Origin of the sequence: Mycolicibacterium septicum DSM 44393, assembly GCF_000455325.1 — a bacterium.
Taxonomy (GTDB): domain Bacteria; phylum Actinomycetota; class Actinomycetes; order Mycobacteriales; family Mycobacteriaceae; genus Mycobacterium; species Mycobacterium septicum.
In genome coordinates this window covers 2,107,551-2,151,476 of record NZ_HG322951.1, presented here as the reverse complement: position 1 = coordinate 2,151,476, position 43,926 = coordinate 2,107,551, and the positions used below count along the sequence as shown (strand labels likewise).

Below are 43,926 nucleotides of genomic sequence, written 5' to 3'. Positions count from 1 at the left end.
GATCGTGTTTTCGAGGGGAATCACGATCTGAGCGCAGAGTCGGCGCCCGTTTTGCACTGTCACACATTCCGGGGCTGTCTCGTCTAACGGGTATGACCGAGACCAAGACCCGAATCCCCGCTGTCACCCCCAAACAAGCCGGCCTGCTGACCCGCGCCATGTACTGGTACGCCAAGCGCGAGTTCGGTGAGGTGCCCGAGCCGTTCGCGGTTGCCGCAAACCATCCGCGGCTGCTCGTGGCCAACGGCGTGCACGAGATGCTGCTGCAGGGTGGCTCCAAGAAGCTGCCCGCCACGGTCCGCGAGCTCGCGGTGTTCTGGACCGCCCGCACCGTCGGCTGCTCGTGGTGCGTGGACTTCGGCTCCATGCTCATGCGGCTGGAGAACCTCGACGTCGAGCGGCTCAAGTCGATCGACGACTACGCCACCTCGCCGCTGTTCACCGACGACGAGCGCGCCGCCATCGCCTACGCCGACGCCATGACGACCGACCCGCATACCGTCACCGACGAGCAGGTGGACGACCTGCGCCGGCGCTTCGGCGACGACGGCGTGATCGAGCTGACCTACCAGATCGGTGTGGAGAACATGCGGTCCCGGATGTACTCGGCCCTGGGCATCACCGAGCAGGGCTTCAACTCCGGAGATGCGTGCCGCGTTCCGTGGGCCCAGTGACCGTGTCGCTGGCCTGAGGCCGAGACCGGGTGGTAGAACACGTTACAGAAATAGCGGTTGGCAGCCGCTGCAACCACCCGCTCACCTAGGAATCAGCCATGCACTGGTACACCGGCAACACGTTCTATGACACGGTGCTGACCGCGGCCTTCGCGTTCGCGGCGTTCGTGATCATCGGCGGGTTCTTCGCCCAGAGTTCCTACGGGCGCTTCTCGACGACGAAACTCGGCCTGAACCTCAACCCGAAGCTCGGCTGGTGGCTGATGGAGATCCCCGCGACCGTGGTGTTCTTGATCAGCTACCTGGCCGGGCCGAACCGGTTCGAGCCGACGTCCCTGGTGCTCGCCGGAATCTGGCTGCTGCACTACGCCAACCGCGGCTGGTTCTTCCCGCTCGCGATCCGCCAGGTGCCCGGCAAGCGCGGCACGTTCAACATCTCGGTGATCGTCATGGGCATGCTCGTCACCTCCATGCACGGCTACCTCAACGGAACCCTGTTCAGCCAGGACTTCTTCGGGCAGTACACCACCGCATGGCTGACCGACCCGCGATTCCTGGTGGGGTTGGTGATCTACTTGTGCGGGTTCGTGCTGCTGGTCAACTCCGAATCGATCGTGCGGAACCTGCGCGACAAGAACAATCCCGACGGTGCGGAATACCGGATTCCGTTCGGTGGCGGCTTCCGATTCGTCACCAGCCCGGCCTATCTGGGCGAGCTCATCGCCTGGTCCGGCTTCGCGCTACTGACCTGGGCCCTGCCCGGCGTTGTCATCCTGCTGATCACCGCAGGCAATCTGATTCCCCGGGCGCTGGGCACGCACACCTGGTACCAGGAGAAGTTCCCCGAGTACCCCACCGACCGCAAGGCGTTGATCCCGTACGTCTTGTGACGCCGGAATGCGTCACGCCTGCGCGGGCGTGATCTCGATGTAAGCCGTTGGTATCCCGGCCAGTTCGCTGCCGTAGTCGAGACTGCGCTCGAACAGCTTCATCGGCGCGCTCCAGTTGGCGGCGATCACCGCCTCCGCATGCGCATGCTCCGCCTCGGGCAGGATGCGCGCCACGCCGGCCACCACGGGTCCGCTGGGCTTGCCGCGCAGATTGCTCGCCACCACAAGGACTTTCGGATTGTTGCGGATGCGTTTGACCTTCCCGGTCGACGGATCCGTGCGCACATAGAGCTTTCCGTCTGCGATGCCATGGTTGATCGGGCTGGGCATCGCCTCCCCCGATTTCTTGAACGTCACCAGCACGATCTGCCGGTAGTTCTCGAACCCGGCGAAGGTGGTTCCCGTGGCCGGCCCGACGTCGAAGGCGTCGCGGTGGCGCATCTTGTCCATGCCGCGGAACATCATTCGGCTGAACGTGTGGGCCAGGGTTCCGGGCTCGTTCGGCATCACTGTGCACCTCCACGGTCAGCATCTCCACGAAGCGGAGATCCGGTGAACTTGTCGGGGTTCGCGATATCCCAAACCGCACAGACCTTCCCGTCCCGGACGGTGAAGATCGTGACCCGGGGCATCAGCTCCGGGTAGCCGTCACCGGCGGGCGCGCCTGCCGTGTAGACGCCCAGCTGGCCGTTGACGAGCGCGAATTGACTGCCCGCCAGCCAATTCGGGCCGTACTTCTTGGCCAGCCCGAGAATGAACCGGGCCACCTTGTCCGGACCGTGAATGACCCGGGCCGCGGTCGGGGCGCGGCGGTTCGAATCGCCGGTGAACGTGACGTCGGGATGGAGCAGTTTCACGACCGCGTCGAGCTCCCCCGTTGCCAGGGCGGCCATCAGCTCACCGGCGACCTGGTTGTGCAAATCGTCGGGCGATGACGGCGGCGGATCGTCGGCGACCGCGCGGCGGGCCCGCGAGGCCAACTGGCGGGCCGATGCGTCGCTGACCCCGAGGACACTGGCGATCTCGCTGAACGGCACCCCGAACCCGTCGTGCAATACGAAGGCAACCCGCTGATCGGGGGTCAGCCGCTCCAGCACCACCATCGCCGCGAACCGGGCGTCTTCCCCCGCCACCACCGCATTGAGTGGGTCATTCGTGTCGAGCCCGGTCACGACGGGCTCCGGCAGCCATTCCCCGTAGTAGGCCTCGCGCCGGTGCGCCGCGGACCGCAACCGGTCGAGGCCGAGCCGGCTCACCACCGTGGTCAGCCAGGCCCGCAGGTCAGCAATCTGCGTGCGGTTGGCTTCCCAGCGGATCCACGCATCCTGGACGATGTCCTCGGCGTCGGCGAAGGTTCCGGTGAGCCGGTAGGCCACAGCCAGCAGATGGGGCCGCAGCTCCTCGAACTCGCCGACCCGAGCGCTCGCGGTCATAGACCCCAGTTTAGGGCGGAACGAACAAGCGACGCCTCAGGCACCCACCATGACGTAGGTCTTGCGGATCGCCTCCTTGACGAACCACGTTCCCCGCCAGCCCCGGGGCAGCACGAGCAGCGTGCCGGGCCCGATGTCCGCGCTCGTTCCGTCCTCACCGACAACCGTGCCGGAGCCCGAGATGATGTGGCACACCTCGGTCGCACCGGACCGGTCCGCCGTGAACTCACCCGGGTCGCATTCCCACACCCCGGTGTCGGTCACCGCGTCGCCCCAGACTTCCAGCGAGGATTCCAGCTGACCACTGACGCTCGTCGGTTTCGGTTGCGGCTCAGGCATTTCGACCGTGGACGCGGCAACAGAAAACAGGCTGACACTCGTCGTCTCCATCGGGTCAGCGCCCCGTGATCTTGTTGGCCACGCGTGCCAGCCCGCTGGTGCCGGCGAGGCCGCGGGTGGACTCGCGCCGGTCAGCGGTGCGGTACAGCGCATACATGGCCTGCACCCCGAGCCAGCGCAAAGGCTCCGGTTCCCACTTGCGGACCCGTCGCCCGACCCAGGGCAGCCGGGTGAGCGCGGTGTCGCGTCCGAGCACGAGATCGGCAAGGGTGTGCCCGGCCAGGTTGGTGGTGGTCAGGCCGCTGCCGACATAGCCGCCGGCGGTGCCGAGCCCACTCGCCCGGTCGAAGTCCACGGTGGCCGTCCAGTCGCGCGGCACCCCCAGCACACCACACCACGCGTGCTCGATCGGAACATCGCGAGCGGCAGGGAACATGTCGTGCACCAGAGCCCGCAGGGCATCGATGGTCCACTGCTGGGTGGCTCCCCGATGATCGAGTGCCGACCCGTACCGATAGGGGATTCCCCGGCCGCCCAGGGCAATTCGATTGTCGGCCGTACGCTGCGCGTACATGTAGCCGTGCGCGTAGTCGCCGAGGAGCTCGGCGCCCTTCCAGCCGACCTGCTGCAGCACGGATTCGGGCAGAGGTTCGGTGACCACCATCGATGAGTTCATCGGCAGCCACGCCCGGCGCTGGCCCGGCATCGTCGCGGTGAAACCCTCCAGACAGCGCAGGATCACGGGGGCGCGGACATCGCCACGGCCGGTGATGGCACGACCCGCCTTGATGTCGGTCACCTCGGTCTGCTCATAGATGGCGACGCCCATGCCCTCCACCACGCGAGCCAGGCCACCGACCAGCTTGGCCGGCTGCACCCGGGCGCAATGCGGGGTGAACAGAGCGCCCATGGCGCGCTCGACCCGGATGCGGGCGTTGGATTCGTCGCCGGTCAGGACGACGAAGTCGTCTTCTGTGGCACCCCAGCTCCGCTCGTAGTCGAGCGATTCGCGAAGCCGACCCATCTGCGCCTGGTTGCGCGCCACATGCAGCACACCGTCCTTGACGACATCGGCGTCGATGCCCTCGGACTTCGTGACCCCGATGACCTCGTCGACCGCGCCGCGCATGGCGCGCATGAGCTCGACGACACCGTCGTGCCCGTGGGTGGACGCATAGGCGTCGCGGGAACCGGCGAGTTCGGCCGAGAGCCACCCACCGTTGCGGCCGGAGGCTCCGAACCCGGCGAACTCCTTCTCCAGCATGACAATCCGGAGGTCGGGCTGCTCCCGTTTGAGGTAGTAGGCCGCCCACAGGCCGGTCAGGCCGGCCCCGACGATGCAGACGTCGGCTTCGAGCGAACCCGGAAGGGCGGGTCTTGATTCGGGCCAGCCCGCTGCCCGGTACCAGAACGACACACTGCCGTTCACGAAGTCATTGGCGAGACCGCTGGTCGTGCGACCGTCGGGGGACATCTTGGTTCTCCTGTACTCGTGGCGGTTTGATTAGTTGTCGGCGGGCAGGATGGTGGCGACCTCGGGGTCGAACGTCAACCAAACCTGTTGTCCCGCTTCGATCGGCGTGATGCTGTCCGCGCTTTCGCGGACGAGTGCGACGGTGCCGTCGGGCAGGCTGACCTCGACCTTGCGCGAACTGCCGAGGTAGATCTCCTGGATCACGGTGCCGGGCACCGCATTGACGACCGCGGGCTCGGTGTCACCCGTGACGATGCGGATGCGTTCCGGCCGCACCACGACGGCCACCGAATCACCGCGCGTCGATTCACCCTGGGCGGCCACGATCCGCCGGCCGTAGGCGTTCACGATGCACTCGTCCTCGAGCTTTCCGTGGAACAGCGACGACTCGCCGAGGAAGCGGGCCACGAAGATGCTCTGCGGATGCTCGTAAAGGTCGGTCGGCGAGCCGATCTGCTCGATACGCGCCTTGTTGAACACCGCGATGCGGTCCGACAGGACCAGCGCTTCGTCCTGGTCATGCGTGACGTAGACGAACGTGGTGCCGAGTTCGCCGTGAATGCGCTTGATCTCGAGTTGCAGCGAATCGCGGAGCTTCTTGTCCAGCGCGCCCAGCGGCTCGTCCATCAGCAGGACGCGCGGTTCGTAGACCATCGCCCGCGCGAAGGCGACACGCTGCTGCTGACCACCGGACAGTTCCTTGGGCATCCGCTTGCCGTAGCCGTCGAGGCCGACCGTGCGCAACGCCGCGGCCACCTTCTCGCGGCGCAGCGCCTTGGGCATCTTGCGCTGGCGCAACGGGTATTCGACGTTGTCGATCACCGTCATGTGCGGGAAGAGCGCATAGTGCTGGAAAACCATGCCGATGTTGCGCCGGTACGGCGGGAGATCAGCGACGGGCCTGCCGTCGATCAGCAGCTCGCCCGCGGTGACGTCGACGAAGCCGGCGATCATGTTCAGGGTGGTGGTCTTACCCGAGCCGCTGGGGCCGAGCAGCGTGAGAAATTCACCGGGCCGCGCATCGAGGTCGATGGCGTCGACGGCCTTTTCCGACCCGTAGGTCTTGGTCAGGCCGCGCAAGGTGATCGACGCACCGTGCGGGGTGTTGTCAGCGGACACGATTCCTCCTGCGCGAGTAGATGGCCGCGACGACGGTCAGACATGTCGTCAGGGCGAGGATGAGAGTGGCGGCCGCAGCGATCGTGGGATCGGTGTCGCGCGTGACCGAGGCGTACATCTTGACCGGCAGCGTCTGCAGGTACGGGTTCTGGATGAACAGCGACAGAACGACCTCGTCGAAGCTCGTCGCGAACGCGAACAGCGCGCCCGAGAGCACCCCCGGGGCCACCAGTGGCAGGGTGACGGTCCGGAACGTGGTCCATCGGCCGGCACCGCAGATCGCGGCCGCGTCCTCCAGGCGCCGGTCGAATCCCTGCAGGCTGGCCATCACCGGCACGATGACGAACGGCAGCGCCAACATGGTGTGCGCGACGACGAAACCGAACAGGGTTCCGAGCAGGTTCAGCCTCAGGAACAACGCGTAGAGGCCGACTGCTACCACGATCACCGGAACAACCATGGGCGCCAACAGGAATGCGCGGATGCCCTGCCGCCCGGCCAGTCGGGTACGGCTGAGCGCCACCGCCGCGGCCGTGCCGAAGACGGTGGCGAAGACGGCCACCAGGATCCCGACCTCCAGGCTTGCTTTCAGTGCGGCGATCCACGCCGGATCCTCAAAGAACGTGTGATACCAGCGCGTCGACCATCCGGTCGGCGGGAAGGCGAACGACGGCCGGTCGGTGAAGCTCAGCGGCACCACGATCAACGACGGTGCGACCAACCACAAGCCGACCCCCGCACAGAACAACCCGAGCAGGACGTTCCAGAACGTCTTCGCATACCGTGTCATGCCGTGCGCTCCTTGCGGTTTCGGCGCAGCAGGTACAGCAGGGCGGCAAGCACCAGGAAGGTGACGAGCAGCAGCACCACACCCATCGCCCCTCCCCTGCCCCAGGCCAGCAAGCTGGTGACCTGTACGTAGATCTGCTGGCTGATCAGAGCGTCATCGGGAGCGCCGAGCAGCGCGGGCGTGACATAGAAGCCGAGGCTGCTGATGAAAACCATCAGGCAGCCGGCCCCGACGCCGGGCAGCGACAGCGGCACCCAGATTCTGGCGAACGAGATGACCGGTCGCGCACCGAGACTCGACGATGCGAGCACGAGCCGCCGGTCGATGCCCGACATCACGGCATACAACGGCAGGACCATGAACGGCAACAGGATCTGGCTCATGCCGATGACCACGCCCAGGTTGGTACGCAGCAGCGGCACACTGCCCAGCCCGACGAACGACAGCAGGGTTTGGAGCGGCCCGCCGTCCTCCAGCAGGATCACCCAGGCGAAGGTGCGCACCATCAGGCTGGTCCAGAACGGAACCAGCACGATGAGGGTCAGCGCGATGCGGACCGCGGGCCCGAAAGCGACCATCGCGTATGCGTAGGGATAGCCGAGCACCAGGCAGATCACCGTGACTTCGAGGCCCGTCGTGAAGGTGCGCAACAGGACGCTGCGCTGCACGGAATCGCCCAGATACCAGGCGAAATTGCCGAAGCCGAGTTCTGGGTCGCTGAACGCCTGCCAGAACATGATGGCCAGCGGCAGTCCGAACACCCCGAGGACGAGCAGAACCGACGGCGCCAACAAACCGATGTCGCCGAGCCTCCGACCGGAGGTGCTGGGAGTGGTCTGGGTCTTGGGTGGCGCTCCGCCCGCCAGAACATCGACCATCGTCATGGAACGAGACCTCCTAGCCCGCGAGCCAGGACGTGTACTTGTTGGCGATTTCTTCCTGGTGTTCGGCCCAGTACCCGAGATCGAGTGGGAACCGGTCCTTTTCGCGCTCCGGCGTGGTGGTCAGGTACGACCGCGCCAGGTCGTCGAGTTGCGGCTTGGCATCGACGTTGATCGGGCTGTAGGACGTCAGTTCGGCAAGCTTGGCCTGCTGCTGGGCGCCGAGGTAGAAGTTGATGAGCGCCATGGACGCCTTGGGGTTCTTGGCGCCGACGGGAACGGCGATCGTGTCGGCCTCAGGCATCCACTGGTCCCAGATCGGAGCGAACGGCGCCCCGTTCTTGACCGCCGAGTATGCGCGCCCGCTCCACACCAGCGCCATGTCGACCTGGCCGGACTCGATGAGCTGCTGGGACTGTGCGCCGGTGGTCCAGAAGACCGTGTCGTTGCGGATGCTGTTCATCTTGGCCAGCGCCCGGTCCATGTCGATCGGGTAGATCGCCTCCGGGGCGACACCGTCGGCGAGCAGCGCACCCTCGAGGACGCCGGGGTCGAGTTCACCGGGCACGCCTTCGATGGCGCGCTTACCGGGGAACTTCGCGGTGTCGTAGAAATCGGTCCAGGTCTTCGGCGGATTCGCCCCGTACTTCTTGGTGTTGTAGACCACGATCAGCCCGTAACCCATTGCGGGGACCGAACAGTCGTCGGTCTTGGTGCCCGCGGGCAGCTTGCTGATGTCGACGATGCTGGTGTCCAGCGGCATGAACAGCGTGCCGCAGTTCTTGGCGGTGAACACGTTGGTGCTGTCGACCACGTCCCAGGTCACGTTCTTGGAGTCGACCTGAGCCTTGATCTTCGAGTTCTCGGTAGGCCCGTCCTGCAACACCTTTGCGCCGGACTGCGCGGCGAACGGTTCGATCGCCGCCTTCGTCTGCCCGTCCTGGAAGATGCCGCCGTACGACACGAACGTCAGGGTCATGCCCTTGAGAGCGCCTTCTTTGACGGTGCCGGCCTGCGGTGGTCCGCTGCCCAGATCGACGTCGGCCGCTTGGCCGGGACCCGCAGGCGTACACGCGGTGGCCAGGAGGACCCCGGCAGCGATCAAGGCGGACACACTGCGAGCGGCAGGCGACATGTTCATTGGGGATCTCCTTCGGATCTGGGCGGAAAGGTGTTCGCGGACATGGGCACATCCGCAACGGGACGAGCGGCCCGTCAGGTCGGCCAGTCGGTCGGGGGGCTGACAATCCAGATGAGCTCGACCGGCGCGTCACTCAAGTTGTGCACGGTGTGCGGCATGGACGTGCGGTACTCCGCGCTGTCACCCGGCTCGAGCACGTAGCGCTCGCCGTCGAGCTCCAGGGTCGGAGTGCCCGCGATGACGATCAGGATCTCCTGCGCGTCACCGTGCACGTAGGCCTCGCCTGCGCTCGACCCGGGCGCCAGTTCACCCGCGTAGACCTCGAGGTTTCGCAGCGGCTTTTGCGACAGAAGGTATTTCGAGCTCAACTCTGACACCTCGATGGTCGGCCGCGCCGCCTTCCGGAGAATGCGGACGTCGGTGACCTCGTCGTCGGTGAACAAGTCGGGAAGCACGATGCCCAGCGACTGAGCCAGGCGGCGCAGGGTTCCGACACTCGCGTTGACCTGCCCGCGCTCCACCTGGCTGAGAAAGCCCGGGGAGATACCGGCACGATCGGCCAGCTGCCGAAGAGACATCTTCCGCGCGGCCCGGAACTGACGAATCCGGCCTCCGACCACGGTGTCTGCCGTTTCAGCGGGATCCGGCTCGACGGTCGCACTCATATCGAAACATCCGTTCGTCTCAAAAGAGCAAGAGGATTGTTTTCAGCGAACACTTTGTTCGCTCAAGCCGAACCCTATGTCCGTTTGACGGCGATTCGCAAGGCTTCGATCACATCAACCAAGGATTGTGATGTAGACCACACACGCGCTGTTATCGTCGATTACCCAGTGGCAGACCCACGATTCCCGCAGCGACAATCGCTTTTCACGACCGATTTCGCGGTGCGACTGAGGGTGCCTAATGCCTGCCGAGCACGTGTGGGCCGGTGCGCTCAGGCACACCCGCCGCGAAGCGGCTCAGCGACCACTGGGCGACATCCGGGTCCGGCGTGCGCCCTTCCGCGAGATCGGCGAGCACCTCGCCCATCAGCGCGGAGTACTTGAAACCCTCCCCCGAGTCGCCGCATGCAACGACGATTCCACCCTCGAGCCGGTCGACGATGAAGGTGCCATCGGGAGAGTCGGTCCAACTGCAGACCTGAGCATCGAGCACCGTCGGAACAACAGCGGGTATGTCGGCCTGGATCCGATCGCGGAGCACCGCCGTCCGCCCACCGTCAGGGGTCCGGTCGACATCGTCGGCCCGGTAGTCCCGCAGCGGTGCGTCCAAACCGACCTTGTAGCCCGCACCGGGCGACGGCATGGCGTAGATCCCCGGACGGTCGGCCGACGGCCCATCGAACAGGCATGGAAAGTCTTCGGTGGCAGCCGGATTCGCGGGATCGCCGAAGTACACCACCTGTTCCAGGTATGGGTGTAGCGACAGGTCCAGCCCGAGTGGCGACAGTAGGTGTCCGGCCCCCGGGCCGGCTGCGATCACCGCGACATCCGCGTCGATCACGTCTCCCTCGGCCAGCACCACCCGGACGCCATTGGCGGATCTCTCCACGCCGGCCACGTCACGTTCGAGAAGCGTTGCACCGGAGGCACTCTGGAACAACATCAGCTGAGCTTGCAGCGATGCGGCGGCCAGCACGACGCCGGCCACCGGCTGCCAGAGAGCGTCCCTCCCGTCGCCGCGCAGACCCGGGAAGAACCGATCCACGTCACCGGGAGCCACGCTCGTGTACGCGACCCCGAAGGCGTCCAGTGTCGACGTCACGGCCGGCAGCGACTCGTCGTCGCGCCACAGCAGACCACGGGTGAGGAACACCGGGGTTCCCGCCCGCTCGGCGAGGCGGTGCATGGCGTCGACACCACGCTGCGCCGTCCGCACCCGCAGCGGATCAGGATCGGCGAGCCGCCACAACCGGGTCGACCCCGCCGAGGAAGACAATCCGTTCAGCGGGCCGTAGCGGTCGATCAGCGTCACCCGGTGCCCGCGGCGGGCCAGTTCCGCCGCGGCGGGCAGACCCCAGGCACCCGCACCGATCACCACGCACGTCATGGTCACTGCGGGCAACCTCCCGACCGGATGCTCAGCGCTTGCTGAAAATCGTTCGGTGCCATTCTTTTTCGGCCACACCCGTGATGTCGCTCATCACGTGCTTGATGGTGAGGTACTCCTCAAACGAGTAGTCGCTCATGTCCTTGCCGAATCCCGACGCACCGACGCCGCCGTGCGGCATCTCGCTGATGATCGGGATGTGGTCGTTGACCCACACGCACCCGGCGTTGATCTCACGTGAGGCGCGCTGTGCCCGGTACACGTCCCGCGTCCAGGCCGAGGCCGCCAGGCCGTAGACGGTGTCGTTGGCCTGCCGGATCGCGTCATCGTCGTCGGCGAAGGCCCGCACCGTCAGCACCGGACCGAAGACCTCGTCGCGGTACACCTCGGAGGTCTCGGCGACATCGGCGATGAGGGTGGGCCGGTAGAACGCGCCGGGCAGATCAGGGATCACGCCACCGGTGACCACGCGGCCACCCTGCTCGGGCGCCCGCGCCACCATGCCGGCCACCTTGTCGCGGTGCGCGAACGAGATCAGCGGGCCCAGGTCGGTGTCGGGATCGTGCGGATCGCCGACGACGATCTTGCTCATCACCTCGGCGACACCGGCGACGAAGTCGTCGTACAGATCGCGGGCGACGATCGCCCTGGTGGCGGCGGTGCAGTCCTGGCCCGTGTTGATCAGCGCACCGGCCACGGCGCCTTGGATGGCGGCATCCAGGTCGGCGTCGTCGAACACCACGAACGGGGCCTTGCCGCCCAGCTCGAGCTGGGTGCGGTGGCCGTGCGCCGCGGCGGCGGTCATCACCTTGCGGCCCACCGGCGTGGATCCGGTGAACGTGACGACATCGACGTCGCGGTGTCCGGCCAGCGCCGTGCCGACGTCGGCGCCACCGCCGGTGACGACGTTGAACACGCCGTCGGGCAGGCCGGCCTCGGTGGCCAGCCGCGCCAGGGTGAGGGTGGTCAGCGGGGTGATCTCGGCGGGCTTGATGACGACCGAACAGCCGGCGGCCAAGGCCGGGATCACCTTCCACACCGCCATCTGCAGCGGATAGTTCCACGGCGTGATGGTTGCGACGACGCCAACGGCCTCGCGCCGGATGCTCGAAGTGTGATCACCGGAGTACTCGGCGGTGGCCTTGCCTTCCAGGTGCCGTGCCGCACCGGCGAAGAAGTCGATGTTGTCCACGCTGCCGGGGACATCGAATTCGGTGGCCAGGCGTACCGGCTTGCCAGTCTGGCTCACCTCTTCGGCGACCAGCTGGTCGGAATGCTCATCAGCGAGCTTGGCCAGTTTGGCCAGTACCGCCGACCGCTCGGCCGGCGTCGCCCTCGACCAGGCGGGGAATGCCTTGCGGGCGGCATCCACGGCGTCGTCCACGTCCGCCGGAGTGGCCAGCGCGTAGTCGGCGACAGGCCGGCCGGTGGCGGGGTCGATGATTTGATGGGTGGCCCCGGCCGTCGCCACAGGTGCACCGTTGATCCAGCTGCTCGTCACATTCACTGCCACGCTCATGGAGCCCCACGGTAACCGATGGGCGATCCGATCTCTACGCAATCCCGCGCTCGGGCCCGGTTCAAACGAGGGATTTCATCGATTCGGTTGCCCTAAACGACGGATTCCGTGCACAATCGGTGCATGACCAACCCTGATGGTCCCGACCTTCAGGCCGTGCCACTGCGCGTGAACAATTCTCGCACCGCCTTTCAACTCGACGAACTGTCGAAGGCGATCATCGAGAAGCTGCAGGCCGACGGCCGCCGTTCGTATGCCGGAATCGGTAAGGCCGTGGGCCTGTCCGAGGCCGCGGTGCGCCAGCGCGTCCAGCGCATGGTCGACGCCGGCGTCATGCAGATCGTCGCGGTGACCGATCCGCTGCAACTCGGGTTCGCCCGGCAGGCGATGATCGGCATCCGCTGCACCGGCGACACCCTCAAGTTGGCGGAGAAGCTGTCCGCCATCGAGGCCGTGGACTACGTCGTGCTGACGGCCGGGTCCTTCGACGCCATCTGCGAGGTGGTCTGCGAGGACGACGACAGCCTGCTGGAACTTCTCAACACCCAGATCCGCTCATTGCCGGGAGTGATAACCACCGAAACCCTCGTCTATCTGAAACTGGTCAAACAGCAATACAATTGGGGAACTCGATGAGCGTCACCGAAAAGTCCGATCTAGGAGCCAAAGCCAACCGCCACCTGTGGGGGCACTTCGCCCGCCACGGGGAGGGCATCACCCCGCCGATCATCACCCGTGGCGAGGGCGTCCACATCTTCGACGACAAGGGCAAGAGCTACATCGACGGCCTGTCCGGTCTCTTTGTCGTCCAGGTGGGCCACGGCCGCAAGGAGCTTGCCGAGGCCGCGGCCAAGCAGGCCGAGAAGCTGTCCTTCTTCCCGCTGTGGTCCTACGCCACCCCGCCGGCCATCGAACTGGCCGAGCGCGTCGCCAACTATGCACCGGGTGACCTGAACCGGGTCTTCTTCACCACCGGCGGCGGCGAGGCCGTCGAGAGCGCATGGAAACTGGCCAAGCAGTACTTCAAGCTGACCGGAAAACCCGGTAAGCACAAGGTGGTTTCGCGTGCCATCGCCTACCACGGCACGCCGCAGGGCGCGTTGGCGATCACCGGAATCCCGGCGTTCAAGGCTCCGTTCGAGCCGTTGACCCCCGGCGGCTTCCGAGCACCGAACACCAACTTCTACCGGGCGCCCGCCGAATACGCGCACGACGAAAAGGTTTTCGGCCGCTACTGCGCCGACCGCATCGCCGAGGCCATCGAGTTCGAGGGTCCCGACACCGTGGCCGCGGTGTTCCTCGAGCCCGTGCAGAACGCCGGTGGCTGCTTCCCGCCGCCGCCCGGGTACTTCGAACGGGTCCGCGAGATCTGCGACGAGTACGACGTACTTCTGGTGTCCGACGAGGTGATCTGCGCGTACGGCCGCATCGGTTCGATGTTCGCCTGCGACGATTTCGGCTACGTGCCCGACATCATCACCAGCGCCAAGGGCCTGACGTCGGGCTACTCACCGCTGGGCGCGATGGTGGCCAGCGACCGGCTGTTCGAGCCGTTCAACGACGGCAAGACGGTGTTCGGGCATGGCTACACCTTTGGCGGACACCCGGTTTCGGCCGCGGTGGCGATGGCCAACCTCGACATCTTCGAGCGCGAGGGCATCAACGCCCACGTCAAGGAGGCCGCTCCGGCGTTCCGGGCCACCTTGGAGAAGCTGTACGACCTGCCGATCGTCGGCGATGTCCGCGGTGAGGGCTTCTTCTACGGAATCGAGCTCGTGAAGGACAAGGCCACCAAGGAGACGTTCAACGACGAAGAGTCCGAGCGGCTGCTGCGCGGGTTCCTCACCCCCGCCCTGTGGGAAGCGGGCTTGTACTGCCGCGCCGACGACCGTGGCGACCCAGTGATCCAGCTGGCCCCACCGCTGATCAGCGGGCAGGCCGAGTTCGACGCGATCTACGAGGTCCTGCACGGCGTGCTCTCCGAAGCCGGAAAGCTGCTCTAGTTTTTGGCTCGAGCCTGCGGTGAGATCGCGCTTCGTCACGAAATGACGATCTCACCGCAGTCTCGGTACGAGAATGACCGGATGCCACGCAAGCCACCCATCGATCCGGTCCGCTGGACACCACCTCCGATCGACCCGCTTCCCGCCTTCGGGCCTGCCGAGCTGACCATCGTGCCGGTGCCCGGGGACGGACCCGAGGACGTCGTCGCCGACGCAGCCGGACAGCTGTGGACCGGACTGGTGGACGGGCGAATCGTGCGCGTCTCCCCCGACGGCGCCGCCACAGTCGTCGCCGATACAGGTGGGCGCCCGCTCGGCATGCATGTCGCGCGCGACGGAAGGGTACTGGTCTGCGACAGCCACCGCGGGCTGCTGGCACTGGACCCGACCACCGGCACGATCACGACGCTGGTCGAATCGGTGAATGGCAGGAAGCTGAAGTTCTGTTCGAATGTCACCGAAACATCCGACGGCACAATTTATTTCACCGAGTCGACCAGCCACTTTCAGTTCGAGCATTTCTCCGGAGCCATCATGGAAGCCCGCGGGCGGGGCGGACTGTTCCGGCTGGGTGTCGACGGGTCCGTCACCACGCTGCTGGAGGGCCTGTACTTCGCCAACGGCGTGACCGTCACCGCTGACGAATCAGCGTTGGTGTTCGCCGAGACCCAGGGCCGGCGGCTGTCGAAGTACTGGCTGAGCGGGCCGCAGGCCGGCACCGTGACGCCGCTGGCGGTCCACCTGCCGGGGTACCCGGACAACATCTCCACCGGTGCCGACGGCCGGATCTGGGTCGCGATGGTATCCCCGCCGAACGCCGCGGCCGAATGGCTCGCACCCCGGGCGCCGGTGATCCGAAAAGTCCTGTGGCATTTGCCCGATCGGCTCCAGCCGCAGATCCGTCCGCAGGTGTGGGTCCTGGCGTTCGACGCCGGCTCCGGGGACGTGGTCGCGGGTGTGCAGATGACACGTCCCGACTTCGGCACCGTCACGGGGTTGGTCGAATCCGCGGGCAAGCTGTGGATGTCGACGATCGCCTTCCCGGCACTCGCCTACACCGAACTCGCCGCCCTGACTTAGTGCGTTGCGGCGCCGCCACTCTTCAAGGCATGGCTGACACGTCGCGCGCCGTCTCCCAATGCGGTCATCTGCTCCCGATTCAGCGGTGCGAGGTAGAACTGTCGCACCAGCATGGCGTAGGTGCGCAACGCCGGCCGCAGGCGCTCCTGACCGTGCCGGGTGATCCCCACGACGACGCCTCGCCCGTCTTCGCGGCTGCGGAATCTGCGGACCAACCCGCGTTCCTCCAGCCGACGGACCTGCCATGTCACCCGGCTCGGCGCGAGAACCAGCGCGTCGGCCAGAGTGCCCATTCGCATACGTCGGCGCACGTTCTCGTTGAGGAGATTGAGTAGATGCACGTCGGGAACCGCGAGACTGTGCCTGGTGATGAGAGCGGCGTTGATCTCCCGATAGAGCATCTCGGCGGACTCACCGAAGTTGCCCCAGTGCCGCCATTCTTCATCACTGACATCCAGTACTCCTCGGGAGTTTGGGGATTCAATTGCCAGCATCGACTCGAACTGCTCCTTCGCCGCGAGGCCGCCGACCCGGCGACCGCTGGGAAGATCACAGCCCAGCCAGAAATATCGGTCTATGCAGAATGGGACAGCCCAGTTGCGTCTTACACTGCCGATCCATGGACGTGCCGTTGGTCCGGACCCGGATCACCCAACTCGAGGACCTGCGCAATGCGGTCAACGATGCCGGGCTGAGCGCGTTCCAGATGTCGCGTGAACCGCCGCGCGGCAGTCTGATTCATGCCGCCGACGGCGGAATCGCGTTCAGTTCCGGCCGCTTCGACAGCCGGGTACAGATCCGTGGCCCGTTGTCTGCCGATGGCGTCTCCATCGCCGTCGGCCTGCGGATTCCACCCAGGAACCGGCTGCTGTTGCGAGAAATCGACTCGGGCATCGTCACGATGTTTCGCCCCGGCGATGAGCACGAAGCCTTTCACGATGTCGATTCGCTCTACGCCGTCGTCACCCTGCGCGAGGAGACGCTTGAAAGCGAAGCCGAGCGGTATGGACTCAGCCTCTCCCCCAACGTTTTCCGGCGCACCGGTATCCACCCCAACCCCTGGAGCAGGCACATCTCGCCGCCATCTCGGCCCACCTGGCTCGGGTGCACCGGGGCGGCGACCACGCGCAGCTAGGCTCAGCGGCACTGGCCGACATCGTCGCGGCATTCATCGGTCACTTCGCCCGGCAGCCGGCGCCGTTGCCCGCTTTCACGCTGCGGCAACGTCAAAGAATCGTCGAGATGACCCGGTCACACATCGACCGGAACCTCGACAAACGTCTCGACATCGAAGGCCTCGCTCGGCTCGCCGGGATCTCCCGTCGCACCCTCGCCCGGTCGTTCCACGAAACCCTGGGTGAGTCGCCGCAGTCCTACATCGCGCGGATGCGCCTGCATCGCATCCGGTCCGATCTGCTCGCCGGCAGTGATCCGGGAGCCACGATCGCCGACGTATCCAACAGGTGGGGCATCAGCGAACTCGGTCGCATGTCCGCCCGATACCGCAGCTTGTTCGGCGAGCTGCCGTCACAAACCAGGATGCGCGCTTCTCGCTGATCGAGCGCTGAATCCCGCACTGGAACGGGTTGCAGTTCTGGCTTATAGCAAGGCTCCTGTAGCACCATATTTGAATCTTGAAGGTCTGTGCGCGTTGCTGTAGCGGCGCTAGCAGGACAGTATCTCCATTTCAGAAAGCATATGAGCACACAGACGCGCGTCGCGATTTGAATTGAACTTTCTCCGACATCGCGGCCTAGAGCCTCTCGTTCCGCTACTTTTCTGGTCGTTCAGCCACGTTCCAGGAAGGAACCATCGATGCAATTAGCCCTGCGGCCAATCACCACGGCCGGCATAGCGCTCATGGGGGCGGGTGTCATCGCCGCAACGCCGATCGCACCCCCACCGGTTGCGGCATCGACCATGCAAGTCTCGACCGCGTCGGTCGCCCTTACGTCCACCGTCGACCCCCTCACCCGCTGGGTCGAGGTGATTCAAACCTCCACCACCAGTCTCAGCAATCTCGCCGATTACTACATGGACAGGCCGCTGCCGATCGCCACCGAGGTGATCAAGAACCTGCAGACCTACGCCGGAATGGTGGCTACTGCATTGCCAGCAACTGCCACCAACTTGCAGAACTGGGCGAATACCTATGCGGGTCCTGGCATCCAGAAGGCCATCGGGGAAATGCAAGCCGGACAGTTCGAACAGGCTGCAGCAACAATCAACACTTTCCTCGGCTACTTGCCGTTCGCACTGGTTCCGGCGATGGATCTACTCAAGATCCCGAACTTGATGTTGGATCACGCCTACAGCGTCGCGAAAGACATAGTCTCCGTTACGACACTCGCGAATCTTGTTAACGTTCCCCTTGGGCAGCTAACCCTCGCAATCGGTGCGCTCGGCACCAGCGCGCAGGGCATCCAGGACGCATTCGAGACCGGTGACATCGCCGGTGGACTATCGGGCATCGCCAACATTCCTGCGGATCTGGTTGACAACACACTCAACGGCTTGGGTGGGCTGATCAACTTTCGGCGGGGGGGTACGTGCCAATGCTTCATACAAGGCGGCGCCGTCCTGAACCTGTTGATCAAGCTGCCGCGGACCATCGCCGATGGGGTAGCGATCCCGACGACAGCCGCAGCCGCGCTTGCCGAGTTGCCCGCGGCAACCGACACCGTCGTCGAGTCCGCGCCCACACTTGCCGCACTGCCGCCGGCAAATCCAACACCTACCGGTCCGGCGGCCAGTGCGGCATCGGCGAATACCACGGCCGCCGAACCCGCTGCCGCGCCCGAGGACTCCACCACTGCAGCCATGACGGCCGTCACCGCCAATTCCACTGGCACGACCGAGCTTTCGGACGGCACCAAGACCGAGACCAGCAATGCCGCCGGCACAGTGGCGCGTCCGGGTCAACAGCTGAGATCCTCGGTGCAGAACGCAACCGACCAGGTCGACAAGCGGGTCAAGAAGCTGCGCAGCGATATCGAAAAGTCCGTTAAGAAGGTCAGCGACAGTATCTCGAAGGTCGGCAAGAAGAAGACCGCCGCCAGCAGCGCGGCCAGCAATGCTGCCGCCGCCGACAAGAATGACAAAGCCGGCAGCGACGACTGATCCGCTCCACAGGTGGTGGCCCCCGCACCCGTAGGCGGGGGCCACCGCCATGTACCCAGTTTTAACACCAGTCACACACGTCACAGCGTGGCAAACCGGAAATCGGGCGACAATCGCCTAATCTTCGGACACGATGGCGACCTTGCGGAGGACTACCCAGCGAGCCGTGTCGGCGTTCGCGGCACTGGTGATGGTGACGGCACCCCTGATGACGGCCGGTGTGGCCAATGCCGACCCTGCGCCCGAGTGCCCCTACAAGGTGACGACCCCTCCGGCCGTCGACGCGTCGGAAGCACCCAAACCCGGCGAGGTCGCCCCCGGACCGCTGCCGGTGCCCACCAAGACGATTGGTGGCGAAGCGCTTTCCGGTTGCGGCGTGATCACCGCGGCGAACACCCCACCGCTGCCCAACGATGTCTCCGCCGAGGCCTGGGTGGTCGCCGATCTGGATACCGGTGACATCATCGCCGCGAAGGACCCGCACGGACGCCACCGCCCGGCCAGCATCATCAAGGTGCTCGTGGCCACCGCCGCCCTCAACGAACTGAACCTCAACAAGTTGGTCGCGGGCACTCAGGACGACGCCAACTCCGAGGGCACCCGCGTCGGCGTCGGCCCCGGTGGCCGCTACACGATCAACGACCTGCTGCACGGCCTGCTGATGCACTCCGGCAACGACGCCGCGCACGCACTCGCGGCCCAGCTGGGCGGGATGGACCCCGCACTGCAGAAGCTGAACATCTTGGCGGGCAAGCTCGGCGGCCGCGACACCCGCGCCGCCACCCCATCGGGCCTGGACGGCCCCGGCATGAGCACTTCGGCCTACGACATCGGACTCTTCTACCGATATGCCTGGCAGAACCCGGCATTCGCCGACATCGTGGCGACCCAGACCTACGACTTCCCCGGGCGCGACGGCAATCCGTCCTATCCGGTGGAGAACGACAACAAGCTGCTCTACAACTATCCGGGCGCGATGGGCGGCAAGACCGGGTACACCGATGACGCGGGCCAGACCTTCGTCGGTGCCGCCAACCGCGACGGCCGGCGCTTGGTGGCCATCCTGATGAAGGGCACGCGAGTGCCGATCGCTCCGTGGGAGCAGGCAGCACACCTGCTCGACTACGGGTTCGCGACCCCACCGGGAACCAAGGTCGGAACCCTCGTCGACCCCGATCCGTCATTGATCACGCCCAAGGCCGACGAGCCGACCTCGGCCCAGGCGGCGTCGGTGCTGCCGCCGGCCGATTCACTGCCGGTGCGAGTCGGTGTGGCCGTGGTCGGTGCCGTGATCGTGTTCCTGTTGATCATGGGCGCACGGTCCCTGAATCGCCGTCCCGCTCGCTGATCAACACCTCCCGATAGGCCTCCAACCAGCCGGTATACGCCGGCTCGCGGCTACCCCTTGCCGTTTTCTGACCGATCGGTCTAATCTCAGACCATGCGGTCAGAGCGGACGAAGACGTTTACCGAACAGGCCCGCCGTCGGCAGATTGTCGAAGGCGCCCTGGAGGTGATCGCCGAACAGGGCTATCCACAGGCGTCACTGGCGCGCATCGCCGAACACATCGGCATCGCGAAAAGCGCTGTGTTGTATCACTTCACCAACAAGTCAGAAGTGGTCGAGGCGGTCTTCACGGAAATCTTCAACCTTGGCGCCGCGGTGATCGTCCCTGCGGTCAACGCCGAAACCACCGCGGCGGCAAAGCTGTCCGCCTACATCCGGGCCAACATCGCGTTCGTCGCAGCCAACCGGTCAGCGGCCGTGGCGATGCTCGAGCTCATCTCCGGATACCGCGACGCGGACGGATTGCGGGTCGACCAGGCCGCGGCCAAAGCCGTCCAGGAGAATCCCCCGACCGGAGACCTGGCCGCTCTCGACCCGCAGAGCATCTTCGCCGCCGGGGTGGAAGGCGGTGAGTTCCGGGAACTGTCACCGCTGTTCATGAAGAACATCCTGCGCGGCGCGCTGGACAGCGCAGCCCAGGAGTACGCCCGCGACCCCGACTACGACGTCATCGCCCACGGTGAAGTGCTCGTCGATGTCTTCGAGAAGGCCACCGCCCCGTGACCACCATTGTCATCGCCGCCTTCGGCAGCCGCGGGGACGTGGCCCCGTACACGGGTCTGGCGCAACGACTCGCCGTCGAGGGCTACCGCGTCGCCGTCGCGGCCCAGGAGCCGTACCGGGAACTGGTGTCTGGCTGCGGAATTGAATTCCGCTCACTGCCCGGGGACACCGAACGCGCCACCAAGGCCTCACCGGCCGCGCAGGCGTTCGTCGACGGCGCCAGGATGCGGCCGTCCCGGGAACTGCTCGACGAGATGCGCGAGGATCTGCGCCAGCTGGGCCGCGGCTTGATCGAGGTCGCGAAAGACGCTGACCTGCTGTTGCTTCCGTCCGTCGCGGCTCTGCTCGGATACCACGTCGCCGAAGGACTCGGCATCCCCAGCGTCGGGGTGTTGCTACAGCCGACCGCACCCACCGGCGACTTCCTGCCGTCGGTGCTCAGCGCCCGATCGCTCGGCCGCTGGGGCAACCGCATCGTCGGCCGGTTGGGCGCGCTCGGCGACAAAGCACACCTTGCGCTGATCAACGAGCTACGCACCGAACTCGGGTTAGGCCCGACCACGTTGGCGGGGTATCAAGGCAGACGCGCGGCCACGTGGCCCGTCCTGCACGGGTTCAGTGAGCACGTGGTGCCGCGGCCCGCGGACTGGCCGGCGCACCTGCAGGTCACCAGCTATTGGTGGCCGTCGGAGCCCGACAACTGGTCGCCGCCTGCGCAACTGGTCGACTTTCTGCAAGCCGGTCCGCCACCGGTATTCGTCGGTCTCGGCAGCACCGCAACGGCGCGGGGACCCGAGCTGTCCGACGCCATCGGCTCAGCGCTGCGTGCCACCGGCACCAGGGCCGTGGTGCAGAGCGGCTGGGCCGGGCTGCACTGCACCGGCGACGACGTTCTGATGGTCGACGAGCTTCCGCATTCATGGCTGTTTCCCCGGGTCGCGGCAGTCGTGCACCACTGCGGCGCGGGCACCACCGCCGCGACGCTCCGGGCCGGTGTCCCGTCCATACCCGTCACCGGAATCATGGACCAACCGTTCTGGGCGAAGCGCCTGCGACTCCTGGGCGCCGCACCTGCCGCCCTTCCGCGCGCCAACGTGACCGCCCCCGAACTCGCCACCGCCCTGCGCGAAGTGTGCGGCGATCCGTCGTATCGGGCGCGCACTCAACAGCTCTCGACGCTGCTCGCCGGCGAGGACGGAGCGGGGTCGGCAACGCACCGCATCACCGAACTGCTCGATCGATCACAGGAGGTACACCATGGCCAGTGACGCATTGATGGGTAACGCCCTGCTGGCCGGGGCAATCGTGCTGGCCGGCGGAGCGATCGGCGCCGGCATCGGCGACGGACTCGCCGGCTCGCAGTTCATCGCCGGTGTGGCCCGCCAGCCAGAAGCCCAAGCGCGCTTGTACACACCGTTTTTCATCACGGTTAGCCTCGTGGAGGCGACGTTCTTCATCAACATCGCGTTCATGGCGTTGTTCGTCTTCGCCACCCCGGGCGGATAGATGGCGACCATCGCGATCATCGCCATCGGCAGCCACGGCGATGTGGCACCGCTGACCGGGGTCGGTGCGCGATTGCAACGAGCCGGGCATCGCGTGATCGTGGTGGCGTATCAGGCATTCGCCGAACTCGTCACCGGATGCGGGCTGGAGTTTCACGGACTCGCCGACGAACTCGACAACCCGTCATCCGATCTGTCGGACGTGTCAGCACGCCAAGCCGCGAAGGCCATGGCGGCATTCCTCTCACCACGCGGCATGCAGACGCTGGGCGATCGCGTGTTGGCCGCCATCCGTGACGAACCGGTGGACGCGCTACTGCTGTCACCGTTCGCAGAGCTGGCCGGCCATCCACTTGCCGACGCACTCGCTGTTCCCGGCATGGGCGTTCGGTTGCAGCCGTTCTCGGCGACCGCCGACCATCCACCGGCGGTGTTGGGAGCGTGGTCCGCCGGGCGGTTCGGGAACAGGGCGGCAGCGCGGATCGGTGAGGCGATGATCGACGGACTGTATGGCAGGACCGTCAACCACTTTCGTGCGCAACTCGGTCTCCCGACGGCTCCGGCCCGGGTGCTGCGACGTCAGCGCACCGATGCTCGTTGGCCGATCCTGTACGGCTACTCCCCCACCGTCCTGCCCCGGCCGGCCGACTGGCGGCCGGGTATCGACGTCGTCGGCTACTGGTGGCCGGAGCACGCAACCGGATGGCAACCGCCCACCGAGCTGGTGGAGTTCCTCGACGCCGGCCCGCCACCGGTCGTCATCGGCTTCGGCAGCACGGTCAACAGCCGCGCCGAGGCCCAACGGCTGTCCACGCTTGTCGCACAGGCGGTTCGGGTCGCGGGCGCCCGTGCTGTGATCCAGGCCGGCTGGGCGGGGCTCGACGTCAACGGGGACGACGTGATCGCGGTCGGCGAGGTGCCCCACGACTGGCTGTTCGCGCAGGCGACGGCCGTTGTGCACCACTGCGGCGCGGGCACTGCCGCGGCGGGACTGCGTGCCGGTGTGCCGGCGATCGCGGCACCGGGCCCCTACGGCGACCAACCGTTCTGGGCGCGGAGGTTGTTCGACCTCGGGGTCAGCCCCCGGCCGATCCCGCAACGTCGACTCGGCGCCGACAACCTCGGTGAAGCGATCCGCGACGTGTTGTCGGATAACAGCTTCGGCGACCAGGCGGCGAAGATGGCGGCAGCCATCGCTGCCGAGGACGGTGCGGGCGAGGTTCTCGCAGCCGTTCAGAAGGTGCTCAGCTGAGACTCAGCGATTTCGCGGGTTCGACTGACAAATAATTGCCACTCAAGTTAAATACATCGCGGTCCTGCCAATCCGCCGCCGCTCTCGGCGGGTTGGCAGGCTCACCCATGCCAGCGCCCGAGTAGCTGCTCGGCCCCTTCGGACAGCGATCGGACGATCTCGGCCGCGCCCGCCTGCTGACGAACCAGCCCCACACCCTGCCCCGCATTGACCGGCGATCCGCGCAGCACGCGCTCGGGGATGGTCGCCGGCCACCGATATCCGGCCGCGACGTCGTATTCGGTGGTCAGCTCGGTCGCCTCACCCTCGGCCGCCAGCAGCGCGTCGCGCGCCACCACGGGCGTCAGCGCCTCGGCGCATGCGGCGAAAGCTGTGCCGACCCAGGCGGCGCCCGCCCCGGCGGCCAGCACTGCAGCCACGGCCCGGGGCGAGGAGATCCCGCCGGCCGCGAGCACGGGAACGTCGACGGCGTCGAGCACCTCGGCCAGCAGCGGCAGCGTGCCCATCGTCGGCTCACCGTGACCGCCGCCCTCGGCTCCGCGTGCCACCAGCACGTCGACGCCGGCATCGACGGCGCGCCGGGCCGCATCGACCGTGGCCACCTGGGTCGTCACCGTCAGGCCGGCATCGTGTGCCCGGCGCACCCAATCCCAGTCCTGCCCGAAGCTGACGCTGAGCAACGCAGGCCTGGCGGCCAGCGCGACGTCGAACAGATCCGGCCGGTCCTGGGCGACCCAGTGCACCAGGCCAATTCCGAATCGCTGCGCATCGAGTTGCGCCAGTTCGGCAGCCAACTGCTCGGCTGTCGCCGAACTGCCCATCCCGACCATGCCCAGGCCGCCGGCGGCCGAGACCGCGGACGCCAGCCGGCCTCCGGCCGCGCCGCCCATCGGCGCGTTGACGATGGGGACATCGATGCCGATCGACCGCGACCAGGTGGTTGCCAAGCTCACAGCCTGCAATGTTACGTCGTTGTTACAATGGGGATCGCCAACACATGGCACCGGACGAGGCGCACCCGTACCCGGCCAGCGAAAAGACGGGGTGTTTGGAGGTGTGCCATGGCCTGGTTGATTCTCGTCATCTCGGGTGTCCTCGAAGCCGTCTGGGCGACCGCCCTGAGCAAGACCGAGGGCTTCACCCGCCTGGTTCCGTCAGTCGTGTTCTTCGTGGCGCTTGCGTTCTCGATGGTCGGACTGGCCATCGCGATGCGCAGCCTGCCCCCTGGCACCAGCTACGCGATATGGGTGGGCATCGGCGCGGTGCTCACCGTCGGCTACGCGATGATCACCGGCGCCGAATCCGCTTCGGTGATCAAGGTGGTGCTCATGCTCGGCGTCGTCGGCTGCATCGTCGGCCTCAAGGCCGTCAGCCACTAACGCCGCAGTAATCGCGAAAGCCCGAGAGCACCAATGGCTCCCATGGCGGCCGCGGCCAAAGCGCCGGACACCCCGATCCCCTCGCGGACCTGCACCCTGGTGACGATCTGCGCGGGGTTCGGTGGTGGCACCGGCGCCTCGGCCAGGCTCTCTGTGGACGTCGCCGCCCAGGCCGTCGCGAACAGGATCAGCCGCGCGGTGACGTAGGCGAACACCATCAGGCCCAGCACCGGGCCGAACGTCGCCCCGGCGGGCCCGCCCAGCACCGACTGCAGGTAGATCGACGCCACCTGCTTGAAGATCTCGAAGCCCACCGCCGCCAGGAGGCCGGCCCGGATCGACCGGCGGAAGGGCACCGGTTCGCGCGGCAACCGGGAGATGATCCAGCTGAACAACAGCCACGAGATCGAGACCGATACGGCGATCGATATGACGCGCAGCCCGCTACCGAGCAGCGCGCCGTCGTGAAGGCCGATCCAGCGCAACACCTTCCGCATCAACGAGGGGTCGCCGAGTACGGTCAGCCCGATGGTGACCACCATCGCCAGAAACGCCGACACCAGGGCGAGCAGGTCCGAGAGCTTGTTGCCGACGAAGTTGGACTCGGCGTGTTGCTCCCACATCTGGCTCAGCGCCTCGCGCAGGTTCGCCATCCAGCCCAGGCCGGCCCACGCCGCGGTCGCGAGACCGATCACGCCGACCGTGCCGCGCGAGGCAATGGCCGAATCCATCAGGGTCACCAGTTGCTGGCCGAGATCGCCCGACACCGCTTGCCGAATCCGCTGCTCGATTTCTTCGAGCAGATCAGGCCGTCGCGACAGCAGGAAACCGCCGGCGGCGAAGCCGACCATCAGCAGCGGGAACAGCGCGAAGATCGTGAAATAGGTGATGCCAGCGGCGTAGAAGTTGCCGTTGCAGTCGTTGTAGCGCTCCTGCGCCCGCATCACATGGTCGAACCAGGGCAAGCGCGCACGCACACGGTCGAGCAGTCCCGGCTTCTCGGGCTCGTCCACCGCCAACCCCTCCCTGGCGCTTATGGCGTTTGCTGGAGAAACCCTATCCTGTCGTAAACCCGAGCGAGGGTCTTCCCGGCGACCTCCCGGGCGTGTTCCGCTCCCGCGGCAAGAACCGACTGGAGTTCGGCCGGGTCATCCAGCAATTCGTCGACGCGGGTCTTGATCGGCGTGACGAACTCCACCACGGCCTCGGCGGTCTCCTTCTTGAGATCGCCATAGCCACGGCCCGCATAACCTTCGACCAACTTGTCGACATCGGTACCGGTCACCGCGGACTGAATGGTCAGCAGGTTCGAGATGCCCGGCTTGTTCTCCTGATCGAACCGGACCTCCCGCTCGCTGTCGGTCACCGCCGAACGGATCTTCTTGGCCGTGGCCTTCGGATCGTCGAGCAGGCTGATCAGCCCGGCGTCACTGGCCGCCGATTTGCTCATCTTCGCCGACGGGTCCTGCAGGTCGTAGATCTTGGCGGTGGCCTTCGGGATCATCGCCTCGGGCACCACGAAGGTGTCCGGGAACCGGGCGTTGAAGCGCTGCGCCAGATCCCGGGCCAACTCCAGATGCTGGCGCTGGTCCTCCCCGACCGGGACCAGATCGGTGTCGTAGAGCAACACGTCGGCGGCCATCAGCACCGGATAGGTGAACAGCCCCACAGTGGTGGCGTCCGCGCCCTGCTTCTGCGACTTGTCCTTGAACTGCGTCATCCGCGACGCCTGACCGAAACCGGTGAAACATCCGAGCACCCAGGCCAATTGGCTGTGCTCGGGGACATGGCTCTGCACGAACACGGTGCTGCGTGTCGGGTCGATGCCCAGTGCCAGGTACTGCGCGGCGGTCACCAGCGTGCGCCGGCGCAGGGTCTCGGGGTCCTGCGGCACGGTGATGGCGTGCTGGTCGACGACACAGAAGAACGCCTCGTAACCGTCCTGCAGCTGCGCCCAGTGCGTGACGGCACCCAGGGCATTGCCGAGGTGCAGGGAGTCAGAGGTGGGCTGGGCGCCCGAGAATACGACCTGTTTGCTTCCGCTACTCATGATGATCTGATTTTCGCACTGGCGTCATCCGGATTCTTCGCGGGTCAGCTGCTGCAGCACCCGCAGGAACACTTTCCGATCATCGGCAGTCAGTTCACCCAGCCAACGCTCCTCCCCGCGCTGGATGTCCCGCTGGACCGCATCCTTGACCGCGCGACCCACCTCGGTGATGGCCAGCAGCCGCACCCGGCGGTCGTCGGGGTCGGCCTCGCGCTCGATGAAGCCCTGCTGTTGCAGGTCATCGAGGGTGCGGATGATGCGGGTCTTGTCGGCGCCGATCGCATCGGCCAGGGCCGCCTGCGTCCGCACCGAGGAGCGATCCAACGTGAGCAGGACGACGTAGCCCCACATCGACAGGCCATGGGCGTCGAGCACCGGCTGCTCGGCGGCGATCATCTCGCGCAACAACGGGGCGAGCATGGCCGCCAGGTCGGGGCGCTTCGACATTCGATCAGCGTAAGCGTTGCCATATGATGTGCTCACGCTTATCGTAAGCGTATGCCTACTATTGAGACCGATCTACGCCCCTTGCACCGTGTCGCCGTCCTGCGTTCCGTCGACGTCGTCGACGCTGTCGGCACATCCGACCTGGACAGCCCAACCCCCTGCGCGGGGTGGACTCTGGGCGATCTGCTGGCCCACATGACCGTGCAGCATCGCGGGTTCGCCGCCGCCGCCCGCGGACACGGCTCTGACGAAGCGCACTGGAACGTCGAAACGGTGGCCGACGCCGTGCGTGCCGACCCGACCGGCACCTACGCCGCGGCCGCGCACGACGTGCTGGACGCGTTCGCCGCCGACGGGATCACCGAGGCGACGTTCGCCCTACCCGAGTTCGGACCGGATGCGACGTTCCCGGGCGCGCTGGCGATCGGATTCCACCTCGTCGACTACGCGGTGCACGGCTGGGATGTCGCGGCCAGCCTCGGTGCGGCCTACGAATTGCCCGATGACGTCGTCGCTGCCGTCCTGCCATTGGTCATGGCGATCCCCGACGGCGACTTCCGCGAGAGTCCGGCCTCACCGTTCGACCGGGCCGTCAGTGCCTCGGCGGCAACAGATTTCGACAAGGTACTGCTACATCTGGGCAGGCGCCCGGACTGGCGTCAGCCGTAGCTGACCGTCACCGGTGAGTGATCCGACCACCGCAGTGCGTACAGCTCGGCCCGATCCACCCGCGCGGAGGTGGCTTTGCCCGCCAGCGTCGGGCTGGCCAGGTGATAGTCGATGCGCCAGCCGGCGTCGTTGTCGAAGGCCTTGCCGCGCCACGACCACCAGCTGTAGGGCCCGGCCACATCGGGATGCAGTACCCGCACCACGTCCACCCAGCCGGTCCCCAGCAGTTCGGTGAGCCACGCCCGTTCACTGGGCAGGAAGCCGGCCTTCTTGAGGTTGCCCTTCCAGTTCTTGATGTCGTTCTCGGTGTGCGCGATGTTCCAGTCACCGCACAGCACCGCGTCGCGGCCGTGCAGCTCGGCCATCCGGGCCGCGATGGTGGCCATGAACCGTTCCTTCTCCAGCTGCCGGTCCGTCTCGGCCTCCCCGGTCGGGACGTACACGCTGGCCACCGTCACTCCCGCGGTATCGACTTCGAGGTAGCGCCCGTGGGCCTCGAACTCGTCGGAGACCAGCAGCCGCGACGCCTCGATGGGATGCCGGGACAACACGGCAACTCCGTTGCGGCCCTTGACATGCGGTTCGGCCGAGGCGACGTTCCAGCCGTCGGCAAGGGCCGGCGTCAAGGCATCGTTGAGCTGCTCGTCATCGGCGCGGGTCTCCTGCAGACACACGACGTCGGCCTCGGTTTCCTTGAGCCAGGGCAGCAGGCCGAGGTTGTCGGTGGACCGCTGCTTGACCGCGGCGCGAATACCGTTGACGTTGATGGTGCTGACGGTCAGGGGTGCCGGAGATGCCACGGCCCAGACCCTACCGACCGCCGCCGACACCCACTGACAGCCTCTTGCGGTACCGGCGGTATCACCTTAATGTCGGGCGGCATGGCTGAACGTGCTCCGATCCACCTCGGCACTCCCGACGGCGATCCGATCCTGCTGCTGCATCCGTTCCTGTTGTCGCAGAGCGTGTGGAAGTACGTCGCACCGCAGCTCGCACAGACCGGCCGCTACGACGTGTTCGCCCCGACCATGGCCGGCCACCACGGCGGCGCGCACGCACCGATGCTCCTCGACGTCGCAACGCTGGCCGACGATGTCGAGCGCCGGCTCGACGAGCTCGGCTGGACCACCGCACACATCGTCGGGAACTCGCTGGGCGGCTGGGTGGCCTTCGAGCTGGAACGCCGTGGCCGGGCCCGCACGCTGACCGGCATCGCCCCTGCGGGTGGATGGTCGATGCACACGCTGGCGAAGTACGAGATCATCGCCAAGTTCGTGGCGGCCCTGCCGGTCGTGCTGTCCACTGCGGTGTTGCGTCAGCAGCTGCTCAAACTCCCGATGACGAAGCAGATCTCATATCTGGCCGTGAGCGCGACCCCTGAGGTGCTCAACGACAGCGACCGTCGCGATCTGATCGACGATCTGGCACACTGCCCGGCCTACTTCAAGCTCATGGTGAAGGCACTGACCACCGCGGGGCTGATGGAGATCGGCGATTCCCGTACGCCGACCCAGCTGGTGATCTGCGAGAAGGACCGCGTGCTGCCGGCACCACGATTCACCCGGCACTTCACCAGGAGCCTGGCTCCGGACGCGGTGGTGACCACCCTCAAGGGAGTGGGACATGTCCCGATGTTCGAGGCGCCCGACACCATCACCGGGGTGATCACCGAGTTCGTCGACCGGCACATCGGTCAAACGCGCGCGACGGGATGATCGACCATGCGCGCAGGGCATCCAGTCTGCGCAGAGATCGAGAATTCGGGCGTTTTGACGATCTGAGCGCAGGCTCGGGGATCTGAGCGCAGGCTCGGCGCGGACGATGGCCGCGCCGAGCCCCGATCTCAGCTCTCGGAGGCCGCCAGCGTGTCGTTGAGCGTCTTGCTCGGACGCATCACCGCGGCGGTCTTCTCGGGGTCCGGGTAGTAGTAGCCGCCGATGTCGGCCGGCTTGCCCTGCGCCGCATTGAGTTCGGCGACGATGGCCTGCTCCTGCTCGCCGAGCGCCTTGGCCAGCGGCGCGAAGTGCGCGGCCAGCTCCTTGTCCTCGGTCTGCTCGGCCAGCGCCTGCGCCCAGTACAGCGCGAGGTAGAACTGGCTGCCGCGGTTGTCGAGCTCACCTGTCTTGCGCGACGGGGACTTGTTCTCGTCCAACAACTCACCGGTCGCGGTGTCGAGCGCGGTGGCCAGCACCTTGGCCTTGTCGTTGTTCAGCTTGTTGCCCAGGTCCTCGAGGCTGGCACCCAGCGCGAGGAACTCGCCCAGCGAGTCCCAGCGCAGGTGGTTCTCCTCGACGAGCTGGTGAACGTGCTTGGGCGCCGAACCACCGGCACCGGTCTCGTACAGACCACCGCCGGCCATCAGCGGCACGATCGAGAGCATCTTGGCGCTGGTGCCCAGCTCCAGGATCGGGAACAGGTCGGTCAGGTAATCCCGCAGGATGTTGCCGGTCGCGGCGATGGTGTCCTGGCCGCGAATCACGCGCTCAAGCGTGTACCGCATGGCCCACACCTGCGGCAGGATCGTGATGTCCAGGCCCTCGGTGTCCTCGTCCTTGAGGTACGCCTTGACCTTCTTGCGCAGCTCGTTCTCGTGCGGGCGCTCGTCGTCGAGCCAGAACACGCACGTCATGCCGGACAACCGGGCCCGGTTGACGGCCAGCTTGACCCAGTCCCGGATCGGGGCGTCCTTGACGATGGGCATCCGCCAGATGTCGCCCTCTTCGACTTCCTGGCTCAGCAGCACCTCACCGGAGTCGATGTCGACGATCTTGGCGACACCGGCCTGCGGGATCTCGAAGGTCTTGTCGTGGCTGCCGTACTCCTCGGCCTTCTGCGCCATCAGACCGACGTTGGGAACCGTGCCCATGGTGGTCGGATCGAACTGGCCGTGGGTCTTACAGAAGTTGATCATCTCCTGGTACATCCGGGAGAACGTCGACTCGGGGTTGACGGCCTTGGTGTCCTTGGTGCGGCCGTCGGCGCCGTACATCTTGCCGCCGAGGCGGATCATCGCCGGCATCGACGCATCGACGATGACATCGCTGGGCGAGTGGAAGTTCGAGATGCCTTTCGCCGAGTCCACCATGGCCAGCTCGGGCCGGTGCTCGTGGCAGCGGTGCAGGTCCTCGATGATCTCCTCACGTTGCGAGGCGGGCAGCGCCTCGATCTTGCTGTAGAGATCCGACAGACCGTTGTTGACGTTGACGCCGAGCTCGTCGAAGAGCTTCTCGTGCTTGGCGAAGGCGTCCTTGTAGAAGACCTTGACGGCGTGGCCGAACACGATCGGGTGGCTGACCTTCATCATGGTCGCCTTGACGTGCAGCGAGAACATCACGCCGGTCTTGTAGGCGTCCTCGATCTGCTCCTCGTAGAACTCGATCAACGCCTTCTTGCTCATGTACATGGAGTCGATGACGTCGCCCGCGTCGAGCTTGACCTCGGGCTTCAAGACGATGGTCTCGCCGGAGGTGGTCTCCAGCTCCATGCGTACGTTGCGCGCCTTGTCCAGGGTCATCGACTTCTCACCGTGGTAGAAGTCGCCGTCCTTCATGGTGGCCACGTGGGTCCGCGAGGCCTGCGACCACTTGCCCATGCTGTGCGGGTGCTTGCGCGCGTACTCCTTGACCGCCTTGGGTGCACGACGGTCCGAGTTTCCTTCGCGCAGAACGGGGTTCACCGCACTGCCGAGGATCTTCGAGTAGCGATCCCGGATCGCCTTCTCTTCGTCGGTCTTCGGGTCACCCGGGTAGTCCGGGATGGCGTAGCCCTTCTCCTGCAGCTCCTTGATCGCAGCGGCGAGCTGCGGGACCGAAGCGCTGATGTTGGGCAGCTTGATGATGTTGGTTTCGGGCAGCTGGGTGAGGCGGCCCAGCTCACCGAGGTTGTCCGGGACCTTCTGGTCCTCGGTCAGATAGTCACCGAATTCGGCCAGGATGCGGGCCGCCACCGAGATGTCACTGGTCTGGATATCGATACCCGCCGGCTCTGCAAAGGCGCGGACGATCGGCAAGAAGGAGTACGTCGCAAGCAGCGGCGCCTCGTCGGTCAGCGTGTAGATGATGGTCGGCTGCTGGGCAGTCATGGTTGCTCTCCCGGCGTCAGTCTGGGTTCGACGAGGATCACTCGTTCTCACCCGCGGTTATTCGCTGCTCTGTATCGCGGGCCAGACTACAAGGGCGCGAACGGCCGCGAAGGAGCAGCTTTCATTACTGACCAGTAACTTTGGGTTACGGCGAGCCGTCCGCCGCCTCGGCGCGCCCACTGGACTGAACGTGTTTCAGTCCCGTCGCTGCAGAACCGGCAAACACTTCCAAGAACCGACTGGCACCGCCTCAGCGCGTTGCGATAAGCTGCAGGCCGGTCATGAGTGTCAGCATCAAGCCCCGGCTTGCTGGCCGGCAACCCTCCAACCGCGGTGGGGTGCCCCGGGTGATGACCAGGTTGAGCAGTCGTACGCGGCTGCAAGGCAAGCGCGGGTCCGAAGGTACGGGCCCCCAGACAGACAGGGAAACCTGATGGAGGCCAGCCATGTGTATGTGTCAGTGAACCCTTGGTGTCCGCCCGTCGTGATCGACGACAGGCCCGGCGCCCGGTAGCCGACCGCACTAACTACCTTCCTCATCCCCTTCACGGAGGAGACACCCCAGCCATGACAAACCCTGAAATCGTCGCGAACTGGTCGTTCGAGACCAAGCAGGTCCACGCGGGTCAGAGCCCCGATGCCGCCACGAAGGCCCGGGCCCTGCCGATCTACCAGACCACGTCCTACACCTTCGACAGCACCGACCACGCCGCCGCCCTGTTCGGGCTGGCCGAGCCGGGCAACATCTACACCCGTATCGGTAACCCCACCACCGATGTCGTCGAGCAGCGCATCGCCGCACTCGAAGGCGGCGTCGCCGCGCTGCTGCTGTCCTCGGGCCAGGCCGCCGAGACGTTCGCCATCCTCAACCTGGCCGGCGCCGGCGACCACATCGTGTCCAGCCCCAGGCTGTACGGCGGCACGTACAACCTGTTCCACTACACGCTGCCCAAGCTGGGCATCGAGGTCAGCTTCGTCGAGGACCCCGACAGCCTGGACAGCTGGCGGGCAGCGGTGCGGCCGAACACCAAGGCCTTCTTCGCCGAGACCATCTCCAACCCCCAGATCGACATTCTCGACATCCCGAACGTGTCCGCCGTGGCACACGAGAACGGTGTCCCGCTGATCGTCGACAACACCATCGCCACCCCATACCTGATCCAGCCGATCGCGCTCGGCGCCGACATCGTCGTGCACTCGGCCACCAAGTACCTCGGTGGCCACGGTTCGGCGATCGCCGGCGTGATCGTCGACAGCGGCAACTTCGACTGGACGCAGGGCCGCCACCCCGGGTTCACCACACCGGACCCCAGCTACCACGGCGTGGTGTTCTCCGAGCTCGGCCCGCCCGCCTACGCGCTCAAGGCCCGGGTGCAGCTGCTGCGCGACCTGGGCAGCGCGATCGCCCCCTTCAACGCCTTTTTGATCGCCCAGGGATTGGAAACGCTGTCACTGCGTGTTGAACGCCACGTGGCCAATGCGCAGAAGGTCGCCGAGTTCCTCGCCGGGCACTCCGGCGTCACCTCGGTGAACTACGCCGGACTCCCCACCTCACCCTGGTACGAGCTGGGCCGGACCATCGCCCCGAAGGGCACCGGCGCCGTGCTCGCCTTCGAGCTGGAGGGCGGGATCGAGGCCGGCAAGGCGTTCGTCAACGCCCTGACCCTGCACAGCCACGTCGCCAACATCGGTGACGTGCGGTCCCTGGTGATCCACCCCGCCTCGACCACCCACGCGCAGCTCTCCCCCGAAGAGCAGCTGTCGACCGGCGTCACCCCCGGCCTCGTGCGGCTGGCCGTCGGTATCGAGGGAATCGACGACATCCTGGCCGACCTGAAGCAGGGATTCGCCGCCGCCCGTCCGTTCAGCGGCGTCCCGCAGACTGCGGCGACGGTGTAGGACGGCGAGAGAAGACCGGCATGACGATCACCGAAGAACCAGCCGTGTCCACCCTGCCTCTGCCTGCCGAAGGCGAGATCAGCGTGGTGCACATCGGTGCCCTGACGCTCGAGAACGGCACCGTCCTGCCCGACGTGTCGATCGCCGTGCAGCGCTGGGGTGAACTGTCACCCGCACGCGACAACGTGGTGATGGTGCTGCACGCACTGACCGGCGACTCCCACGTCACGGGACCGGCCGGCGACGGACATCCGACCGCAGGCTGGTGGGACGGGGTGGCCGGACCGGGCGCCCCGATCGACACCGACCAGTGGTGCGCGATTTCGACCAATGTGCTCGGCGGGTGCCGCGGGTCCACCGGGCCCGGCTCGCTCGCCCCCGACGGAAAGCCCTGGGGCTCAAGGTTTCCCCAGATCACGATCCGCGACCAGGTGGAGGCCGACCGGGCCGCACTGGCAGCCTTCGGCATCACCGAGGTGGCTGCCGTGGTCGGCGGGTCGATGGGTGGAGCCCGCGCGCTGGAATGGCTCGTCGGGCACCCCGACGAAGTCCGGGCCGGACTGGTCCTGGCTGTCGGCGCCCGCGCCACCGCCGATCAGATCGGCACCCAGAGCACCCAGGTGGCCGCGATCAAGGCCGATCCGGACTGGCAGGGCGGCGACTACTACGGCACCGACCGGGCCCCGCTGGCCGGCATGGAGATCGCCCGGCGCTTCGCGCACCTGACCTATCGCGGCGAGGAAGAGCTCGACGAGCGGTTCGGCAACGACGCCCAGGGCGACGAGGATCCGACCACCGGCGGGCGCTACGGGGTGCAGAGCTACCTGGAATACCAGGGCGGCAAATTGGCCCGCCGGTTCGATCCGGGTACCTATGTGGCTCTCTCGGATGCGTTGTCCACCCACGATGTGGGCCGTGGCCGCGGCGGAGTCGCCAGTGCGCTGCGTGGTTGTCCCGTGCCCGTCATCGTCGGCGGGATCACGTCCGACCGGCTCTATCCCATCCGGCTACAGCAGGAACTGGCCGAGTTGCTGCCCGGCTGCAACGGCCTGGACGTCGTCGACTCGGCGTACGGCCACGACGGCTTCCTGGTCGAGACGGAAGTGGTGGGCAAGTTGATCCGCCGCACGCTGGAGCTGGCACAACGGTGAGCTCGCCCAAGCAGCGTTCCCTGTCCTTCGGCTCAGAAGCCGCGGCCTACGAACGCGGCCGGCCGTCGTATCCGCCGGAGACGATCGACTGGCTGCTCCCCGAGGGAGCCCAGGATGTGCTGGACCTGGGCGCAGGCACCGGCAAGCTGACCACCCGGCTCGTCGAGCGCGGGCTGGACGTGATCGCCGTCGATCCCATCCCGGAAATGCTTGAGCTGCTGTCGAACTCACTGCCGGACACCCCGGCACTGCTGGGCACGGCCGAGGAGATCCCACTGGCCGACAACAGCGTCGACGCAGTACTGGTGGCTCAGGCCTGGCACTGGTTCGATCCCGAGCGGGCCGTCAAGGAGGTCAGCCGGGTGCTGCGCCCCGGCGGCCGGCTGGGCCTGGTGTGGAACACGCGCGACGAAAGGCTGGGCTGGGTCAAGGATCTGGGCCGGATCATCGGCCCCGAACATGATCCGTTCAACAACGAGGTGACGCTGGCCGAGCCGTTCGGAGAGATCGAACGGCATCAGGTGGAGTGGACGAGTTACCTGACACCCCAGGCCCTCATCGATCTGGTGGCCTCTCGCAGCTACTGCATCACCTCACCGGAGCAGGTGCGTACCCGGACACTGGAGCAGGTCCGCGAACTGCTGGCCACGCACCCGGCGCTGGCCAACTCGTCGGGGCTGGCGTTGCCCTACGTCACGGTGGGCATCCGGGCGACTCTGGCCTAGCCCGCCGGGCGGCCGAGGATGAACTCGCCGATGACGGCGGTGCCGGGGCCCGGCCGGGCCCCAGGGCCCGGGGCGGCCGTTGCCGTCGCCGCGTCGAGTTCGCCTCCGCATTCTGCACACACGGTCTTGACCGTCGTGACGCGACCGCATTCGCTGTGGACGATGAGCGCCGGCGGTCCCTCCGCGCCGGCCAGCCATTTGTCTCCCCAGGCGAGCAGTGTCGCGATCACCGGGTACAGATCGCGCCCCTTGTCGGTGAGCAGGTACTCGTAGCGCGGCGGCGCACTCTGGTACTGGCGCCGTTCCACCACACCGTGGCGTTCGAGTTCGTCCAGGCGTGCGGCCAGGATGTTCGACGCGATACCGAGATCGCGCCGGATGTCCTCGAACCGCGTCATCCCCGCGAACAGGTCGCGCAGGACCAGCGGCGTCCACCGCTGCCCCACCACCTCGACAGCCCGTGCGATCGAGCACGAGATGTCGCTGAAGGACTGTTTCGGCACCCCTCAACCGTAGTCCATTGCAATTCGCAATGAACTGCGGTTGAGTAGGTTGCAAATCGCAATCCAGGTGAGGACAGGGCATGACAACGACTACCAATTCGGTCGCCGCGTTCTGCGACGCCACCCGCACCAACGACCTCGACGCGCTCGTCGCGACCCTCGCGCCCGACGCAGAGCTGGTCTCACCGCTCTCCGGCCGAATGGTGTTCCGGGGGCATGACGATCTTCGGCAGCTCCTCGGCGCGGTGTACGGGGACCTGCGGGACCTCACCTGGGACGAAGTGATCGGCGATGGTCCGACCCGCGTCGCGATCAGCGAGGGCCGGGTTGCGGGCGTCACGATCACCGATGCGTTGGTGTTCGAACTCGATGGGAGCGGGCGGATCCGACGCCTGCGTCCGCACCTGCGGCCGTGGCTTGCGACCACGGTGTTCGCCATGCGGCTCGGACCGAAACTCGTCCGCCATCCCGGCGTCCTGCGCCGCGCCCTCAGGCGCTGAGCGCGGCCGCCTCGGCCTCCGGGCCGAACCAGCGCTCCAGCGCCGCTCGCAGACCGTCGTGGTCGGATTCGTCTGCGGCCCAGGCCACGTAGCCGTCGGGCCGGATCAACAACGCCGCGGCAGGCCGATCGGCAACGGTCGCCTCGATGACGTCGACCCGATCCCGCCAGCCCGAGACCGCGTCGGCACACCCGCTGCCGGACAGGTCGAGCAGCACGGGACGTCCCCGGTGCAACAGCTGCGCGATCCGGCGGCCGTCGGACAACGTCAACGCCGGGACGAAGCGTCCGGACAGCCTGTGCTCATCGCCGACGTCGTAGCGGACATCGGCACCGGCAAGCACGCCGGCGATGTGCGACGAGCCGTCCGGTGTCGCCAGCAGCTCACCGAAAAGTGTTCGGAGCGCCGTGACTTCGGGACCGGCAGCCATCAGGGCAGCCTGCGCCATCGAGTGCATCATCACCCGCTGCCCGGCCGGCCAGCGCTCACTGTGATAGCTGTCCAGCAAGCCGTCCGGTGCCCACCCCTGCACGGCGGCGGCGAGTTTCCAGCCCAGGTTCATCGCATCCTGCATGCCCAGGTTCAAGCCGGGCCCGCCCATCGCCGAATGGACGTGGGCGGCATCGCCCACCAGGAAGACGTTGCCGGCGCGGTACTGCGCGGCCTGACGGGTGTTCTGACCATTGATCCGCCGCAGGGCGTGCGGCCCCGGCCCGCTCGGCGGTTGTATCGGCAGATCGGCGCCGACCACCCGCTTCACGCTCTCGCGCAGTTCGTCGAAGGTCAACTCAGGAGCGTCGTCGGGCAGGACCGAACCGTATTCGATCGTCCCGAGCATCGAGCGGCCTGCCTGGAACTCCGCATAGATCAGCACACCGCCTTCGAACCGATTGTGACCGAACGGGATTCGCCCGACACCGGGGATGTCCAGCGCACCGTAGCCGGTGCGCAACTCGTCCGGCAGGCTGATGTGGGCCACCCGCGATACGACATCGGTGGTCAGCCCGGGAAAGTCGATGCCCGCCTTCTTCCGGACCGGACTGCGGCCGCCGTCGGCACCGACGAGGTAGGTGGCCGGCAAGCGGTAGTTCCCCTCGGGCGAAGAGACATCGAGGACCACGCCGTCGGAACCCTGCTCGAAATCGGTGAGTTCATGTCCCCACCGGATCTCGGCCCCCAGGCCCTGAACCCAGTCGGCCAGTGCGCGCACCACCCGGGGCTGTTGAATCAGCATGCCGTACATGGGGTTGTCCACGACGTCGGTGAACGGCACCTGCATGCCCGCGAAGATGTAGCCGTCCATCTGCTGCGGAGGCTCATCCGATCCGCTCAGCGTCTGATACAAGCCGCGTAGGTCGAGCACGCGATTGGCCTGTCCGACAATGCCATTGGCCTTGAGCTCCGGACTGGGCTCGGCCAGCTGCTCGAGCACCACCGGCCGCAACCCGGCCAGGGCCAACTCCCCCGCCACCAGCAGGCCGTTGGGACCCGCGCCCGAGATGACGACGTCTACCTGATCTTTCATTTGTCCCCTCCCGGTTCGGGTAGGCCCGCGGCCACCGCCGCGAACCCTTTGCGCAGCAGTGACGTGAAAGCCACCGGCGGATCTGAGTTTCCGTATTCGTCCATCGCGACATCACCGACCGCCCGCACGACGGCGGCCACGAGCCGCGGGTACATGTCGCGCTGGGGATCGGTACCGGTCCGCTCGGCGATCGCCGCCACCCATTCGTCAACCATCCCGCGGAAGGTGGCATCCCGAATCTCAGGGATCATCAGCAGTTTTCGAACCTCGCCCAGCTGCTGACGGGTCGGCAGTGCGTTCTCTACACCGTAGACGTCGGCCATGTCGGCGTCCAATGGTTTGAGCACCGATTCCGTGATGGCCGTCCACAGCGGCTCGTCGGCGGGACGCGCGCGCAGCAGGTCGATGCTGCGCCGCATGCGTTCCTGCTGCCGGTAGGCCAGCGCGTCGTATTTGCCGGCGAAGTAGTTGGTGAACGTGCGCAGCGAGACCCCGGCCAGGTTGGCGATGTCCTCGCGGGTGACGTTCTCCAGGCCGCGCTCGAAGGCCAGGCTCAGCGCGGCATCGCTCAGCGCCCTGCGGGTATCGATCTTCTTGCGTTCTCGCAGTCCGGGTGCCATGTCTTCACGGTAGATCAAATATTGCCTATTGGGCAATATTGCCTCCTGGGCATTTCCTGTGAAAATCAGTCGACGCCGGGCCGCCGCCGCGCCTACCGTGGCAGCCATGTCAGTGACCTACATCCGCTTGCGCATCACATAGCCGGCGGAGCTTCACTTTCCAGGAACGTCCGCCGCAGCAGCTTTGTCCCTGCGAGCGCGGAGCATTCGTGTCTTCAACTCATCACGGCCGGCATGAGTACGGCCAGAATTTCCTGTGCGATCGTCGAGTGGTCGCCGATATCGTCGAAATCGTCGCGCACACAACAGGTCCCATTGTCGAGATCGGCGCCGGTGACGGCGCGCTGACCCTGCCGCTGCAACGGCTGGATCGGCCGCTGACCGCCATCGAGATCGACCGCCGGAGGGCCAGACGACTTGCGGACCGGACCTCGGCCGAGGTGGTCAGTGCCGACTTCCTGCGGTACCGGCTGCCCCAGACGCCGCACGTGGTGGTGGGCAATCTACCCTTCCACCTGACCACCGCGATCCTGCGGCGGCTGTTACACGGACCAGGATGGACCGACGCCGTACTGCTGATGCAGTGGGAGGCGGCCCGGCGGCGGGCCGCTGTCGGCGGCGCCACCATGATGACCGCACAGTGGTGGCCGTGGTTCGAATTCGGTTTGGCACGAAAGGTTTCCGCGGACGCGTTTCGGCCACGCCCCGGTGTGGACGCCGGGCTGCTGACCATCACGCGCCGCGACGAACCGTTGATCCCGTGGGCCGAGCGTCGCCGGTATCAGGCACTGGCCCACGAGGTGTTCACCGGGCGGGGCCGCGGCCTGGCACAGATCCTGCGGCCTCACGTGGATCGGCGGTGGTTGCAGGCCAATGGAATTCATCCGTCAGCGCTGCCACGGGACCTGTCCGCCCAACAGTGGGCGGCGTTGTTCGCCGCGGTCCGCTAGCTGGTGCCCAGCGGGTCGATGGTCCAGGCGATGTAGAGCACCGCGGCGCTCACCGTCGCCGTGGTGGCGAAATCGATGGTCCGCGAGCGCACCACCAGCAGACCTGCCCGGTCGTCGGTCAGCGCCAGCCGCAGCGCTGCCGCCACCCCCACCCCGATTCCGATGAACAGTGCGCCGCGGCGCCAGTAGCCCGCCACGACCAAGACGAACGCCGCGATGAAGATCAGCCCGACCACCAGGATCGGCCACTGTCCGGCGAACACCTTGCGGACGAACTCGTTGACTGTCACGCCAGTTTCGACTCTTCGAGCTCGACGACGTTGGTCAGCAGGAACGCGCGCGTCAGCGGTCCCACCCCACCCGGGTTGGGCGACACATGCCCGGCCACGTCCCAGACGTCGGGTGCAACGTCGCCGGTCAGCTTGCCGTCCACCCGGCTCACGCCGACGTCGACGACGGCCGCGCCCGGCTTGACCATGTCCGCGGTGACCATGTGCGGAACACCGACCGCGGCGATGATGACGTCGGCCTGACGGGTCAGCGCGGGCAGATCCCGGGTGCCGGTATGGCAGAGCGTGACGGTGGCGTTCTCCGAACGCCTGGTGAGCAACAGGCCCATCGGCCGGCCGACGGTGACCCCACGTCCGATCACCACGACATGCGCCCCGGCGATCGGCACGTCGAACCGGCGCAGCAGATGCACGATGCCGCGCGGAGTACAGGGCAGAGGCGCTTCCTTGCCGAGCACCAGCCGACCGAGGTTCGTCGGATGGAGACCGTCGGCGTCCTTGGCCGGATCGATGCGCTCCAGCGCGGCGTTCTCGTCCAGATGCTTGGGCAGCGGCAGCTGCACGATGTAGCCCGTGCACTCCGGGTTGGCGTTGAGCTCGTCGATCGTCTCGTCGAGCTGGGCCTGCGTGATGTCGGCGGGCAGGTCACGGCGGATCGAGTTGATCCCGACCTTTGCGCAGTCGGCGTGCTTGCCGCGGACATAGGCCTGCGAACCGGGGTCGTCACCTACCAGCACGGTCCCGAGACCGGGTGTCCGGCCGGCTTCGGCCAACTTCGCTACACGCTGCTTGAGGTCGACGAAGATCTCGTCGCGCGTCGCCTTACCGTCCAACACAATGGAACCCACGGTCCCCATTGTGTCAGTCGCGTGGCAGGCTCAGCATATGAACACCCAGCCCAATGTGTTCACTGATGTTTTCAGTGAGGCCAAGCTCGGCCCCGTGACGCTGCGCAACCGCATCATCAAGGCCGCCACCTTCGAAGCGTCCACGCCTGATGCGCTGGTCACGGAGGATTTGATCAACTATCACCGGCTGCCCGCGGCCGGCGGTGTCGGCATGACCACCGTCGCCTACTGCGCGGTGGCCCCCGGCGGCCGCACCGACGGCTGGCAGATCTGGATGCGGCCCGAGGCCGTTCCCGGACTGACCAAGCTGACCGAGACCATCCATGCCGAGGGTGCCGCCATCAGTGCCCAGATCGGCCATGCCGGGCCGGTCGCCAACTCACGCACGAACAAGGCCAAGGCGCTGGCGCCGGTCCGGTTCTTCAACCCGCTGTCGATGCGATTTGCCAAGAAGGCCTCGATCGACGACATCCGCGACGTCACCGAAGCGCACGCCAACGCCGCGCGGCTGGCCATCGACTCCGGTTTCGACGCGGTCGAGGTACACCTCGGTCACAACTACCTGGCCAGCTCCTTCCTGTCGCCGCTCATCAATCGGCGCACCGACGAGTTCGGCGGATCGCTGGAGAACCGGGCCAAGGTCGCCCGTGGCGTCGTGCGCGCGGTGCGCGACGCCGTCGACAAGCACGGCGACCGGAAGATCGCCGTCATCGCCAAACTCAACATGAGCGACGGTGTCCGCGGCGGCATCCCGATCGACGAGTCCCTGCAGACGGCGAAGTGGCTCGAGGAGGACGGCGGCCTGGACGCCATCGAGCTGACCGCGGGCAGCTCGCTGGTCAACCCGATGTACCTGTTCCGCGGCGGTGCGCCGGTCAAGGAGTTCGCCGCGAACTTCAAGCCCCCGATCAGCTGGGGCATCCGGATGAGCGGCAACAAGTTCTTCCGCGAGTACCCGTATCACGAGGCGTATCTGATGCGCGACGCCGAGAAGTTCCGCGCCGAGCTGAGCATGCCGATCATCCTGCTGGGCGGCATCACCAACCGCGAGACGATGGACCGGGCGATGGCGGCGGGCTTCGAGTTCATCGCGATGGGGCGCGCGCTGCTCGCCGAGCCGGACCTGCTCAACCGGATCCAGGCCGAGGAAGCCAAGGGCTCGGTCAAATCGCTCTGTACGCATTGCAACATGTGCATGCCGACGATCTACAGCCACACTCACTGCGTGGTGACGGGAGCCCCGGACTCACTCGTGAGCTAATAGCTAAATGGTCAGCGACGCCAGCGACACCATGGTCACCTACCGGTACGTGCGGGTAGGCCTGGTCGCACTGGTGGTGTTCCTGTTGACCTCACTGGCGTTGACGTGGGCGCACAGTTGCCCGCAGGGGTCGATCAGCGCGTTCTTCTACACCCGCACCCACGCGGTGTTCCTGGCCTCGCTGTGCGCGATCGGCATCTGCCTGATCGCGTACAAGGGCAGCCGGGTGGGTGAGGACGCGTTGCTGAACTACTCCGGTTTCATGGCATTCATCGTCGCCCTGGTGCCCACCGGCCCCGACGACCTGTGCCAGCCATGGCTTCCCAGCGTGACCGACCCGTTCGGCGGTGTCGCGAACAACGTCGCCGCATTGTTCGTCGCCGTGGCCGCCGGCACCGGAATGTACCTGGCGCTCGGCCGCTGGCGGCGTCCACAAGAGCCACCTGTCGCGTCGGTCCCGTCCTGCGACGAGGCCGCCACCCTGTGGAAGACCGTCGCCACCGCGCTGCTTCGGGTCGAAAAATGGCTTCCGGCAGCGCTGTTGGTGATCGCCGTCGCCGGGGCCCCGCTGATGTTGTGGGATTGGTTCGCCCAGCACGCACATGTGATCGCCGCGGTGGCGATGTTCCTGGCCATCACGCTGGTGGCGGTCTACCACGCGTGCTACGCCCGGGCTGCCGTGCGCCAGCACCTGGCCCGGTTCTACGCGACCATCGCCGCGCTCATGCTGATCACCGTCGTGGCCGGCATCGTGCTGCTGATTCTCGGCTGGCACTTCGGCGTGATCACCGTCGAACTCATCCTGATCGTGCTGTTCGCGGTGTTCTGGGCCGTGCAGACCTGGGACGTCTGGGATGCCCAGGACCGCTACCCGGCGGAAGCCGTTCCCACGCTGGCCAACGCCACGCCGTAACCGGCTACACCGTGAGCTAACTCATCGGCGCTATTTCTGGCATCCCTCAAGCGTGGCCCGAACAATCGCGCAGCGGCAATCTGCAGGCGAACTGCCGTTTGCCTAAGCGTCGAAAAACTGACGGTATTGCTCATTCCAGATCAGCCGACCGCGTGCGATTGACAATGTCTACCAGCGATGATTAGCGTGTCGATCCATGCATGCACGGTAGGCGCTGGCATGCAACGGTGATTTGCTGATCGGGGGATAGCATGAACACTCGCCGTGGCCGAACGCGGACTAAACAGGATCTTCTACCCGACACTCAGCAAAGCATCTGGCTGGGCGGGCCGGCTCGGTGGCTGGCCGTGCTCTGCGCGGTAGCGGTCACCGTCGGCGGACTGCACCTGATCAGCCCGACCCCACCTCGGGTCGAGGGCGAGGTGGCCGCCGTCTCGGCGCACGAGGGGTTCGCCGACGCGGCAGTAGCGGCTTTCAGCGACTCAGCGGTGGGTACCGATCCGTTGTTGTCGCCGCAGCAGCGACGAGCGGACTTGCCTACCGATCCGGTGTCCGGGCTCACCTCGCACACCCCAGCCGGCCAGGTTCAGGTCGTACTACCGGGTGGCCTCGGGCGTGCTCAGCACACCTCAGGCGGCCAGGTTGTCTACCCGAATGCGGGGGCCGGCTTTGACATGCTGGCCGAAAACACCGCCACCGGCACCCGCACCGTCGCCCGAATCAACGATCCGGCTGGGGCGCGGATGGTCACGACGTTCGTGCGAACGCCCGC

The 43,926-nt window shown here is 66.6% G+C and carries 46 protein-coding genes, 1 pseudogene and 2 riboswitches (1 of these 49 cut by a window edge); of the genes and pseudogenes, 24 read left to right on the top strand and 23 right to left on the bottom strand.

From position 1 onward, the window contains the following. Positions 1-77 precede the first annotated feature (77 nt). Positions 78-674 (top strand): annotated as a pseudogene (locus tag TX88_RS10140) (carboxymuconolactone decarboxylase family protein); the annotation flags it as partial. Between the two features lie 98 nt (positions 675-772). Beyond that, on the top strand, positions 773-1,564 hold the full coding sequence (locus TX88_RS10135; RefSeq protein WP_044516498.1) for a phosphatidylethanolamine N-methyltransferase family domain-containing protein: 792 nt from the start codon (positions 773-775) through the stop codon (positions 1,562-1,564). A 12-nt stretch (positions 1,565-1,576) separates the two neighbouring features. Here TX88_RS10135 and TX88_RS10130 read toward each other — a convergent pair whose 3' ends face one another. The 11 genes from TX88_RS10130 to TX88_RS10080 form a co-directional block, all read right to left on the bottom strand. Continuing rightward, positions 1,577-2,071, bottom strand: a complete 495-nt coding sequence (locus TX88_RS10130) for a PPOX class F420-dependent oxidoreductase (protein ID WP_044516496.1) — start codon at positions 2,069-2,071, stop codon at positions 1,577-1,579. Further along, a complete protein-coding gene (locus TX88_RS10125) occupies positions 2,071-2,997 on the bottom strand; it encodes a sigma-70 family RNA polymerase sigma factor (protein ID WP_044516494.1) in 927 nt (308 codons plus the stop codon). Before TX88_RS10125 ends, TX88_RS10130 begins: the two co-directional genes overlap by 1 nt. 36 nt (positions 2,998-3,033) lie before the next feature. Then, entirely contained in the window at positions 3,034-3,387 is a 354-nt protein-coding gene (locus TX88_RS10120) for a cupin domain-containing protein (RefSeq protein ID WP_044516493.1), read from the bottom strand. A gap of 4 nt (positions 3,388-3,391) precedes the next feature. Next, positions 3,392-4,810 carry an NAD(P)/FAD-dependent oxidoreductase gene (locus tag TX88_RS10115; RefSeq protein WP_044516490.1) on the bottom strand — a complete coding sequence of 473 codons (1,419 nt, stop codon included), beginning with the start codon at positions 4,808-4,810 and terminating at the stop codon, positions 3,392-3,394. A 30-nt stretch (positions 4,811-4,840) separates the two neighbouring features. Then, positions 4,841-5,929: an ABC transporter ATP-binding protein gene (locus TX88_RS10110; protein WP_044516489.1), complete on the bottom strand. Its 1,089-nt coding sequence runs from the start codon at positions 5,927-5,929 to the stop codon at positions 4,841-4,843. Further along, positions 5,919-6,719 carry an ABC transporter permease gene (locus TX88_RS10105; RefSeq protein ID WP_044516487.1) on the bottom strand — a complete coding sequence of 267 codons (801 nt, stop codon included), beginning with the start codon at positions 6,717-6,719 and terminating at the stop codon, positions 5,919-5,921. The genes TX88_RS10110 and TX88_RS10105 overlap by 11 nt, the downstream gene beginning before the upstream one ends. Further along, positions 6,716-7,603, bottom strand: coding sequence for an ABC transporter permease (locus TX88_RS10100; protein ID WP_044516485.1), 888 nt, complete (start codon positions 7,601-7,603; stop codon positions 6,716-6,718). The genes TX88_RS10105 and TX88_RS10100 overlap by 4 nt, the downstream gene beginning before the upstream one ends. 13 nt (positions 7,604-7,616) lie before the next feature. After that, a complete protein-coding gene (locus tag TX88_RS10095) occupies positions 7,617-8,741 on the bottom strand; it encodes an ABC transporter substrate-binding protein (protein WP_044516484.1) in 1,125 nt (374 codons plus the stop codon). A 74-nt stretch (positions 8,742-8,815) separates the two neighbouring features. Then, positions 8,816-9,406 (bottom strand): type II toxin-antitoxin system RelB family anti-toxin, encoded by a 591-nt coding sequence (locus TX88_RS10090; RefSeq protein ID WP_044516483.1) that lies wholly within the window; start codon positions 9,404-9,406, stop codon positions 8,816-8,818. Between the two features lie 238 nt (positions 9,407-9,644). After that, positions 9,645-10,793 carry an FAD-dependent oxidoreductase gene (locus tag TX88_RS10085; protein ID WP_044519269.1) on the bottom strand — a complete coding sequence of 383 codons (1,149 nt, stop codon included), beginning with the start codon at positions 10,791-10,793 and terminating at the stop codon, positions 9,645-9,647. 31 nt (positions 10,794-10,824) lie between these two features. Next, the gene (locus tag TX88_RS10080) at positions 10,825-12,312 is read right to left on the bottom strand and encodes a gamma-aminobutyraldehyde dehydrogenase (RefSeq protein WP_044516482.1); all 1,488 of its coding nucleotides are present in this window, start codon (positions 12,310-12,312) and stop codon (positions 10,825-10,827) included. Positions 12,313-12,435: 123 nt separating this feature from the next. On the opposite strand from TX88_RS10080, the gene TX88_RS10075 reads away from it, so the two are divergent. From TX88_RS10075 to TX88_RS10065, 3 genes are all read left to right on the top strand, one after another. After that, a complete protein-coding gene (locus tag TX88_RS10075) occupies positions 12,436-12,948 on the top strand; it encodes an Lrp/AsnC family transcriptional regulator (protein WP_036440614.1) in 513 nt (170 codons plus the stop codon). Next, the gene (locus tag TX88_RS10070) at positions 12,945-14,315 is read left to right on the top strand and encodes an aspartate aminotransferase family protein (RefSeq protein WP_044516480.1); all 1,371 of its coding nucleotides are present in this window, start codon (positions 12,945-12,947) and stop codon (positions 14,313-14,315) included. The genes TX88_RS10075 and TX88_RS10070 overlap by 4 nt, the downstream gene beginning before the upstream one ends. Positions 14,316-14,396: 81 nt before the next feature. Beyond that, a complete protein-coding gene (locus TX88_RS10065) occupies positions 14,397-15,395 on the top strand; it encodes an SMP-30/gluconolactonase/LRE family protein (protein WP_044519268.1) in 999 nt (332 codons plus the stop codon). Here TX88_RS10065 and TX88_RS10060 read toward each other — a convergent pair. Next, on the bottom strand, positions 15,392-15,889 hold the full coding sequence (locus TX88_RS10060; protein WP_044516478.1) for a MarR family winged helix-turn-helix transcriptional regulator: 498 nt from the start codon (positions 15,887-15,889) through the stop codon (positions 15,392-15,394). The two genes, TX88_RS10065 and TX88_RS10060, sit on opposite strands and share 4 nt — an antisense overlap. A 125-nt stretch (positions 15,890-16,014) precedes the next feature. On the opposite strand from TX88_RS10060, the gene TX88_RS10055 reads away from it, so the two are divergent. The 8 genes from TX88_RS10055 to TX88_RS10020 all read left to right on the top strand — a co-directional run bounded on the left by TX88_RS10055 (position 16,015) and on the right by TX88_RS10020 (position 23,343). Beyond that, positions 16,015-16,530 carry a hypothetical protein gene (locus TX88_RS10055; protein WP_044516477.1) on the top strand — a complete coding sequence of 172 codons (516 nt, stop codon included), beginning with the start codon at positions 16,015-16,017 and terminating at the stop codon, positions 16,528-16,530. A 107-nt stretch (positions 16,531-16,637) separates the two neighbouring features. Then, positions 16,638-16,952 carry a helix-turn-helix transcriptional regulator gene (locus TX88_RS10050; protein WP_162563115.1) on the top strand — a complete coding sequence of 105 codons (315 nt, stop codon included), beginning with the start codon at positions 16,638-16,640 and terminating at the stop codon, positions 16,950-16,952. A 258-nt stretch (positions 16,953-17,210) separates the two neighbouring features. Then, positions 17,211-18,515 (top strand): hypothetical protein, encoded by a 1,305-nt coding sequence (locus tag TX88_RS10045; RefSeq protein ID WP_162563114.1) that lies wholly within the window; start codon positions 17,211-17,213, stop codon positions 18,513-18,515. A 133-nt stretch (positions 18,516-18,648) separates the two neighbouring features. After that, positions 18,649-19,863 carry a D-alanyl-D-alanine carboxypeptidase family protein gene (locus TX88_RS10040; protein ID WP_044516473.1) on the top strand — a complete coding sequence of 405 codons (1,215 nt, stop codon included), beginning with the start codon at positions 18,649-18,651 and terminating at the stop codon, positions 19,861-19,863. 93 nt (positions 19,864-19,956) lie between these two features. Next, on the top strand, positions 19,957-20,586 hold the full coding sequence (locus tag TX88_RS10035) for a TetR/AcrR family transcriptional regulator (protein ID WP_044516472.1): 630 nt from the start codon (positions 19,957-19,959) through the stop codon (positions 20,584-20,586). Next, complete coding sequence (locus TX88_RS10030; protein WP_044516470.1) at positions 20,583-21,854, top strand: glycosyltransferase; 1,272 nt, start codon at positions 20,583-20,585, stop codon at positions 21,852-21,854. The genes TX88_RS10035 and TX88_RS10030 overlap by 4 nt, the downstream gene beginning before the upstream one ends. Then, a complete protein-coding gene (locus TX88_RS10025; protein WP_039378287.1) occupies positions 21,844-22,092 on the top strand; it encodes a F0F1 ATP synthase subunit C in 249 nt (82 codons plus the stop codon). Before TX88_RS10030 ends, TX88_RS10025 begins: the two co-directional genes overlap by 11 nt. Then, positions 22,093-23,343, top strand: a complete 1,251-nt coding sequence (locus TX88_RS10020; protein ID WP_044516467.1) for a glycosyltransferase — start codon at positions 22,093-22,095, stop codon at positions 23,341-23,343. Positions 23,344-23,444: 101 nt separating this feature from the next. Here TX88_RS10020 and TX88_RS10015 read toward each other — a convergent pair whose 3' ends face one another. Beyond that, on the bottom strand, positions 23,445-24,305 hold the full coding sequence (locus TX88_RS10015; protein WP_084621854.1) for an NAD(P)H-dependent flavin oxidoreductase: 861 nt from the start codon (positions 24,303-24,305) through the stop codon (positions 23,445-23,447). 22 nt (positions 24,306-24,327) lie between these two features. After that, a riboswitch (guanidine-III (ykkC-III) riboswitch) is annotated at positions 24,328-24,392 on the top strand. Positions 24,393-24,404: 12 nt separating this feature from the next. On the opposite strand from TX88_RS10015, the gene TX88_RS10010 reads away from it, so the two are divergent. Next, complete coding sequence (locus TX88_RS10010; protein WP_044516464.1) at positions 24,405-24,722, top strand: DMT family transporter; 318 nt, start codon at positions 24,405-24,407, stop codon at positions 24,720-24,722. Here the strand turns inward: TX88_RS10010 and yhjD are convergent. Genes yhjD through TX88_RS09995 form a run of 3 tightly spaced genes read right to left on the bottom strand, consistent with a single transcriptional unit; the run spans position 24,719 to position 27,219 of the window. Beyond that, positions 24,719-25,735, bottom strand: a complete 1,017-nt coding sequence (gene yhjD, locus TX88_RS10005) for an inner membrane protein YhjD (RefSeq protein ID WP_044516463.1) — start codon at positions 25,733-25,735, stop codon at positions 24,719-24,721. The two genes, TX88_RS10010 and yhjD, sit on opposite strands and share 4 nt — an antisense overlap. Positions 25,736-25,755: 20 nt before the next feature. Further along, entirely contained in the window at positions 25,756-26,772 is a 1,017-nt protein-coding gene (gene trpS / locus TX88_RS10000) for a tryptophan--tRNA ligase (protein WP_044516461.1), read from the bottom strand. Between the two features lie 24 nt (positions 26,773-26,796). Continuing rightward, positions 26,797-27,219, bottom strand: coding sequence for a MarR family winged helix-turn-helix transcriptional regulator (locus tag TX88_RS09995; RefSeq protein WP_044516459.1), 423 nt, complete (start codon positions 27,217-27,219; stop codon positions 26,797-26,799). Positions 27,220-27,270: 51 nt separating this feature from the next. Here TX88_RS09995 and TX88_RS09990 point away from each other — a divergent pair, with 51 nt between their 5' ends. Further along, a complete protein-coding gene (locus TX88_RS09990; protein ID WP_044516457.1) occupies positions 27,271-27,888 on the top strand; it encodes a TIGR03086 family metal-binding protein in 618 nt (205 codons plus the stop codon). Here TX88_RS09990 and TX88_RS09985 read toward each other — a convergent pair. Continuing rightward, on the bottom strand, positions 27,879-28,670 hold the full coding sequence (locus TX88_RS09985; protein ID WP_044519267.1) for an exodeoxyribonuclease III: 792 nt from the start codon (positions 28,668-28,670) through the stop codon (positions 27,879-27,881). The genes TX88_RS09990 and TX88_RS09985 overlap by 10 nt on opposite strands. Positions 28,671-28,769: 99 nt before the next feature. Between TX88_RS09985 and TX88_RS09980 the strand changes: the two genes are divergently transcribed. Beyond that, a complete protein-coding gene (locus tag TX88_RS09980) occupies positions 28,770-29,603 on the top strand; it encodes an epoxide hydrolase EphH (RefSeq protein ID WP_044519266.1) in 834 nt (277 codons plus the stop codon). Positions 29,604-29,731: 128 nt separating this feature from the next. Here TX88_RS09980 and TX88_RS09975 read toward each other — a convergent pair whose 3' ends face one another. Then, positions 29,732-31,969 carry an NADP-dependent isocitrate dehydrogenase gene (locus tag TX88_RS09975; protein WP_044516455.1) on the bottom strand — a complete coding sequence of 746 codons (2,238 nt, stop codon included), beginning with the start codon at positions 31,967-31,969 and terminating at the stop codon, positions 29,732-29,734. Between the two features lie 277 nt (positions 31,970-32,246). After that, positions 32,247-32,366, top strand: a riboswitch (SAM riboswitch). 170 nt (positions 32,367-32,536) lie between these two features. Here TX88_RS09975 and TX88_RS09970 point away from each other — a divergent pair. The 3 genes from TX88_RS09970 to TX88_RS09960 are packed head-to-tail and all read left to right on the top strand — an operon-like array spanning position 32,537 to position 35,744. After that, on the top strand, positions 32,537-33,868 hold the full coding sequence (locus TX88_RS09970; protein ID WP_044516454.1) for a bifunctional o-acetylhomoserine/o-acetylserine sulfhydrylase: 1,332 nt from the start codon (positions 32,537-32,539) through the stop codon (positions 33,866-33,868). A gap of 20 nt (positions 33,869-33,888) precedes the next feature. After that, positions 33,889-35,019, top strand: coding sequence for a homoserine O-acetyltransferase MetX (gene metX / locus TX88_RS09965; RefSeq protein ID WP_044516452.1), 1,131 nt, complete (start codon positions 33,889-33,891; stop codon positions 35,017-35,019). Continuing rightward, on the top strand, positions 35,016-35,744 hold the full coding sequence (locus TX88_RS09960; protein WP_044516451.1) for a class I SAM-dependent methyltransferase: 729 nt from the start codon (positions 35,016-35,018) through the stop codon (positions 35,742-35,744). Before metX ends, TX88_RS09960 begins: the two co-directional genes overlap by 4 nt. Here the strand turns inward: TX88_RS09960 and TX88_RS09955 are convergent. Further along, positions 35,741-36,247 (bottom strand): winged helix-turn-helix transcriptional regulator, encoded by a 507-nt coding sequence (locus tag TX88_RS09955; protein ID WP_044516449.1) that lies wholly within the window; start codon positions 36,245-36,247, stop codon positions 35,741-35,743. The genes TX88_RS09960 and TX88_RS09955 overlap by 4 nt on opposite strands. Positions 36,248-36,327: 80 nt before the next feature. Between TX88_RS09955 and TX88_RS09950 the strand changes: the two genes are divergently transcribed. Then, positions 36,328-36,747, top strand: a complete 420-nt coding sequence (locus tag TX88_RS09950) for a nuclear transport factor 2 family protein (protein WP_044516448.1) — start codon at positions 36,328-36,330, stop codon at positions 36,745-36,747. Here the strand turns inward: TX88_RS09950 and TX88_RS09945 are convergent. Next, positions 36,737-38,272, bottom strand: a complete 1,536-nt coding sequence (locus tag TX88_RS09945; RefSeq protein ID WP_044516446.1) for an FAD-dependent monooxygenase — start codon at positions 38,270-38,272, stop codon at positions 36,737-36,739. The genes TX88_RS09950 and TX88_RS09945 overlap by 11 nt on opposite strands. Continuing rightward, positions 38,269-38,892: a TetR/AcrR family transcriptional regulator gene (locus TX88_RS09940; protein ID WP_044516444.1), complete on the bottom strand. Its 624-nt coding sequence runs from the start codon at positions 38,890-38,892 to the stop codon at positions 38,269-38,271. Before TX88_RS09940 ends, TX88_RS09945 begins: the two co-directional genes overlap by 4 nt. Before the next feature lie 209 nt (positions 38,893-39,101). Between TX88_RS09940 and erm the strand changes: the two genes are divergently transcribed. Further along, positions 39,102-39,842 (top strand): 23S ribosomal RNA methyltransferase Erm, encoded by a 741-nt coding sequence (gene erm, locus TX88_RS09935; RefSeq protein WP_044516443.1) that lies wholly within the window; start codon positions 39,102-39,104, stop codon positions 39,840-39,842. Here the strand turns inward: erm and TX88_RS09930 are convergent. Next, positions 39,839-40,132: a DUF3017 domain-containing protein gene (locus tag TX88_RS09930; RefSeq protein ID WP_044516441.1), complete on the bottom strand. Its 294-nt coding sequence runs from the start codon at positions 40,130-40,132 to the stop codon at positions 39,839-39,841. The two genes, erm and TX88_RS09930, sit on opposite strands and share 4 nt — an antisense overlap. Then, positions 40,129-40,980 (bottom strand): bifunctional methylenetetrahydrofolate dehydrogenase/methenyltetrahydrofolate cyclohydrolase, encoded by an 852-nt coding sequence (locus TX88_RS09925; RefSeq protein WP_044519265.1) that lies wholly within the window; start codon positions 40,978-40,980, stop codon positions 40,129-40,131. The genes TX88_RS09930 and TX88_RS09925 overlap by 4 nt, the downstream gene beginning before the upstream one ends. Positions 40,981-41,017: 37 nt before the next feature. Between TX88_RS09925 and TX88_RS09920 the strand changes: the two genes are divergently transcribed. From TX88_RS09920 to TX88_RS35045, 3 genes are all read left to right on the top strand, one after another. Then, a complete protein-coding gene (locus tag TX88_RS09920; protein WP_044516440.1) occupies positions 41,018-42,241 on the top strand; it encodes an NADH:flavin oxidoreductase in 1,224 nt (407 codons plus the stop codon). A gap of 7 nt (positions 42,242-42,248) precedes the next feature. Continuing rightward, positions 42,249-43,154, top strand: coding sequence for a hypothetical protein (locus TX88_RS09915; protein ID WP_044516438.1), 906 nt, complete (start codon positions 42,249-42,251; stop codon positions 43,152-43,154). A gap of 347 nt (positions 43,155-43,501) precedes the next feature. Continuing rightward, positions 43,502-43,926, top strand: the beginning of a protein-coding gene (locus TX88_RS35045) for a hypothetical protein (protein WP_244438397.1). The gene runs 1,492 nt beyond the window's last position; only the first 425 of its 1,917 coding nucleotides appear in the window; the start codon lies at positions 43,502-43,504; its stop codon lies beyond the right edge, outside the window.

Excerpts from the sequence above, each read along its gene's own strand:
- TX88_RS10135 (WP_044516498.1), top strand. The coding sequence starts at position 773 with ATGCACTGGTACACCGGCAACACGTTCTATGACACGGTGCTGACCGCG.
- TX88_RS10130 (WP_044516496.1), bottom strand. The coding sequence starts at position 2,071 with ATGCCGAACGAGCCCGGAACCCTGGCCCACACGTTCAGCCGAATGATG.
- TX88_RS10125 (WP_044516494.1), bottom strand. The coding sequence starts at position 2,997 with ATGACCGCGAGCGCTCGGGTCGGCGAGTTCGAGGAGCTGCGGCCCCAT.
- TX88_RS10120 (WP_044516493.1), bottom strand. The coding sequence starts at position 3,387 with ATGGAGACGACGAGTGTCAGCCTGTTTTCTGTTGCCGCGTCCACGGTC.
- TX88_RS10115 (WP_044516490.1), bottom strand. The coding sequence starts at position 4,810 with ATGTCCCCCGACGGTCGCACGACCAGCGGTCTCGCCAATGACTTCGTG.
- TX88_RS10105 (WP_044516487.1), bottom strand. The coding sequence starts at position 6,719 with ATGACACGGTATGCGAAGACGTTCTGGAACGTCCTGCTCGGGTTGTTC.
- TX88_RS10100 (WP_044516485.1), bottom strand. The coding sequence starts at position 7,603 with ATGACGATGGTCGATGTTCTGGCGGGCGGAGCGCCACCCAAGACCCAG.
- TX88_RS10095 (WP_044516484.1), bottom strand. The coding sequence starts at position 8,741 with ATGAACATGTCGCCTGCCGCTCGCAGTGTGTCCGCCTTGATCGCTGCC.
- TX88_RS10090 (WP_044516483.1), bottom strand. The coding sequence starts at position 9,406 with ATGAGTGCGACCGTCGAGCCGGATCCCGCTGAAACGGCAGACACCGTG.
- TX88_RS10085 (WP_044519269.1), bottom strand. The coding sequence starts at position 10,793 with ATGACGTGCGTGGTGATCGGTGCGGGTGCCTGGGGTCTGCCCGCCGCG.
- TX88_RS10080 (WP_044516482.1), bottom strand. The coding sequence starts at position 12,312 with ATGAGCGTGGCAGTGAATGTGACGAGCAGCTGGATCAACGGTGCACCT.
- TX88_RS10075 (WP_036440614.1), top strand. The coding sequence starts at position 12,436 with ATGACCAACCCTGATGGTCCCGACCTTCAGGCCGTGCCACTGCGCGTG.
- TX88_RS10070 (WP_044516480.1), top strand. The coding sequence starts at position 12,945 with ATGAGCGTCACCGAAAAGTCCGATCTAGGAGCCAAAGCCAACCGCCAC.
- TX88_RS10065 (WP_044519268.1), top strand. The coding sequence starts at position 14,397 with ATGCCACGCAAGCCACCCATCGATCCGGTCCGCTGGACACCACCTCCG.
- TX88_RS10060 (WP_044516478.1), bottom strand. The coding sequence starts at position 15,889 with ATGCTGGCAATTGAATCCCCAAACTCCCGAGGAGTACTGGATGTCAGT.
- TX88_RS10055 (WP_044516477.1), top strand. The coding sequence starts at position 16,015 with ATGGACGTGCCGTTGGTCCGGACCCGGATCACCCAACTCGAGGACCTG.
- TX88_RS10050 (WP_162563115.1), top strand. The coding sequence starts at position 16,638 with ATGACCCGGTCACACATCGACCGGAACCTCGACAAACGTCTCGACATC.
- TX88_RS10045 (WP_162563114.1), top strand. The coding sequence starts at position 17,211 with ATGCAATTAGCCCTGCGGCCAATCACCACGGCCGGCATAGCGCTCATG.
- TX88_RS10040 (WP_044516473.1), top strand. The coding sequence starts at position 18,649 with ATGGCGACCTTGCGGAGGACTACCCAGCGAGCCGTGTCGGCGTTCGCG.
- TX88_RS10035 (WP_044516472.1), top strand. The coding sequence starts at position 19,957 with ATGCGGTCAGAGCGGACGAAGACGTTTACCGAACAGGCCCGCCGTCGG.
- TX88_RS10025 (WP_039378287.1), top strand. The coding sequence starts at position 21,844 with ATGGCCAGTGACGCATTGATGGGTAACGCCCTGCTGGCCGGGGCAATC.
- TX88_RS10020 (WP_044516467.1), top strand. The coding sequence starts at position 22,093 with ATGGCGACCATCGCGATCATCGCCATCGGCAGCCACGGCGATGTGGCA.
- TX88_RS10010 (WP_044516464.1), top strand. The coding sequence starts at position 24,405 with ATGGCCTGGTTGATTCTCGTCATCTCGGGTGTCCTCGAAGCCGTCTGG.
- trpS (WP_044516461.1), bottom strand. The coding sequence starts at position 26,772 with ATGAGTAGCGGAAGCAAACAGGTCGTATTCTCGGGCGCCCAGCCCACC.
- TX88_RS09995 (WP_044516459.1), bottom strand. The coding sequence starts at position 27,219 with ATGTCGAAGCGCCCCGACCTGGCGGCCATGCTCGCCCCGTTGTTGCGC.
- TX88_RS09990 (WP_044516457.1), top strand. The coding sequence starts at position 27,271 with ATGCCTACTATTGAGACCGATCTACGCCCCTTGCACCGTGTCGCCGTC.
- TX88_RS09980 (WP_044519266.1), top strand. The coding sequence starts at position 28,770 with ATGGCTGAACGTGCTCCGATCCACCTCGGCACTCCCGACGGCGATCCG.
- TX88_RS09975 (WP_044516455.1), bottom strand. The coding sequence starts at position 31,969 with ATGACTGCCCAGCAGCCGACCATCATCTACACGCTGACCGACGAGGCG.
- TX88_RS09970 (WP_044516454.1), top strand. The coding sequence starts at position 32,537 with ATGACAAACCCTGAAATCGTCGCGAACTGGTCGTTCGAGACCAAGCAG.
- metX (WP_044516452.1), top strand. The coding sequence starts at position 33,889 with ATGACGATCACCGAAGAACCAGCCGTGTCCACCCTGCCTCTGCCTGCC.
- TX88_RS09950 (WP_044516448.1), top strand. The coding sequence starts at position 36,328 with ATGACAACGACTACCAATTCGGTCGCCGCGTTCTGCGACGCCACCCGC.
- TX88_RS09945 (WP_044516446.1), bottom strand. The coding sequence starts at position 38,272 with ATGAAAGATCAGGTAGACGTCGTCATCTCGGGCGCGGGTCCCAACGGC.
- TX88_RS09940 (WP_044516444.1), bottom strand. The coding sequence starts at position 38,892 with ATGGCACCCGGACTGCGAGAACGCAAGAAGATCGATACCCGCAGGGCG.
- TX88_RS09920 (WP_044516440.1), top strand. The coding sequence starts at position 41,018 with ATGAACACCCAGCCCAATGTGTTCACTGATGTTTTCAGTGAGGCCAAG.
- TX88_RS09915 (WP_044516438.1), top strand. The coding sequence starts at position 42,249 with ATGGTCAGCGACGCCAGCGACACCATGGTCACCTACCGGTACGTGCGG.